At 60.8% G+C, this 43,357-nt stretch carries 40 protein-coding genes and 1 pseudogene (1 of these 41 running past the window's edge); 15 read left to right on the forward strand and 26 right to left on the reverse strand.

Annotation, left to right across the window (positions count from 1 at the left end; all coding sequences use genetic code 11):
* The 13 genes from JJJ17_RS18535 to JJJ17_RS18595 form a co-directional block, all read right to left on the reverse strand.
* Nucleotides 1-95, reverse strand: partial view of a tripartite tricarboxylate transporter permease gene (locus JJJ17_RS18535; RefSeq protein WP_200689137.1) — the beginning only. 1,396 nt of this gene lie to the left of the window's left edge; only the first 95 of its 1,491 coding nucleotides appear in the window; it begins with the start codon at nucleotides 93-95; its stop codon lies beyond the left edge, outside the window.
* A gap of 12 nt (nucleotides 96-107) precedes the next feature.
* Nucleotides 108-632 (reverse strand): tripartite tricarboxylate transporter TctB family protein, encoded by a 525-nt coding sequence (locus tag JJJ17_RS18540; protein WP_200689139.1) that lies wholly within the window; start codon nucleotides 630-632, stop codon nucleotides 108-110.
* Nucleotides 629-1,588: a tripartite tricarboxylate transporter substrate binding protein gene (locus tag JJJ17_RS18545; protein WP_200689141.1), complete on the reverse strand. Its 960-nt coding sequence runs from the start codon at nucleotides 1,586-1,588 to the stop codon at nucleotides 629-631. The genes JJJ17_RS18540 and JJJ17_RS18545 overlap by 4 nt, the downstream gene beginning before the upstream one ends.
* Before the next feature lie 132 nt (nucleotides 1,589-1,720).
* On the reverse strand, nucleotides 1,721-2,566 hold the full coding sequence (locus JJJ17_RS18550; protein ID WP_200689143.1) for a fumarylacetoacetate hydrolase family protein: 846 nt from the start codon (nucleotides 2,564-2,566) through the stop codon (nucleotides 1,721-1,723).
* Between the two features lie 70 nt (nucleotides 2,567-2,636).
* Nucleotides 2,637-4,070 carry an FAD-binding oxidoreductase gene (locus JJJ17_RS18555; protein WP_200689147.1) on the reverse strand — a complete coding sequence of 478 codons (1,434 nt, stop codon included), beginning with the start codon at nucleotides 4,068-4,070 and terminating at the stop codon, nucleotides 2,637-2,639.
* Nucleotides 4,042-4,797 carry an ABC transporter ATP-binding protein gene (locus JJJ17_RS18560; RefSeq protein WP_200689148.1) on the reverse strand — a complete coding sequence of 252 codons (756 nt, stop codon included), beginning with the start codon at nucleotides 4,795-4,797 and terminating at the stop codon, nucleotides 4,042-4,044. The genes JJJ17_RS18555 and JJJ17_RS18560 overlap by 29 nt, the downstream gene beginning before the upstream one ends.
* A 4-nt stretch (nucleotides 4,798-4,801) precedes the next feature.
* The gene (locus JJJ17_RS18565) at nucleotides 4,802-5,947 is read right to left on the reverse strand and encodes an ABC transporter substrate-binding protein (RefSeq protein WP_200689149.1); all 1,146 of its coding nucleotides are present in this window, start codon (nucleotides 5,945-5,947) and stop codon (nucleotides 4,802-4,804) included.
* 28 nt (nucleotides 5,948-5,975) lie between these two features.
* Nucleotides 5,976-7,898, reverse strand: coding sequence for a branched-chain amino acid ABC transporter ATP-binding protein/permease (locus JJJ17_RS18570; RefSeq protein ID WP_200689150.1), 1,923 nt, complete (start codon nucleotides 7,896-7,898; stop codon nucleotides 5,976-5,978).
* A gap of 10 nt (nucleotides 7,899-7,908) precedes the next feature.
* Nucleotides 7,909-8,781, reverse strand: coding sequence for a branched-chain amino acid ABC transporter permease (locus JJJ17_RS18575; protein WP_200689151.1), 873 nt, complete (start codon nucleotides 8,779-8,781; stop codon nucleotides 7,909-7,911).
* A 443-nt stretch (nucleotides 8,782-9,224) separates the two neighbouring features.
* Nucleotides 9,225-10,097 (reverse strand): 4-hydroxyproline epimerase, encoded by an 873-nt coding sequence (locus JJJ17_RS18580; protein ID WP_234464196.1) that lies wholly within the window; start codon nucleotides 10,095-10,097, stop codon nucleotides 9,225-9,227.
* A 54-nt stretch (nucleotides 10,098-10,151) separates the two neighbouring features.
* On the reverse strand, nucleotides 10,152-10,442 hold the full coding sequence (locus JJJ17_RS18585; protein WP_200689153.1) for a hypothetical protein: 291 nt from the start codon (nucleotides 10,440-10,442) through the stop codon (nucleotides 10,152-10,154).
* A gap of 58 nt (nucleotides 10,443-10,500) precedes the next feature.
* Nucleotides 10,501-10,980 carry a hypothetical protein gene (locus tag JJJ17_RS18590; RefSeq protein WP_200689154.1) on the reverse strand — a complete coding sequence of 160 codons (480 nt, stop codon included), beginning with the start codon at nucleotides 10,978-10,980 and terminating at the stop codon, nucleotides 10,501-10,503.
* A gap of 28 nt (nucleotides 10,981-11,008) precedes the next feature.
* The gene (locus JJJ17_RS18595; protein ID WP_200689156.1) at nucleotides 11,009-13,096 is read right to left on the reverse strand and encodes a hypothetical protein; all 2,088 of its coding nucleotides are present in this window, start codon (nucleotides 13,094-13,096) and stop codon (nucleotides 11,009-11,011) included.
* Between the two features lie 307 nt (nucleotides 13,097-13,403).
* Between JJJ17_RS18595 and JJJ17_RS18600 the strand changes: the two genes are divergently transcribed.
* Entirely contained in the window at nucleotides 13,404-13,697 is a 294-nt protein-coding gene (locus tag JJJ17_RS18600) for a helix-turn-helix domain-containing protein (protein ID WP_325168838.1), read from the forward strand.
* Nucleotides 13,698-13,767: 70 nt separating this feature from the next.
* Here JJJ17_RS18600 and JJJ17_RS18605 read toward each other — a convergent pair whose 3' ends face one another.
* From JJJ17_RS18605 to JJJ17_RS18620, 4 genes are all read right to left on the reverse strand, one after another.
* Entirely contained in the window at nucleotides 13,768-14,022 is a 255-nt protein-coding gene (locus JJJ17_RS18605; RefSeq protein ID WP_200689158.1) for a hypothetical protein, read from the reverse strand.
* A complete protein-coding gene (locus JJJ17_RS18610; protein ID WP_200689165.1) occupies nucleotides 14,019-16,052 on the reverse strand; it encodes an AAA family ATPase in 2,034 nt (677 codons plus the stop codon). Before JJJ17_RS18610 ends, JJJ17_RS18605 begins: the two co-directional genes overlap by 4 nt.
* A gap of 71 nt (nucleotides 16,053-16,123) precedes the next feature.
* Nucleotides 16,124-17,074, reverse strand: coding sequence for a GIY-YIG nuclease family protein (locus JJJ17_RS18615; protein ID WP_200689166.1), 951 nt, complete (start codon nucleotides 17,072-17,074; stop codon nucleotides 16,124-16,126).
* 213 nt (nucleotides 17,075-17,287) lie between these two features.
* Nucleotides 17,288-17,824, reverse strand: a complete 537-nt coding sequence (locus JJJ17_RS18620; RefSeq protein ID WP_200689167.1) for a hypothetical protein — start codon at nucleotides 17,822-17,824, stop codon at nucleotides 17,288-17,290.
* Nucleotides 17,825-17,879: 55 nt separating this feature from the next.
* Here JJJ17_RS18620 and JJJ17_RS18625 point away from each other — a divergent pair, with 55 nt between their 5' ends.
* Both JJJ17_RS18625 and JJJ17_RS18630 read left to right on the forward strand, forming a co-directional pair.
* Nucleotides 17,880-18,131, forward strand: coding sequence for a hypothetical protein (locus JJJ17_RS18625; RefSeq protein ID WP_234464197.1), 252 nt, complete (start codon nucleotides 17,880-17,882; stop codon nucleotides 18,129-18,131).
* A 308-nt stretch (nucleotides 18,132-18,439) separates the two neighbouring features.
* Nucleotides 18,440-19,414, forward strand: coding sequence for a zinc-binding dehydrogenase (locus JJJ17_RS18630; RefSeq protein WP_200689168.1), 975 nt, complete (start codon nucleotides 18,440-18,442; stop codon nucleotides 19,412-19,414).
* Nucleotides 19,415-20,607: 1,193 nt separating this feature from the next.
* Here JJJ17_RS18630 and JJJ17_RS18635 read toward each other — a convergent pair.
* The 5 genes from JJJ17_RS18635 to JJJ17_RS18655 form a co-directional block, all read right to left on the reverse strand.
* Nucleotides 20,608-20,787, reverse strand: a complete 180-nt coding sequence (locus JJJ17_RS18635; RefSeq protein ID WP_200689169.1) for a hypothetical protein — start codon at nucleotides 20,785-20,787, stop codon at nucleotides 20,608-20,610.
* A gap of 467 nt (nucleotides 20,788-21,254) precedes the next feature.
* Entirely contained in the window at nucleotides 21,255-21,974 is a 720-nt protein-coding gene (locus tag JJJ17_RS18640) for an LrgB family protein (RefSeq protein ID WP_200689170.1), read from the reverse strand.
* Nucleotides 21,967-22,347: a CidA/LrgA family protein gene (locus tag JJJ17_RS18645; protein WP_200689171.1), complete on the reverse strand. Its 381-nt coding sequence runs from the start codon at nucleotides 22,345-22,347 to the stop codon at nucleotides 21,967-21,969. The genes JJJ17_RS18640 and JJJ17_RS18645 overlap by 8 nt, the downstream gene beginning before the upstream one ends.
* A gap of 242 nt (nucleotides 22,348-22,589) precedes the next feature.
* Nucleotides 22,590-23,531 (reverse strand): bifunctional allantoicase/(S)-ureidoglycine aminohydrolase, encoded by a 942-nt coding sequence (locus JJJ17_RS18650; RefSeq protein ID WP_200689172.1) that lies wholly within the window; start codon nucleotides 23,529-23,531, stop codon nucleotides 22,590-22,592.
* Nucleotides 23,524-24,855, reverse strand: coding sequence for a C4-dicarboxylate transporter DctA (locus JJJ17_RS18655; protein WP_200689173.1), 1,332 nt, complete (start codon nucleotides 24,853-24,855; stop codon nucleotides 23,524-23,526). Before JJJ17_RS18655 ends, JJJ17_RS18650 begins: the two co-directional genes overlap by 8 nt.
* Nucleotides 24,856-24,976: 121 nt before the next feature.
* Here JJJ17_RS18655 and JJJ17_RS18660 point away from each other — a divergent pair, with 121 nt between their 5' ends.
* The gene (locus JJJ17_RS18660; protein ID WP_200689175.1) at nucleotides 24,977-25,858 is read left to right on the forward strand and encodes a LysR substrate-binding domain-containing protein; all 882 of its coding nucleotides are present in this window, start codon (nucleotides 24,977-24,979) and stop codon (nucleotides 25,856-25,858) included.
* A gap of 242 nt (nucleotides 25,859-26,100) precedes the next feature.
* On the opposite strand, the gene JJJ17_RS18665 is transcribed toward JJJ17_RS18660, so the two are convergent.
* Nucleotides 26,101-27,330: an NAD(P)/FAD-dependent oxidoreductase gene (locus JJJ17_RS18665; protein ID WP_200689176.1), complete on the reverse strand. Its 1,230-nt coding sequence runs from the start codon at nucleotides 27,328-27,330 to the stop codon at nucleotides 26,101-26,103.
* Nucleotides 27,331-27,377: 47 nt separating this feature from the next.
* The gene (locus tag JJJ17_RS18670; protein ID WP_200689178.1) at nucleotides 27,378-29,435 is read right to left on the reverse strand and encodes a catalase; all 2,058 of its coding nucleotides are present in this window, start codon (nucleotides 29,433-29,435) and stop codon (nucleotides 27,378-27,380) included.
* Nucleotides 29,436-29,838: 403 nt separating this feature from the next.
* On the opposite strand from JJJ17_RS18670, the gene JJJ17_RS18675 reads away from it, so the two are divergent.
* Entirely contained in the window at nucleotides 29,839-30,480 is a 642-nt protein-coding gene (locus JJJ17_RS18675) for an alpha/beta hydrolase (protein ID WP_234464198.1), read from the forward strand.
* On the opposite strand, the gene JJJ17_RS18680 is transcribed toward JJJ17_RS18675, so the two are convergent.
* Nucleotides 30,475-31,659 carry a LysR family transcriptional regulator gene (locus JJJ17_RS18680; RefSeq protein ID WP_200689179.1) on the reverse strand — a complete coding sequence of 395 codons (1,185 nt, stop codon included), beginning with the start codon at nucleotides 31,657-31,659 and terminating at the stop codon, nucleotides 30,475-30,477. The genes JJJ17_RS18675 and JJJ17_RS18680 overlap by 6 nt on opposite strands.
* 111 nt (nucleotides 31,660-31,770) lie before the next feature.
* Between JJJ17_RS18680 and JJJ17_RS18685 the strand changes: the two genes are divergently transcribed.
* The 9 genes from JJJ17_RS18685 to tnpB all read left to right on the forward strand — a co-directional run bounded on the left by JJJ17_RS18685 (nucleotide 31,771) and on the right by tnpB (nucleotide 42,178).
* Entirely contained in the window at nucleotides 31,771-33,153 is a 1,383-nt protein-coding gene (locus JJJ17_RS18685) for a dihydroorotase (RefSeq protein ID WP_200689185.1), read from the forward strand.
* Nucleotides 33,153-34,394 carry a Zn-dependent hydrolase gene (locus JJJ17_RS18690; protein WP_200689186.1) on the forward strand — a complete coding sequence of 414 codons (1,242 nt, stop codon included), beginning with the start codon at nucleotides 33,153-33,155 and terminating at the stop codon, nucleotides 34,392-34,394. The genes JJJ17_RS18685 and JJJ17_RS18690 overlap by 1 nt, the downstream gene beginning before the upstream one ends.
* Nucleotides 34,387-35,478 (forward strand): DUF917 domain-containing protein, encoded by a 1,092-nt coding sequence (locus JJJ17_RS18695; RefSeq protein WP_200689188.1) that lies wholly within the window; start codon nucleotides 34,387-34,389, stop codon nucleotides 35,476-35,478. Before JJJ17_RS18690 ends, JJJ17_RS18695 begins: the two co-directional genes overlap by 8 nt.
* A 2-nt stretch (nucleotides 35,479-35,480) precedes the next feature.
* Nucleotides 35,481-37,139, forward strand: a complete 1,659-nt coding sequence (locus tag JJJ17_RS18700) for a urocanate hydratase (protein ID WP_200689189.1) — start codon at nucleotides 35,481-35,483, stop codon at nucleotides 37,137-37,139.
* 90 nt (nucleotides 37,140-37,229) lie between these two features.
* On the forward strand, nucleotides 37,230-38,540 hold the full coding sequence (locus JJJ17_RS18705; RefSeq protein ID WP_200689191.1) for an MFS transporter: 1,311 nt from the start codon (nucleotides 37,230-37,232) through the stop codon (nucleotides 38,538-38,540).
* A gap of 62 nt (nucleotides 38,541-38,602) precedes the next feature.
* On the forward strand, nucleotides 38,603-40,267 hold the full coding sequence (locus JJJ17_RS18710) for an HAL/PAL/TAL family ammonia-lyase (protein ID WP_200689193.1): 1,665 nt from the start codon (nucleotides 38,603-38,605) through the stop codon (nucleotides 40,265-40,267).
* Between the two features lie 577 nt (nucleotides 40,268-40,844).
* Nucleotides 40,845-41,174, forward strand: a complete 330-nt coding sequence (locus tag JJJ17_RS18715; protein WP_200689194.1) for a hypothetical protein — start codon at nucleotides 40,845-40,847, stop codon at nucleotides 41,172-41,174.
* Between the two features lie 187 nt (nucleotides 41,175-41,361).
* Nucleotides 41,362-41,775 (forward strand): hypothetical protein, encoded by a 414-nt coding sequence (locus JJJ17_RS18720; RefSeq protein ID WP_200689196.1) that lies wholly within the window; start codon nucleotides 41,362-41,364, stop codon nucleotides 41,773-41,775.
* A gap of 52 nt (nucleotides 41,776-41,827) precedes the next feature.
* Nucleotides 41,828-42,178, forward strand: coding sequence for an IS66 family insertion sequence element accessory protein TnpB (gene tnpB / locus JJJ17_RS18725; RefSeq protein ID WP_200689198.1), 351 nt, complete (start codon nucleotides 41,828-41,830; stop codon nucleotides 42,176-42,178).
* Here the strand turns inward: tnpB and JJJ17_RS18730 are convergent.
* Nucleotides 42,175-42,399, reverse strand: a complete 225-nt coding sequence (locus JJJ17_RS18730; protein WP_200689200.1) for a hypothetical protein — start codon at nucleotides 42,397-42,399, stop codon at nucleotides 42,175-42,177. The genes tnpB and JJJ17_RS18730 overlap by 4 nt on opposite strands.
* 861 nt (nucleotides 42,400-43,260) lie before the next feature.
* On the opposite strand from JJJ17_RS18730, the pseudogene JJJ17_RS18735 reads away from it, so the two are divergent.
* Nucleotides 43,261-43,357 (forward strand): annotated as a pseudogene (locus JJJ17_RS18735) (IS5/IS1182 family transposase); the annotation flags it as partial.

Here is a 43,357-nt window from a genome sequence, read left to right on the forward strand (position 1 = left end):
GCGCCCACGAACAGCCCGAACAGGCAGGCGATCAGGATCGTCACGATCGTTTCGAAGTTCAGGACAAGCGCAAGCGCCTGCATCATCGTATCCATTGCCAGCCCTTCCTAGAATGGCAGTCCGGCCAGCAGGCTGCCGCGTGGCAGCGGAACCCGCATCAGATTTGAAAACAGCACATAGGTCAGCATGGTGACCGACAGGGCCAGAATTGCGGCGTAGATCCAGCGCGCCCCGCCCGCCAGCGTCACCGCCAGCGAATAGAGGAACGAGACGACGACAAAGCCCAGATAGTCGGCCAGCCAGACGACCGCGACCAGCCCGCCCATCAGCACGATGGCGAAGGGCAGTGAGCCGCGCTCAACCTCGCCCTCGGTCACGTTACCGTCGCGGCGATAGCGTTGGAACGCCGTCAGCGACAGGACGGCGCCGAAGATCAGAAAGATCGCGCCGCACAGCATCGGCATCAACCCCGGCCCGACAATGGTGCCGGGCACCATTGCCGGAAATGCCCCCGACGCGACGATCAGCCCCGCGCCCCCGACCGCATAGGCCAAACCCAGGGCCACGTCCAAAAGCGGCGGCGACGGCACGTCCGGTGGTGGCAGCAGGTCGTCTTCGTCCTGAAGGCTCATTCCGCCACCAAACCCGCCGCTTTCAGCGCATCACCGAACTGGGTGTCACGTTCCGCAAGATAGGTGCCGAACGCATCGCCGCCTTCGAACGCGATGGTGAATTGGCGCGACGCCATGAATTCCTTGTATTCATCAGATGCCACGATCTCTTCCAGCGCGGCGGATAGGCTGTCCACGACCTCTTGCGGCATGTCCTTGGGCCCCGCCAAGCCGCGCCAGCCGCTGATCGAGACATTGACATCGGATGCTTCGGCTACGGTCGGCACGTCGGGATAAGACGGTTCGCGTTCGTTGTTCAGCGTCGCCAGCGGACGGATTTCACCGGCATCCATCAGCGCGCGGGCTTCGGGAAACTGCACGATCGCAGCCTGAATGGCGCCCGAGGTCAGCAGTTGCAGCGCAGGTGCTGCACCTTCGCTTGGCACCCAGAATGCCTGCGATCCACCCGCTTCTGCGACCAATGCGGCATAGGCCAGATGGTTGACGCCACCCTGATTGGCCCCGCCAGCAGGGATCGCCGATGCGTCTTCGCGCAGCGCATCGACCAGATCCTGCAAGCTTTCATAGGGCGAATTCTGCGCCACGAAGATCCCGCCGAAATCGGCGTTGAAAAGCCCGATCGGGGTGTAATCCTGATACGAGACCGGCGACTGGCCCAGCCAATGGAACATCGACAGTTCGGTGGTGATATTGCCCAGCGTGTAGCCATCGGGCTTGGCATTCGCGATCTCGGTATGGCCGATGACCGATCCGCCACCTGCGCGGTTCACCACATTGATCGGCTGGCCCAGCTTTTCTTCCAGCAGGGTTGCCACGATCCGCGCGGTCGCATCGGACCCGCCGCCTGCGCCCCACGGCACGATCAACGTGATCGGACGATCCGGATAATCCTGTGCCGAGGCGGAAACGGCGAACAGGCCCAGCGTGGCGGTGGCGATAAGAGTGATGGCTTTCATGGTTCCTCCCCAGGAATTTTCGCAGGTTAAGGCAGGGCAGCGCCCTATCTTGACCGTATATTGGGTTGATATCCCGGATATCAGGATTACGTCAATCGATTCCGGTCAATCACCGACCGAAAAGACAGGTTTTCACCCGAAAGCGCGAACCTGCTGACGCTGTTGACCAAGCCCGGAAATGCCCAGTTCGACCCGATCCCCGGCACGCAGATAGGCCGGAGGTGTCATTCCCATGCCAACGCCAGCGGGTGTGCCGGTGGTGATGACGTCGCCCGGCAGCAGGCAGAAGAAACGGGACACATAGGCGATGATCTCGGCCACCGGGAAGATCATTTTCGACGTCGTGCCCTGTTGGCGGCGGGTGCCGTTGTGATCCAGCCAGATGTCCAGATTCTGCACATCCGCGACCTCGTCCGCGCTCACCAGCCACGGCCCCAACGGCCCAAAGCTGGGGCAGCTTTTGCCCTTGATCCACTGCCCGCCATGTTCAAGCTGAAAGCTGCGCTCGGACACGTCATGGCAGATGCAATAGCCCGCCACGTAGTCCAGCGCCTCATCCAGACCGACGCGATAGGCGCGGCGCGAAATGACGAAGGCCAGCTCGGCCTCCCAGTCGGTTTTTTGCGACCCTTCGGGCAAGATGATGTCGTCGTCCGGCCCGCTGATCGACGATGTTGCTTTGGAAAAGACGACCGGCTCGGTGGGCGTAGGCACGCCGCTTTCCTCGGCATGATCTGCATAATTCAGACCGATCGAGATCAGGTTGCCCACCGCGCCGATGCAGGGACCAAGCCGGGGCTTGCCTTCAACCAAAGGCAGGCTTTCGGGGTCCAGCGCACGCAAGAGGTCAAGCCCTTCCGGCGACACAGTGGCGCCGGTGATGTCCGAAATCACCGCCGACAGATCGCGGATATTGCCCGCGTTATCAAGCATTCCCGGCTTTTCCATCCCCATGGGGCCATAGCGCAAAAGTTTCATCGATTGTCCTTTCCAATCCGGCGCCACGAAGCATCGCACGCCTGTCGCAGAAGATGCCGTCGCAGCGAAATCAAAGCGGCGGCAGAACCTTTCCGGGGTTCAGAATACCTTCGGGATCCAACAAAGCCTTCAACCCGCGCATCAGATCCACCGCTGTTACGCCATGTTCGGCGGGCAGGTATTTCGACTTACCCATGCCGATGCCGTGTTCGCCCGAACAGGTGCCGCCCAGCCGCAAGGTGCGCTGGATCAGGCGTTCATTCAGCTCTCTGGCTTGTGCCAGCTCGGCCGGATCTTCGGGATCGATCAGGAAGCTCATATGGAAATTGCCGTCGCCCACATGGCCCAAGGCCGCAGCGGGGAAAGACACGCCCTGCGTATCCTGCCGGGTCTCACCAATGCATTCCGCCAGAGCCGAGATCGGCACGCAGGCATCCGTTCCCCAGATCCGCGCGCCGGGGCGTTGGGCAAGCATGGCATAGTGAAATTCGTGCCGCGCCCGCCACAAAGCCGCGCGTTCATCGGCGTCCTTGGCCCAATGCCAACCGCTACCGCCATTGCCGACGGCCAGCGCCTGCACCGTTTCCGCCTGCTCGGCCACGCCGCCGTCCGATCCGTGGAATTCGAAGAACAGCGTTGGCGTGCAGGCATGGGTCATGCCGGTGAAATCCCTGACCGCGCGCATGGCGACATCGTCCAGAAATTCCATCCGTGCCACCGGGACGCCGCATTGGATCGTCTCGATCGCAGTGCGGATCGCGGCTTCGGTATCCGGGAATGAACAGACGGCGGCACTAACCGCTTCGGGGATGCCATAAAGGCGCAGCGTCACTTCGGTAATGATGCCAAGCGTGCCTTCGGATCCGATGAACAGCCGGGTCAGATCATAGCCTGACGACGATTTCCGCGCCCGGCTGGCCGTGCGGACCACGCGGCCATCGGACAGAACCACGGTCAGCGAAATGACGTTTTCCCGCATCGTGCCGTAGCGGACGGCGTTGGTTCCCGATGCCCGCGTCGCGGCCATTCCGCCCAAGGTGGCCTCGGCCCCTGGATCGACGGGAAAGAACAGGCCGGTATCGCGCAGGGCGATATTCAACTGCTGACGGGTCACGCCCGCCTGCACCGTCACATCCAGATCCTCGGCCCGGACCTTAACGATCTTGTCCATGCGGGACAGATCGACGCTGATGCCACCATGCAGGGCGGCGACATGGCCTTCCAGCGAACTTCCCGCGCCATAGGGGATCACCGGCACCCGCGCATCGCGGGCGGCGGACAGGATGAACGAGACCTCATCCGTGGACAGCGCATAGCAGACCGCATCGGGCGGATGGCCGGGATGCCAGCTTTCGTCATGGCCGTGGGTGTGCCGATCAGAGACCGAGGTCGTCACCCGGTCGCCCAGACGCCCCCGCAACAATTCGACCAGCGCTGCGACAGCTTCGGATGTCGGGCGCAGCGACACTTGCGGATCAGGCGCCAAGATAGGTCTGACGGACATAGTCATCCTCGATCAGCTTTTCCGCGTCACCTTCCAGCGCAACGCTGCCGTTTTCCAGCACATATCCGTAATCCGACACCGACAATGCCGCATAGGCGTTCTGTTCGACGATCATCACCGTCCGCCCGGTATCGGCGATACGGCGGATATCATTGAACATTTCGGTCGTCAGCTTGGGCGACAATCCCATCGATGGCTCATCCAGCAACAGCACCTGCGGCTGCGCCATCAGACCGCGCGCAATGGCCAACATCTGCTGTTCGCCGCCCGACAGAACGCCGCTCAGATGATTGGCCTTCTTTTCCAGAACCGGAAACAGCGAAAACACCTCATCCAGAATTCGCGCTGTCCCGGCTTTGTCGCGGCGGCGGGGATAGCTTCCGACTTCAAGGTTTTCGCGCACCGTCATCACACCAAAGATGCGGCGGCGCTGCGGCACGCAGGTAATCCCGCGTGCCGCGATGGATTGGACGCTTTCTCCGGCGATGGATTTCCCATCCAGAAGAACGTCGCCCCGCGCAGGCTTCAGCCGTCCGACGATCAGGTTCAGCGTCGTGGACTTACCGGCGCCATTCGCGCCGATCAGGGCCACGACCTGATTTTTCTTCACCTGAACCGACATATCGAAAAGGATTTGAACCTTGCCGTAATAGGCATCGGCATTCGACACTTTCAGCATCGTTTCCGCCGAGCTTTCGGCCAAGACATCTGTGCGGGTTGCAAGCATAGATCTATTCCGACTTATCGAACTTGACCACGGTCAGCATCGCTGGCTGGCCGTCGCGGATTTCGACGATATTGGTCTGATGATTGCAATCGCCGGTCGCTGTGCAGGAATAATCGGCCAGCAAGCCATCATATTCGATCTTCGACAGTGCATCGCGGATCGCAGCAGGTTCCAAGCTGCCGGCATCATTGATAGCCTGCGCCGCCAGACGCAGCGAGTCGTAATAGGTCGCCGCGTAAAGCTCTGGCTCTTCGTTATAGGTCTCGCGGTATTTCGCGACGAATGCCTGCACGTCGGCGTCTTCGTTATCGGCGATGAAATCGCTGGCTGAAATCACGCCCTCGGCTGCGGGGCCTGCCAGTTCGATGAAGGTCGGCTGGCTCAGCGAGGTCGAGCCTGCGAATTTCATCCCCAGATTATATTGCTGCGCCTGCCGGATGATCAGCGCCGATTCCTGATCGTGGGTCCACAGGATCACCAGTTCCGCCCCTGCTGCTTTCAGCGTGTTCAACTGCGCCGAGAAATCCGTGTCATGCGGATTGTGGCTTGCGACCGAGACAGGCTCGACCCCCGCCGCTTCCAGCGCGGCCAGAACCCGTTCGGATCCGCCTTTGCCGAAATCGTCGTGGATATAAAGAACGCCGATCTTCTCAACGCCCAGATGTTCCAGCGCATAGGTCACCAGCGCCTGTGCCTGAAGGTTGTCGTTGCCGCGGATGCGGAAGACGTATTCGCAACCCTGTTCGGTCACCGGCACCCCGCTGGCCCCGGTGATCGAAATCAGCGTGCCATCGCAGTAGTTCTTCATCGTCGCCAATTGCGCGACCGAGAAATGCGGCCCCAACACGACCGGAACCCGGTCGGAATCCTTCAGCTTGCTCATCGCGTTCAGAGCGAAGTTGGGGTTGTCGCCCTGATCATCGGCAAAGATGACATCGACCGGCTCGCCCAGCACGCCGCCTGCTGCGTTCACCTCTGCAATCGCCATGCGAACGCCTTGCTGGAAGTGATGGCCCAGCAGCGCACGCGGCCCGGTCATCGGCGCAGACGCGCCCAGCATCGTATCAGCCGCCGCAATCCCCGCGCCGAAGACGACCAGTGCCGCTGCACAGGTCAGGTCGCGAAGCTTTCGTTTATCCTGATTCACCATTGGTCTTATCCTCCCTGTTTCAGACCATTCAGTTCGTTATCGGATTGGCCGGGCCGGTCATGTCTGGCGCGGGCGTCTTGGCAGGTCGCCTGCGTTCCACCTTGCCGCCCAGATAGGCGTCCACGACCACCGGATCGCGCGCGACACTTTCCGCGCTGCCTTCCGCAATCTTTTCGCCAAGGTTCAGCACCGTGATCCGGTCACACATTTCCACGACCAGCTTGATGCGGTGTTCGACGACCAGAATGGTCATGCCCTTGTCGCGCAGATCCTTCAGGATCTCGGCCAGCTCCAGGATCAGACCGCCGCGCAAACCCGCGCCCGGTTCATCCAACAGCAAAAGACGCGGCTTGTTGACGATGCCCCGCGCGATTTCGACCAGACGGCTTTGCCCGAAGGACAGATCGCTGGCCGGACGGTCCGCCAGATGCCGGATGCCGACCAATGACAGCGCCTCCAACGCCGCCACGCGCGCTTCGTCTTCCGCGGCATTGGCTGACCGTGCGCCGAAAGTGGAACGAAGCACATCTAAATCCCGCGTTGCGGGATGGGCGATCATGACGTTTTCCAGAACCGTCATCGATCCCCAGACCCGCACGTTCTGGAAAATCCGCGAAATCCCAGCCGCATGGACATTCCACGCGGGCTGTCCGGAAATCTCTTTCCCCTCCAGCATGATCCTGCCGGAAGTGATCGGCGCGATCCCCGAAATGGCGTTGATCATCGTGGATTTGCCCGACCCGTTCGGCCCGATCAGGCCCAGAATCTCACCCTGCTGAACGGTGAAGGACACGTCTTTCAGCGCAACGACGCCGCCGAACTTCTTGGACGCATTTTCGACCGACAGCAGCGTGCCGCGTGCTTCGGGCGCAGGTGCCGATTTGGCGCGGGCTTCGCGTTCCGCACGCAACCGTTCGGCAACGGCAACGGCACGCGCATCCTCGGCCTCTTGATCTTCGGCCTTGAACTGTTTGACCGGCTGGTCTGCCTGCGATTTGCGCGCCTCAGGCAGCCACGGGGCCAGCACCCAATCGGCGATGACGCCCATACCGCGCGGCACTGTCAGCAGGATCACCACAGTCCCAAGGCCGAACGCGGCCAGATAATATGTCTCGATCCCGCGCAGCATTTCAGGCAGGCCGGTGACGACCAAGGCACCAAGGAACGTGCCACCGATCGAGCCCAGACCGCCGATCACCACCATCAGCACCATCCGGATGCTTTCGAACAGCGCGAAGTTGTTGGGCGAGATGAAGCCGAAGGTCAGCACATACAGGCTGCCGCCAATCGCCCCGGCGATGCTGCACAGCACGAAGGCCAGCACCCGGACCCGGCGCGAATTGACGCCCATCGTTTCGGCAGCCAGATCATCGTCGCGGATCGCGCGCATCCGGCGCCCGAAGGTGGTCCCATACATGCGGATCGCCAGCGCATAGATCAGCACAGCGATAATCAGCAATGGCAGGTAAAGCTGTTGGCTGACGGTCGTGCCCAGCATCGGCACCCGCAGAACCGGAATGTCGCGCAGACCGAACGGCCCGCCGGTCAGCCAGCTTTCGTTCAACACGACGACACGGAAAATCTCGTTCAGCGCCAAGGTGGTGATGGCAAGGTAATGGCCCTTGATCCGCATGGACAGAAGCCCAAGCCCCGCCCCTGCCAGCCCGGTGATGACGATTGCCGCAGGCATGGCCAGCCACCACGGCCAGCCCAGAACGGTCATGGTCAGCCCAGTCGAATAGCCGCCAACCCCCATCAACGCCGCCTGACCCAAAACGATCAGGCCGGTGATGCCGGTGGCGATGGTGATGCCAAGCGCGGCGATGGCGTAGATGAAGGACAGGTTCAGCACCTGCAGCACGTAAGAGTTCGCACCCAGAAACGGCGGCAGCGCTAGGGCGATCAGGAAAACGGCAAGCAGAACCTTGCGGGCGGTCATGGATACGGTCATGGCAACCCCCTTAGGCGCGATCGGCATTGGCTTCGGGGATCAGCCCTTCGGGCCGGATCACTAGAAAGATCAGCAGAACAAGAAAGGCGATGGCGTCCTTGTAAGTGGCTGAAATCAGGAAGGCCGCCGTGTTTTCCGAAAACCCCAGCAACAGCCCGCCAAGGATCGCGCCGGGGATCGATCCGAACCCGCCGATGATCATTGCGACAAAGCCCTTCAGGCCGACTAGTGTCCCCATCTCGGTCGTGACGAAGAACAGGGGCGCCATCAGGATACCCGCAATCGCCGCCAGAACGCAGGCATAGGCGAAGGTTCCTGCAAGCACCGCATTGACCGGAATCCCCATCAGCGCCGCCGTTTCCCGATCCAGCGCCGTCGCCCGCATCACCTTGCCCAGCATCGAATAGCGCAGCACCAGATACTGCCCAACCATGATCGTGATCGCGACGCCGAAGATTAGGATCTGCTGATAGGTAATCATCACCCCGCCCAGCGACACTGCACCCTGCCCGAACGGGCCGTCGTAATAAAGCGGTTGCGGACCATAGATGATCCGCGCCAGTTCCTTCAGAAACAGCCCAAACCCGACGGTCGAGATGATCGCGACGAAGACCCGCTGATTTTGCAGCCGAGCGAACACAATCCGCGAGAAAGCAGCCCCAAGCGCGGCCATCACCGCCGCAGCAAAGAAGGCCGCCAGAAGAAAGTTCAGATTGAAGCCGTTGATGAATGTGGCGACGAAGATGAACGCGGAAAACGTGACGAACTCGCCCGCGGCGAAGTTCACGATATTCATCGTTTTCCAGACGAACGCATGGCCCAACGCCACAAGGGCATAGATCGCCCCCATCGCCAAGCCACTGACAATTACCTGCGCAAGCACTCAAGCCCCTCCCTGATGTCCACGCCAAGCTCTCCCCCTAGCGTGGTCGATCTTAAATCCCACATATCGGGATTTATAACCTTATAGTGGACAGTAGGGGGAAAGCTTTGACGCTGTCAAGGAAAGTTGTGGGGGCGAGGGCAGATCAAGAATACGCAGCCAGAACAGGACGTTTTGCCCGGTCAGGCCCGAAAATACGCAACCGAGGGGCGATATTTTTAACTGCTAACAAGGAGAAACGACATTCACCGCCCTCAGACCGAAGTTGTTCGGGGCGGTGATGGATAAGATTCGCGCGATACTTTTGCCAGATATTTCTGGCCTTCAGCCGATCTGAAAACCTTTATATAGCGGATCGCGGTCATCGACGGAAATCGTGTTGTGGCCGGTGATCCTTGCCTAGGCGCCCAGGCTGGCGCGGATACCCTGATAGGCGCCGATCATCACTCTTCTTCGACCCGGCCATCGAAAACGGTGCCGATCAGGCTTTCGTTGCGATAGCGGCCACCGACCGCAAGGCGGCCCTTGCCGTGCACTTGCGACATCCGGGCCGAGGTGCCAGTTCCGCCGGGTGAACGATCGATGGCTTTTTCGCCAAAGAACACCGCGCCGCGTCCGTCGGCATCGCCTTTTGGGACATCGCACCAGATCGCGTGATGCACGCCGCGGATTCGGTCGTCTTCGGGATGGACCGGTTCGATCAATTCGGCCAGAGCGGCGCGCAGTTTCTGACTGAATTCGACGATATCCGAAGCGCTCATATCCAGATCAACCCAATTCTGCTGGGGTTCGATCACCGCATAGAAATTGCCACCATAGGCGATATCCACCACCAACTGGCGAACCCTTTCGAGCTCGACCGTCAGATCAGCGGCGTGCAAATAGCTTGCGACGTTGAACGGGCGCACTTCGGCCACTTTGTCTCCGTCCATGCGATAATCTACATCGACCCTGCCTCCCGGAGTTTCCAGCGACAGTCGGCCCGGCACGCGCGGCGTCACCAGACCCTCTTCGATCAGCACGGTGGACAGACAAATCGTGCCCGCGCCGCACATCGGCAGGCAGCCGCTGACCTCGATAAAGACTACTGCAACGTCGCAATCGTCGCGCCAGGGCGGGTAGAAGATCGCGCCCGACATGACATCATGACAGCGCGGTTCGAACATCAGCGCGGTGCGGATCCAGTCGTGGTCACGCACGAAGAGCGCGCGACGCTCGGCCACAGGCAGATGCGGCAGCAAGGGGCCGCCGCCCACCACAACCCGGACCGAATTGCCGCAGGCGTGGGAATCGATGCAGAAGAACGTCTTTCTCATGGTTTCCTCAGAGCCGGTGCGCGCCGGTATCGGAGCCTGCGCGAGCAGCCGAGCTTACCTCTCACCACATCGGTAAAACCCCTCATAGCTTTCCCGGGAGCCGCCGTAGTCGATGCAGAGTCCCTGCTGGTCGAGTTGGGCCTTATATTGCCGGGCGTCGTTACAGGCGGAAAGGTGGCGGCCGCCTGGGTCAATATCCGCACAGGCTAGAAAGCTTGTCGTGAAGCGGTCGACGAGGCGCATCTGACTTTTGCTGATCGTCCCGCCGCCGGTGAGGGCGTAGGATCCGGCGCCGATCACGGCGATGGCAGCGATGCCTGCGGCGGTAAGGTATCTGCGGTTCATGCTGTTCCTTTCTGAAGCCGCCGAGCATTGACCGACGGATTTCTCGGTTGTGCAGTGCTCAGCCGCGGATCAGGGCGGCGAAGGTCTCGAAGCGATCGGTGGTGGTGGCCCGGTAGCCGAGGCTGCTCGCTGCCGAGAACGGATCATCGATGGTCGTGAGTTCCGGATGGCAGGCGCGCAGATACATGGTGGTGATCATGGTGGTCGCCCCGACCGGCGTGACCAGATCGAGGGCGGTGTAGCTGGCATCGCCGTTCATGAAGGCGGGACGTGCGGTGCTGCAAAAGAACTGCACCGGGCTCGGCTCTTCCCAGTCAAGTTCTGCCATCGGCGTATCCGGGCTGCCCGACACCGCCGACCGCAACGTGACCCGCACCAGATCGCCCGGCACTGCTGCGCTGCCCTGGCCGACGATCTGCCGGTCGCTTTGGTCATAGTGGATGCATTCGCCCATCTGACAGCGAGCGAGATAGGGATCGGCCCGCGCGGGAAGGGCAGTTGAGGCGGAGAGAATTGCGGCAAGGGCAAGGAGCTTCATTTGGGGTCTCCGGATTGGCAGGGGGTTCTCAGTTGGCGCATTGCAGGGGCTCATTCAGACACAGACCGAGGGTTCGGGCGTCATTCGGGTCCAGTCCGGCGCGCAAGGCGCCCTCCGACAGGGTGATGTCCGAGATGCGCCAAAGCCCGGCACTGTCGGTCTCGCTCAGCGTGGCCGAGACCGCGCCGACGTAATCGGAGGCGGGATTGCGGAACGACAGCTCATAGGTCTTGGTCGAGAACAGCCCGCCTTGCCGGGTCAGCTGCATCTGGATCAGCGGATCGCAGAGTGCCTCACGCACCGGGACGCTGTTGCCAAGGCTGATCTCGATCTGTCCGTCGCGCAATGCGTCGGGCGCCTTGCCGCTGTCGAAGAGGGCCTCGCAGACCTCGTCACGGTAATCTTGCTGGTATCGTTGCGACATCTCCTGACAGGCGGATCTGAGATCGCCAAGCCACGCCTGGTCAGCTGGATAGTGCCGGCAGGTCAGGATCAGCGCCCGATCCTCGTCCATGGGGTCAAGATCGGCAAAGACCTCCTGCAACCGCGTGGCCTCAGCTTCCAGAACCCGATCACGCTTCTGGGTGATCTGCGCCTCAGCTGCTGCGCGGGCCTCGCCAAGTTCGGTCAGGGCGGGTGCAAAAACCGCACTGGTCGTCAGGTTCGCGTAATCGGGCAGGATCGCGTAGCCTTGGGCCGAGACGGCGTCTTCAAAGCTGTCACCGGCAGCCTCGGCGCGGGCGAGATCGGCGGCAATCTGGTTCTGGCCCGCCACCAACAACATCGGCGCGACGCGTTCGTGACAGGCCCGGACCAGCGCCTCGTGGAACGCCCTCTCAGACGCGAAGCTGCCCAGTGTCGTCTCGCGCAGACAATGCTCCTGCATCTGCCAGAGTTCTGCCGACGGATCGAGGCGCGCTGCCAGTTCCTCTGCCAGCACCGGGATCGCGTCTTGCCGCATCTTCGCGATGACCGGTTCGGTGATGGCGCGCACATCTTCCGGCGAGAGATCGCTGTCGCGCAACCCGCTCGGATCGAAGGCCAGCCAGTCATGGGCGCGATAATCCTCAAGGGTAACTGGCACGGCTGCCAGCTCGGCGATAGCTGTGCGCAGCTTTTCCATGCCCGCGATCCGGGCCTCTGCGCGCGGCCAGACCTGCGCCAGCATCGCCTCGTAGCGATCGCTCTCACAATCCTTCGACAGGGCGATGCTGGCTTCAGCAAAATCGCGGGTCCAGTGTTCGAGCGGCAGGCCCGAGGCGATCTCGATCAGGCTTTCCTCGCCGATCATGACGTAGTTTGGCGACATGGTATTAGTGCTGACCCCGTCGACGACCGCGCAGAAACGTGCCGGATCGGTTTCAGCCATGCCGGTCACATCACGTCCCGCGATCATCAGCGCGACCGCGCGCGTCTCCTGCGCGCGCAGCAGCAGCTTTGTGTCGTCGCTGCCGCGCGAGGCCAGCCAGTAATCGCGCAGGCCCGGCAGCAACGCCGCCGCGGCATCACCGTCAATCTCACCGGCCAGGTCCTGAACCTCGTCGGCCATGCGCTGCACCATCTCCTGCAAGCCGTGCTGCACGGCTCGCGGCGCCGTCTGCCGATCAAGTGGCGGCAGCAGGACTGGCGGTGGCAGATCGTCTGCCGCTACGCGCGCCGCTGCGACATCGCCGGGCGCGGTGCTGCCGCTGTCGAGCATCGACTGCACCGCATCGTAACGCGCCTCGGGCGTCGCAGCCGGGGTGAGGGCAAAGGCATCACAGTTCGGGATCGGATTGTGGTCGAAACCGGTCAGCGTCAGGGTCGGCGCCTCACCGTCGAGCCCGGCCATGACCGCTTTCGGATAGTTCGCGACATGCTCCAGCAGGACCGGCTCTCCCAGCAGATGCTGGGAGGGCAGATGCCAGTCCCGACCGCTGATCCGGTTCTTGTCGTCGCGCCAGAACATCTGCAGGTTCGGCTCATCGGCCGGCGCGATCTTCAATTCGATGATATGGGCACGTCCGTCGCAGACGACCCGCTGCGAGGTAAAATAGCGCGCGTCATCCGCAAGGGCAGGAAATCCGAGACAAAGCAGAGCGACGGTTCCAAGAAGTCTGGCGGCGGATGTGGTCATCGGCGATCCTTGCAAGGCATGGAGAAGCGCGCGTCACCCGCATGAAGCGCAGGTGACGTGGCAGAAGCAGTTGGGGTTCAGGAGGGTCCGAGGTCGGGATCAGACCGATGTCAGGGCAAATTGCGATCCCGGACGGATCAGCCTGATCATCATCAAGCAGGGCGATGATATGGGCGGAGGCGGCTCGATCAAAATGTTCTGCGTCATGCAATCACCGGCATCTTTACGGGGCAGGGCCCGGGCTTATGGATGAGAGCGTATACATAAAAAACTTCTAGGTCCATAGAATACTTCATGGATTAGAGCCGTGGTCATCGGGTCTATCCTCGCTATGGAAAAACCCGCATCGCCCCTTGTCATCGCCTTTGCCCGGGTCATCCGGCGACACCGGCTGGAACTTGGTATTACCCAGGAAGAACTTGCGCTCAGCGCTGGCCTCAGCCCGCGATACGTCTCCTTGCTGGAGACGGTGAAGCATCGCCCCAGCCTTGCAACCATGGAGGCATTGGCAAGACGTCTCGGTGTGCCGCTTTCCGTGTTGATCCTGCAAGCCGAAGAAGACCTGGCGCGCGACAACGTCAAACCTTCGATACGTTCGTAGACGAGGTCATGATCGTGTCACGCTCCGATGATCAAAACGGTCGCTGATCCCCGGTCGGCTCTGAGCCTGTTCACGGCCCCTGGGCATCGACTGCGCCATCATCAGCGCCGCTGGCTGCCTGCGCGGATCCGCTGATGGCCGCCAGCAGCTCTCTGAGACGTTCGGCGCGCTCGCGGGCCAGCATCGCGCCGCGGGCCATGGCGGCCCCCTGCAGATCGCCGATACCTTCGGCGGCCCAGAACATCAGGTCGAGAAGCTCGATCAGCGCCGCCATATGATCGCGGGCGTCCGCCGTCAGCGCCGGCAAGGTGATGTCGTCTGTCATAGCCCGTCCTCCGGTTCGGGCAGGGCCTGCGCAGCGAGCCCGTTGTTGGGCCCTTCGATCACCCGCTCGACGCAGAGGCGATCCGCGAGGGCGATCACCTCGTCGCGGCGTGTGCAGAGCAGTGCCGTCGCCTGACACATGGCCGCCTGCAGGCAGGCATCGATGCGTGCCCGCAGCGCAGGATCGGCGGCCAGGATGGGGTTTGGATCGGAGACATAAACCAGCCCGGTTGCGCCGAGCCCATAGGCCAGCTCAAGCCTGACCGCGATCCCGGTCGCCTGTGCCAGATCGCTGCGCGCGCCGTCGCCCGACCCGATCGAGACATCGCCGAGGATCAGTTCTTCCGCAGCGCGTCCTGCCAGCAGGCAGATGATGTCATCGATCAGATCCGCCCGGGTCGGGATTTTGGCCGGCGGTCTGGCCTCGACATGGCCGCCAGACGGACCAACATGGATCTCGCGGATACGGCCACGTCCGAGCGCGGTGATGGCGATGGCATGGCCGGCTTCATGCACCGCCACCCGACGGATGGTCGCGCTGTCCTCCTCCGTCAGCCCAAGGGTGAGGACGATGTCCTGCAATGCCAAAGGCCGCCCCGCGCCCCGCGCGCGACCGCGTGCCGCGCGGATGGCGGCGTCGAGATCAGCCGGGGTCTTGCCGATGAGCCGGGGTGCAAGGCGTGTAATCGTCTCGTCGTCGAGAGCGCCTCGCAGGTGATGGGACAGGACGCGGATGATGGCGTGGCGCCCCGGCAGTGGCACCCGGACGATCCTGTCGAGCCTGCCGGGGCGACGCAGCGCGGCATCGAGGGCATCAACGTCATTGCAGGCAGCAACCACGGCGACGCCTTCGATCCGCGTGGCGCCGTCCAGGAGTTCGAGAAGGGCGTTGATGACCTGCCGGCGATAGTTCTCGGCGTGCCTGTCAGGGCTTTTGCGGTCGCCTGCGCCGTCGATCTCATCCAGAAACAGCACGCAGGGCGCTGCTGCCTGCGCCTCGGCGAAGGTCGCCCGCATCTCACGCAGCATCTGCCCCAGATGACCAGCGGCCTGCCACGCCGAAAGGCTGCCCTGGATCAGGGGCACGCCAGCGGATGCGGCGATGGCCCGCGCCAGCCAGGTCTTGCCGGTGCCGGGCGGGCCATGGAAGAGGACCGAGCGCGTCATCTCTGACCAGCCGATCTGGCCCGCCGCCCAGGCCTTGAGATCACCCACTAATTGCCGTGCGGCGTCTTCTGCGGCACCATAGCCACCGATGTCGTCCAGTGTCGGGCCATTGCTGGGGCGAAGGGCGCGGGTCAGGCGCTGCAGTTCGGCAAGTTGCGTCTCGCGAATGCGGTGCCGAAGGGCGAAGCGCAGACCGGCTGCGGGCAGCTGCCGCAAGGCCGCATCGGTCGGCAGCTTCGCCGCGATGGCGCTGTAGCCATCGCCGCGCAAACTGAGTGCAGCCGCAATCAGCGACCGGTCGGGCGGGCCGAGCCGAATGGGTTCGGGAAGCATTCTGGCGATCCGGACGGGCAGGGACGCGCCAGCCTCGATGATCAGCACATGGGGGGTGGTGCCACGGCTGATCGCGTTCAGCGCGTGTTGCATCTTGCTGGCCGTCGATGCTGCCCCGCTGCCCTCGGGTGCGGGCAGGCAGGTCAACGCGACCTTGCGGCGCCGGTCATCGTCCCCGAGCACTTGCGTCAGCAGCGCTTTGATATCTACGACCATGTCACTGTCGGTCACCTGCAGAACAGTCACCGCGCCGGTGCCGGTCATGGCCGCGAAGGCCGTGCGGGTGGGGAAGGCACGGCAGAGCGCGGCAAGGGCGATGGCACGCATCGGGTCGTCGGCCAACCGGCGGCGGGGGGTCTCGGGCTCGCCCCAGGCTGGCAAATCCTCAAGCTCCTCTTCAACATCCGAGAGCCGCCCCTCGACGAGTGCGGAGAACACCTCGGGCGACATCTCGGCCTGAGGCTGGGGATCAAGCGTGCCGACATCAAGCGACGCGACGACGGACCGGTAATGGGCGAGCCAGGTGGGCATGGGCATCTCCAGCGGCAGGAGGTGGTTCGGAGGGGGTGCAGATGAGGTCGCGGCGGAGGGTGCGCGCGAGGTCAGGGCGAACCGGAGCCTCCGGTGGGCTTTGCTGCGATCTCGTCCAGGCAGCGATGCAGCACCGGCGCCAGGTCGGTCCGGTAGACCTCGCTGACGACGTTCAGGACGCCGCGATAGACCTCCGGCGGGACGAGCGATCCGGGGTGATCGCGCGACAGCCGTGCGTGCAGGGCCTTCTCGAGAACGCAGGCGGCATGACCGGTGGCGATCCTGAGACGACGCAGCAACGTGATCCTTGCCTCCTTCGGCAGCCCCAACTGATGCCGGAAGCGCTTCTGCGGATTGGCGCTATAGCCGAGCTTGAGGAGGTGAAGGGGGCCGTGCCGGATCTCGACGAGATAGATCTGGCTTGGCTTTGCCGTCCAGCTTTGCCCGCAACCGGCGCAGTCGCATTGCCCCCAGTTGAGATTGGCACGGGCGATCCGCTGCACGTGGCCGCAGCGATGACGATAGAGATGATAATTGGCATTGCCCTGTGGATCAGGGGCGATGCGGGTCCAGCCGAGGCGGGCTGCCTTCCGCCGTTCCTTGGCCGCAAAGCAGGTCTCGCAGCGTGCGTCGGCCAGACCCGCGGCCATCCGGTCGATGAACTCGAACTGACGGCGCAGCACATGGCCGCAGGGGGCGCGGTAAAGGCCATATGGCGTCGCGACCGGATCGGGGCCGAGATAGGTCAGACCGGCGGATTTGGCCTGTGCCGCGCGCGCGGTCTCAAGGCAGTGTCGGCAGATCGGTCGCGTGCTCATCAGCACGAAGAGGCGGACAACGCTGATCTGGCCACAGCTCCGGCAGCGCAGCGCCAGATGATAGCGGTCCCGCACGCGGGCAACCAGGTCAAACCCTTTGAGCTGAGCCATCTGGCGCCAGTGATCATGCAACAGGCCGGGATGGATGGTGAGCTCGGGCGCGAGGGCAGGGCAGTTCTGCCCGACAGCGGTGTTGGTGGTCATGAGACGCCTCCGAAGATCGTGGCAAGGATCATCTCCGGTCCCGCGACGTCGGGGCCGGATGTGCTGCCCTTGGGGCAGGCAGACAGGGTTCGGGGGGCTACGAGGAGGGAGCTGCGCGGCAGAGAGCAGCAATGGCGACATCTGACCAGCATGCGGCTGGTGCAAATAACGGGGGTTCGCCACTTGGGAGCGGCGTCTGCCGAATGGCCGCGATCAGGTGGGCGCAGGCACTGTCAGGCCAACGTTGGCCTGCGGATCATCGAATTCGGCCGGATCGACACAGGCGGAGAGGCCTGCCAGATCGTCAAGGCGCAGACCGGCCGTATAGAGCATTTGCCGCACCCGACGGGCCGTGGCATCCGTGCCAGCGCAGGTGAAGAGCTTTGCGTGACGCTTGAAGCTCATCTGCAGCGACAGGAATTCCGCCGATGATCCGGAGTTAATCAACGCGGAGATCAAGAGCGCCATCCGCTTCAGCGGCTGATCTTCCGCCCGTGTGCTCACCGCCGCGCGGATCTCATCGATCCTCGCCCGGACAGTGTCGCGCGCGGTTTCCGCATCACGGTGCCAGTCGAGAAACGCCGGATCGAACGAGGCGACATCCTCGATGTCCCGCTCCGCCTCAATGTAGGAGGCCAACGCGCCCAGAAACCGCGAGAATGCCCGCGAAATCGTCGTATGGGTGAAATGCGCCGCAGCCGACGCCGCTTCCGTCACGCCAATCGGCGTGCTAGTCATCGAAATAGCCATGAGTGATCTCCTAAGGATCGGTTATGGTTAGGGCGGGGCAAGGGGGTAGGATCCCTTGCCTGCGCTCGCATTATATGGCACCATTAAACAGAAAATCAAGAAAATAGTTTGTGTCATGGCAAAAAAACGCGGTCGTCCTTCGGTTGATAGTGAGTCGATAAATCTTCGGCTTCCCCGCGAGCTTATTCAGGCGCTTGATGATCGTCGTCGCATTGAAGAGGATCTGCCGACCCGACCGGAAATGATACGCCGGGCGCTGGTCGAATGGCTGGCAATGACCGGCGATAACGGTGGCCATCAAGAGTGACGACAGGTCTCCAGGCCAACTTGTAAATTGGCGCTTGCCTCGTTGAACAGAAAATCTGACCCTTTCGTTGGGCGTTGGGCGTTGGGCGTTGGGCGTTGGGCGTTGGGCGTTGGGCGTTGGGCGTTGGGCGTTGGGCGTTGGGCGTTGGGCGTTGGGCGTTGGGCGTTGGGCGTTGGGCGTTGGGCGTTGGATTGATAGCTGCGCGGTGTCTGTTGCAGGGGGCAGTTGCCAAGGGCAAACTGGTGCCGTGCCGCATTCTCGCTGGATCACGCCTGTGTCCACGCCCAAAATCAATAATGGAGTATTCTATGCGCAGTGCAATCCACCGGACATTCGGAGAACCGGCTGAGGCGCTGAGCCTTGGCGACAGCCCGGTCCCACAGCCCGGTTCGGGTGAGGTGCGGATCAAGACGATCCTGTCGCCGATCCACAACCATGACCTTTGGACCGTGCGGGGCAGCTATGGTTACAAGCCCGAGCTTCCGGCCATAGGAGGATCTGAGGCGGTGGGCGTTGTCGATGCCTTGGGCCCCGACGCCGAGGCGGTGCTGGGCCAACGCGTCGCGGTCGCTTCGGTCCATGGCGCGTGGGCGGAGTATTTCATCGCTCCCGCAAAAGCGCTGCTGCCGCTGCCGGATACCATCCCGGACGAGGCTGCCGCGCAGCTGATCTCCATGCCGTTCAGCGCGATCTCGCTTCTGGAATTTCTGGACGTGCAGAGAGGTGACTGGATCATCCAGAACACCGCCAACGGCGCGGTCGGCAAGATCGTGGCGATGTTGGCAAAATCGCGTGGCGTGAACACCATAAATCTGGTTCGCCGCGATGCGGGCGTCGACGAACTGGACGCCGTGGGCATCAGCAACGCCATCTCGACCGCTTCGGAAGGCTGGCAGGACCGGGCGCGCGCCTTGAGCGGTGACGCCCCGATCCGGGCCGCGGTCGATTCCATCGGCGGCAGCGCCAGCACCGAGCTGATCCGGCTGTTGGGCGAAAACGGCACGCTCGTGTCCTTCGGCACAATGGCGGGTGAGCCGATGTTGATCCCGTCGGGCGATGTAATCTTCAAGCAGGCTGTGGTCAAAGGTTTCTGGGGCGCGAAGGTCAGCGCCGCCATGGCGCCGCAAAAGCGGGTGGCGCTGATCGGAGAGCTGCTGCAACTGGTGGTTGGCGGAGAACTGAAGCTGCCGGTCGAGGCGGTCTTCAGCCTTGACCAGATCGCCGATGCCGTCAAATCATCGCTGGCGCCGGGTAAGGCCGGCAAAGTCCTGCTGCGCCCGTGAGGAGGCCGCGATGATCGCCAATGTTCTGGTCGGATTTGAGCAGCAAGGGGCGGTCTGGATGGCGTAGAATACGAGATGCCACCCACATGCCTGAAGGTATCAGTGCGTCATGACCTTGACTGCGATCGTTGTTCACGGACGGGGAGAGGGGCCGAGCTTCAACACTGCGACCATGGTGAAGGGAGTTCCCGTCCCCGGACGCCGCCACATCCTGGCGGGTATTGGCGGCACCTTGTTCGATGTAGGAGGCGGCTTGAACTGTCCATGTGCCAGAAGAGCAAGATGGTCGGGCTCGACAGATGAGGGCTTCCCCAGCTTGCCGGCAAAGGTCGATTCTTGTGGCGTTGCCACCTCTGGGACAGCAAGATCGGGAGATTGCTCCAGCCCCGGTGTTGAGGCAACGTCGCGACGTTCGGCATCTCGGCAGAAGTAGCCGGGTGCGACCTCTCATGGCGCCGGCGACAGTAGCGCGCTGATACGGAAGACGTCTGTGGACCTGAGGTGACGCGGGCAGAACGCAGATCGCAACCTTTGATCGACCGCCATGCAGTATGGTTCCAGGGAGTCGCGCAAAACAGGACATGTGCCGTCGCTGCGGGCCCTATTTTTATTAGGTTAATTTTACCCGATATTCATAATAGCAAGATATTTAACCTATTAAAATTAGGCCGTCGGAAACTGAACTGGTAGAGCCGGATGATATCAAAAGGCGTAGCGCCAGCGAAGCGCGGGCTTTGAGATTACAGGCGGTCTCGCGACCTGAATAGGCCGCCCCGTGGCAAGGTGGCGGAACCGCTCATTTGAGCTGATCGCCGCGGATCTCTGGGTATTGAGGCGGGGACTGCATCTGTGCGCGGTGTTGTTAGCCATGACGAGATCGGCGTAGCATCGGCGTCGCCAGCTCTCATGAACGCACGTTCGCTGCTGATGTGATCCACTGGTTAACCAATAGTCTAACGGCCCGTGGTTCTACTCCTCGTGACGCGAAACGCCGGCGTCTGTAGAATACAGCAGCCGGAAGGCGTCGGCATTGATAGGGCTGCCGGTGAATCTGGAGCAAGGTGATACGCGTCCCTCCCTGCTCAGATTATGCTGACCGGCTCTCAGCCACTTTGTCTGACATCTTATTGCAGTCGCGAAGCACAATTTGGATCGACACAACGCTGCCGAGATCAGATCAAGGGTCGGCGCTATCAGCGCCTGCGGGCGCGGGTCGAGCTTTCGCTGGTGAGCTTGTGCGGGGTGCTCTGTTCGGCGCGCTTTTTTACCGGGCCGTAGGGCTCAAAACAGCGAATTTGTTCATCTTCCACGAAATGAAAGCATGGGGTCCAGATTTCTGCTTTTTGCCAAAGAAAAAAGGAGAATACGCTCAAATTTAGCCCATTTTAGGCGGTGAATTGGTGTCGTTTAATTTTAAATTCAAATTTAAATTTAATGTGCATCTCCCGCGAACCAAAAACATGGTCAAATTTTAATATTATTTGTCTGTATGGTCATGCCGAGCCGCGGTTTTTTGGGAAATAGACAAGGCTTCGAGTGCACGAAGTGTTTCGACGTCGCACTTCGCTAGGCGTCATGCGCAGACTACGTCACCGCAGGCGAATGCTTATGGATCGCCACAAAAGCCCGAGATCGAATACAGACATATGCATTGTTCAGGCATCGGCCGCTCAGCGAAAGCCCATAGGCGTCTCCCCGTTCAGCAACACAGTTGAAGCTTCCGATCTCCGTATTGCAGCGCGGGTAGGGTGGGCGGTCGTGGCGCCACTGGGACGAAATTTTCCATAGAGATACCTTCCTTTTCAAAGAAAATATCGGGTTATCAAACTGTCGGATGAAACTACTGGCCGAAAAACTTTAACGCGAAAGGTGCTATAATCGCGGTTAGAACCGCGTTCAGCCCCATTCCGATCCCGGAAAACGCGCCGGCTGTCTGGTTCACTTGAAACGCCCGCGCGGTTCCAATCCCGTGGGCAGCGACACCGGCGGCAAAGCCTCGGGCGCGCCAGTCACGGACCTTGAGTAGGTCAAGCAGCGGCGTCACCACGATTGCGCCAAAGATCCCCGTCAAGAGCACCAGTGTCGCTGTCAGTGTCGGCTGCCCACCGATCCTCTCAGCAATACCAATGGCCACCGGCGCGGTCGTTGATTTTGGTGCAAGGGAGGCAAGAACCTCGCCCTCGATTCCGAAATGGTAAGCGATCCCGAGCGCCGACAGGACTGCAACCCCTGAACCGACGAGTAGCCCCGCTATCATCGGAAAGGCAGCTTTTCTAACCCGCGGTAGATTGTCGAACAGTGGCAGGGCGAGTGCGACTGTTGCCGGCCCCAGCATGAAATGCACGAACTGCGCGCCTTCGAAATAGGTCTGGTAATCGGTCCCTGTGGACCACAGCAGCAGCGCCAGCAGAAACACCGCGATCATCACCGGATTGGCCCAGCTTTGCCGGTCTGCTGCCTGAAACAGCCGATCCCCAATCAGATAGGCGACCAGTGTCGCCGTCAGCCACAACAGCGGACCTTCCGCCAAATAGGACCAGATCAGCAGGGGATCAGTCATCCGACCTCTCCTTCATCGCCGACGGATCATCGGCCCCCGTCCACCGCGCCACCGCCGCAAAAACCAACGCTCCGCTCCCGATTGCCAAGACCGTCGACACACAGATCGCCAGCGCCAGCCCGATCCCGTAATCGCGGATCACGCCCAGATGCGCTATGACTCCTACGCCTGCAGGCACGAAGAACAGTGACAGATGTGATAGCAGACCCTGCGTGACCGGGCGCAGTTTGTCAGCCAATGCGGGCCGCATGAGGCAAGCGCAGATCAGCAGGCACAACCCCACAACGGGTCCCGGCAAGGGAAGATCCAGCAGCCGCGAGAGAAGCTCTCCCGTCAATTGAAATATCAAAATTATGGCGAGAGAGATGATCATCGGAAATAAACCATTCTGGCGCCATAAATAATGCCAAACGCAGCCAGCACAATAAATGCTCTTTGCCAGAAATCGATTCTAGAAACCGCCATCTATGGTTCGTCCTGTTGGGCCGCTGTCCACATCCTCACAGTTTTCACTGTCATGTGCCATGCTGCCAGCGGTAATCCACCTTCCCGTTAGGTGCTCCGCTGGCGCGCAGGTTGTGCTCTCTTTACGCTGGTTCGCCGGAATCGCGCAATTTAAGTTTGCCGCCAAAGGCCCGCATGCCGGTTCACATCCTTATAAAGCAGATACCGGAACCTTCCCGGCCCGCCTGCATAGCAGGCTTGCGGACAGAAAGCGCGAAGCCACATGTAGTCACCTGCTCCGACCTCGACCCAATCACGGTTCAGGCGATAGACCGCCTTGCCTTCCAGCACGAACAGGCCATGCTCCATCACATGGGTTTCGGCGAAGGGGATCGATCCCCCCGGCTGCAAGGTGACCAGAGTGATATGCATGTCATGGCCCAGATCAGCGGGGTCCATGAAGCGGGTGGTGGCCCATGCGCCTTCGGTGTCAGGCATCGGCGATGGCGCGATGTCCTGTTCGCGGGTCACAAAGACAGATGGTTTCTGCACCCCATTGCAGGGTTGCCAGCGCTTTCGCCACCAGTGAAAGCCGGTATTGCCCGGCGTGCAGTTTTGAACTGACCAGCGGGTTCCGGCGGGGATATAGGCAAAGCCGCCGGGCTTCAGGAAATGTTCGGTCCCATCGATCGTCACACACATCTCACCGCCGGTAACGAATAGCGCGTGCTGCACCTCGGGGTCGTCATCGGGCTGATCGCTGCCACCACCCTCGACCAGTTCGACGATATATTGACTAAAGGTTTCGGCGAATCCTGTCAGTGGGCGGGCAAGGATCCACATCCGCATCCCGGCCCACCCCGGCAGATAGCTGGTCACGATATCGCGCATAACCGTGCGCGGAATGACGGCATAGGCATTGGTGAAGACCGCGCTATCCGTCGTCAGTCCGGTTTGCGGTGGCAGGCCCGCGACGGGTCCTGCATAGGGGATATGACGGGATCTCTCCTCGGGCACGATGGCAACATCGCCGGTGGGTGCGCCCTTGGGCGGACTGTCCACGGTATCGGCCGGATCATCCCGCAATTGATGGGCAAGAGTCCCGTTATCCATGACGCAATTGCTCCTCTGACACGCTCAGCGGCTGGTCTTCTTCAAGGATGTCGAGACTGTCCATTTGCTCGCCGTCAAGGATCCGACGCGCGCGGTCATGATCGATATCACCGACCCAGGATGCGACGGCGATGGTTGCCACACAGTTGCCCAGATAGTTGCCCAAGGCGCGGGCGATGCCCATGAACCAATCGACCGACAGCACCAGAACCAGACCGATGGCGGGAATCGCAGGAACCGCCGTCAAGGTCGCGGCAAGGATGACGATAGCCGAGCCCGGAACCCCGTGCGCCCCTTTTGAGGTGATCAGCGCGACACCAAGAATGGTCAGCAAATCGATGAAGGCCAGATCGGTATTCGTCGCCTGCGCAATAAACAGGGCCGCAAGTGTCAGGTAGATCGAGAACGCATCCAGGTTGAAGCTATAGCCGGTCGGCACGACCAGGCCGACGGTAGAGTCCTTGATGCCCAGATGTTCCAGCTTGCGCATGGTTTGCGGCAGAACGCTGTCGCTGCTGGTGGTGCCTGCGACGATGCCAACCTCGGTCCGAAGATAACGGATCAGCTTGATGACGCTGAAACCCGACATCCGCATGACCAGACCCAGAATGGCAAAGACGAAGATCGCCACCGCAATGTAGAACAGCGCGACCAGATAACCCAACTGCGCCAGCGAACCGATCCCATAGGTGCCGACTGTGTAAGAGATTGCGCCGAAGACGCCAAAGGGGGCCAGTCGGACGATGAAGGACATGATCCGGAAGGTTGTATCGCCCGCCAGTTCGATCATCGACAGCAGCGGCCGCCCGCGATCGCCCAGCAGCGACAGCGCACAGCCGAACAGGATCGCGACCAGCAGGACCTGCAATACGTCGCCCGTCGCAAAGCCACTGAAGATCGTGGTCGGGATCAGCTTCATCAGGAACTCGACGGTGCCGCCATCGCTGACTTCATGGGCGCGGTCCATGTAGGCGCCAAGGGCCGAGGCATCCAGTGTGCTGGTATCGATGTTCATTCCGGCGCCGGGCTGGAAGATGTAGGCCAGCGCGATGCCCAAGATCAGCGCGACCGTGGTGATCACCTCGAAATAAATGATCGCGCGCACACCGACCCGGCCGACCTTCTTGATATCGCCGGCCCCGGCAATGCCGTGGACGACGACGCAGAAGACGATGGCCGGGATCAGCATCTTGATCAGCTTGATGAATCCGTCACCCAATGGCTTCATGCTTGCTGCAAATTCCGGTGCCGCGAAGCCCGCGATCACACCCAGAACCAGCGCGAAACAGACCTGTCCGAACAAGGACCGCGTCCAGCTTGGCATATTCCCAATCTCCCTGAATCATGCGGCATTATGACGCCGCCTTTTTTTGATGCCGGGAACTCTTGGTCAGAAATATATCTGAGTCTAATATCGTTTTGCGCGGAATCTATATGGTTTTGATATGAGAATACGTCAGCTTCACTGTTTCGTCGTGTTGGCCGAAGAACTGAACTTCACTCGCGCGGCAAAGCGTCTGAATATGTCGCAACCGCCGCTAAGCCTGCAGATTCAGTCGCTTGAACGAGCCTTGGGCGCCGACCTGTTTCACCGCAGCAGCCGCAAGATGACACTGACCCAAGCAGGTGAAGTGCTGCAGCGCCGCGCCAAAAATATTCTGGCCCAGCATGATCGCGCTATCCTAGAGGTGCGCGAGGCTATTGCGGGACATCACGGCGTGCTGGATATCGGAACGACCGGATCGATCCTGCGCGCCGGTCTGGCCGATCTGCTGGCGCGATTCTGCCGCGAATTTCCCGGCATCACCGTGCGTCTGCATGAAGAGGCTCCGGCCCTGCAAATCAGCGACCTCATCAGCGGCCGGATGGACGTGATCTTCAACAGATCGCCGCCCGCGCATGACGACCTGACCTGCGAACTGGCGTGGAAAGAGGATATGGTCGTGATGCTGCCCGCCGATCATCCGCTGGGCGCACAGGACACGCTTTCGCTGGACGATCTGCGCAGCGAACGTCATGTGATCCTGCGTCCCGACAGTTCAGACTTCGCGGCCTACATCATGTCCCTGATCTCGCATGGCGGCATGCGCCCTCGGATTTCCCAACAGGTCGTGGACGCGCAGTCTATCCCCAGCCTGGTCGCCGCCGGGTTCGGCATCAGCGTCCTGCCCGCCGGGATCGCCAAACTGACCTCTGGCCCGCTGATTTCACGCCCTATCGCGCCGGAAAGCCCCGTATCAGAGATTTTCACCGTCTACAGCAGACATCAACGAAGCCCGGTGACCGAGACGTTTTTGCGCATGGCCCGTTTGGCGCGATCTTGGTGATGCTCGCTGCCGGAAGGTAGCGAGTGTGTCGAGGGGGTGTTTCGGCATGCAATCTTGGGACCGAGTCGATTTGTATGGTGTCGACATGCTGAACGTTGGAGGCGTGCAAGCGGAAGGTCGATGCTTACGGTCCCGGCTACGCGCCCTAAGTTGATCCAATCAAAGCACAGCAGGCATCTGTATGCAAAATTATCATCTGACAGACCGCTCAATGCAGACTCAGCATTCTCCGACCCGGAAGTTCAGCGAAAGGTAAACAGATCTCCATCGGGGTCGGTTTTCCCTGCAATCGCAGCGCTAACGATCTGCGCGGCGATCATTGAAAAAGTGATGCCGTTCCCACCGAAGCCCATAACGGCTAATGCCCGTTCAAAGCCCGGCACTCGATCAATGATCGGCAGGCCGTCATTGGTGACGCTGAACGGGGCGGACCATGTATAGGCGGGTTTGCCGATGTTGACGCCGGTCAGTTCCTGAAGTTTCTCCGCGATGGTGCGCGCCTTCTGGGCCAGCTTCTCCGGGTCGGCATTCGTGTCCGAGGCATCTTCGTCCTCGCCGCCTGCGATCACACGACCTGTCTCATCAGTGCGGAAATAGAGATAGGGGTCGGCGGCTTCCCAGATGATGGTGTCGCGCATCCACCCCGGCAGTCCGCTCAGCGGGCGCGACGCCAGTGCCCAGGTTGAAGTGACATGGTGCGATTTGGTATTCATTTGCGGCAGATATTCATAGCCGGTGCAGAAGACTGCGTGTTCGGCCACCAGAACCTCACCCTTGCTGGTCGCAAGCGCAATACCGCCGGGCATTTCGGCCATGTCGGTGATCTCGACCGGAGAGACGATCCGGGCCTTGCGTGACAGCGCCGCAGCAAGCAGCCCCGCCGTCAATTGCGCCGGATTGGCCGAGGCCGAGGCCTGCGACAGGATCGCCGCCGGACGGTCCATGCTGTATGTTTCCAGCAATTCGGCCCGATTCAGATAGCGCGCCTCGATGCCTATCTCGTTGCGGGCCGTGGCCTCGTTCGCCAGCGCCCGCGCGCCCATCTGATCGCCCGCCAGATAAAGCGCGGGCTTTCTGCGCATCTGGCAGTCGATCTTCAGCTTGTGGGCCAATGCCACCAGATCATCAACCGCGCCGACCGAACGCAGCCATGCCCGATCCGCGCGATCCCGCCCGATTTTGCGTTGCAGGCGGGTCAGCGGCACGTCGATCTCGTGCTGGATCATCGCGGTCGAGGCGGGGGTAGAGCCGCGCACCGGCGGGCGGCGGTCGAGAATCAAGACCGAAAGGCGATTTCGGGTCAGCGCCTCGGCCACCAACGCGCCGCTGATGCCCGCGCCGACCACGATCACATCGAAGCGGTCGCGGGTCAGCCTTGTCTCGGCAGCGAGGGTGGAATGGGGCGTCTTCACCCAGAAGGGCGTGCCGGTGCGCAAATCGTCCTTGCGGGTATCAGTGTCGTGATCGGCCATCATCGCTCCGTGCAAAAAGGCCCGCCCCTGAGCGGGGCGGGTGGCTGTCAGGCCAGATCGCGGATATTCGGCTCGCGGTCCCAATAACGTCGGATCGCGAGGTCGGGCAGCGCGCCCAGCGTGCCCACACCGTCGTCAGATTCGATCCCGGCTCGGTCCAGCAAGGCCTGCGCCCCTTTATCATGGCCGATGGCCTTCAGATGGGCATAGGCGTCCATGACAAAGCCCAGTGCCGCCGCGTCACGGGAAAGCTTCTCGGCCTGATCCGCAGACAGGATCAGCGCCACGGCATCGAAGAGGACCGAGGGCGAACCCGCTAGTTGACCATCCGCCGCCATCTTTCCGCCCTTCAGATTCACCCCGCCGACCTTCGGCGCGATGGTAAAGGCGGTGCCGCCAGCCGCCTCGATCTGGGTGCGAAGCTGGTCGATTGCCGCCTTGTCCGAGCCTTCGGCGAAAAGGATGCCAACCTTGCGGGCTTGCAGCGTGGCGTTCCAGTTCTTCTGAATTGACAGCGCCTCCGAGGGATCAAGATCGACCGGATCGCGGAAAGGCACGGCGGCTTTGGGCAGCGTCATCGCCAGCCCGTCGGCGACCCGCTGTGCCAGCGCCTCGTCGATATTGCGAAGATGGCTCAGCACCCGCAGCCGCACATGCTCCAGCCCGACCTTGGACAATTCGAACACGAAGGCTGAGGCAATATGGGCCTGTTCGCTATCCGTCTGCGACCGCCAGAACATCCGCGGCTGGCTGTAGTGATCGCCGAAGGTTTCCGACCGGATGCGCAGCTTCTGCCCCTCGACCTGCTGCGGCGCGGTAGTGAAACCTTGATCCGAGGCGCGTGGTCCCGGCGCTTCACCTGCCTGATCCAGACTGTTCGGCTCGTAATTCGCGCGGCCTTTGGGAACCTGTGTCTGCATCATCCCGTCGCGCATCATATTGGCATAAGGGCACTTTGGCGCATTGATCGGGATCTGGTGGAAATTCGTGGTCCCAAGCCGTGATTTCTGCGTGTCGAGATAGCTGAACAGCCGCCCCTGCAACAGCGGATCATCGCTGAAGTCGATCCCCGGCACCACATTCGACGGCAGGAATGCCGCCTGTTCGTTCTCAGCGAAATGATTGTCCGGATTGCGGTCCAGAACCATTCGCCCGATGATCCGCAGCGGCACCACCTCTTCCGGGATGATCTTGGTTGCGTCCAGCACGTCATAGGGCAGGCTGTCGGCCAGCTTTTGATCGAACACCTGAATGCCAAGCTCCCATTCCGGGAAGTCGCCAGCGGCAATGGCTTCGTTCAGATCGCGGCGGTGATAATCGTTATCGGCCCCCTGCAACTTGGCGCTTTCATCCCAAACCAGCGACTGAACCCCAAGCTTCGGCCGCCAATGGAATTTGACGAAGCGTTCACCGCCCTCGGCATCGACCAGCTTGAACGTATGAACACCGAAGCCCTGCATCATCCGGTAACTGCGCGGAATGGCGCGGTCGGACATCGCCCAGATCACGGTATGCAGCGTCTCTGGCATTAGCGAGACGAAATCCCAGAAGGTATCATGGGCCGAGGCGGCCTGCGGATAGCCTTTATCGGCCTCCATCTTCACGGAATGAACCAGATCGGGGAACTTCAGCGCGTCCTGGATGAAGAAAACGGGGATATTGTTGCCGACCAGATCCCAGTTGCCCTCGTCGGTGTAGAACTTCGTCGCAAAGCCACGCACGTCGCGCGGTGTATCGACCGATCCAGCACCGCCAGCTACGGTCGAGAAGCGCACGAAGACCGGCGTCTTCTTACCCTTCTTCGCGAACAGGCTGGCGCGGCTGAGATCGGGGATCGCATCGGTGCATTCGAAATAGCCATGTGCGGTTGAGCCGCGGGCATGGACGATCCTTTCGGGGATGCGTTCGTGGTCGAAATGGAAGATCTTCTCGCGCAGAATAAAATCTTCCAGCAGCGTCGGGCCACGCGCTCCGGCGCGCAGGCTGTTCTGGTTGTCCGACACGGGCGCGCCGTGATTGGTGGTCAGGACCTCGCTGCCTGTCCGGGCGATCTGCTGCGTCTCGCCGCCATCGCCGATCTTGCTGTCATAGGGTTTCTTCGCCATCGCTCTGCCTTCCCGTCTGGGTGGGTGAAGCGCAGGTCAGGTTCGGTCTTGGCCTGCGAAAAGAAAACGCGATCCGGCGGGCCCAGTTCCAGATGAAAAAATGGAACTGGGAGGGAGAGAGGTCAGCGATCGTGCAGCCAGCACCGCCAGCTGCTGCACAGCACATCCGAAGTCCCCTTTGATCGACAGGCACTTCGCCTCTCTGCTCGCGCACCGACACCTGCAACATCGGCCCCACATCGCCGCGAAAGTTCCTTCCGTGATGCGGAACTTGGCTCGTTGCGGGGCGGAGTGTCTTCGCAGGTCATGAACAGCCTGATCGAAGGACCGATGGTGCCAGGCTTTTTTGAAGGGCTCACGGACGATATCGTTATCATATCGCACGGCGAGATCCGCATGCGGTATGGCGGATCAAGCGTTCCGGCTCGCGATGGACTTTCCGGCAAGTGTTGCCGGCCTGATCGTCATGGACGGTATTCCGATTTTCGAGATTTTGAGCCGAGCAGATTGGCGATTTGCGAAGAGTTGGTTTCGCTGGTTCTTCTTCGCCCAGAGTGAGAAGGCAGAGGCGGCAATTCAGACACGTCCTGACCTTTGGTGTCCTGCGGAATCTGCTGACGGCGAGGAAAACAGGGCAGATTATCTTGCCGCTACGAGAAATCCCGCGGTCGTGCGTGGCATGCTTGCGGACTATCAAGCCGGACTTGAGTTCGATTACGATGATGACAGACGCGACAAGGAAGCAGGGCGGCGTATAAAATGTCCCGTTGGCGTTCTTTGGTCACGTTATGACGACATGGAGAGCCTCTTTGGCGATCCGGCAACTCGTTGGACGGGTTGGACTGATCAGATTGCTTTACGACACGGCATCGCAAGCGGGCACCACATGGCCGAAGAAGCTCCTGACGAGGTCGCGGATCAGCTTCGCCTGTTTTTTTGCAGAGATGCGCTGACCTCTGACCCTTCCCACAAAGTCGCCGCCGGGGGTAAGCCACGGCAGCGATCTGCAACGAAATTGATCGGTGAAGCTTCCATCGATTTATGAGACAGGACGCTTTAGTCTCGGATCGAGCGTTCGAAATACCTTTTCAGCCATTCCTGTTCCGCGATCATCATCGCGCCAGGCCAGTTGCAGCACTATCCGAAAGTCGCGCGGTAGCGGGATCGCTTTGATCTCAGGCAATCGAATTGCAATTGTGCTCGGCAAGATCGAACAATAGCCGTGGTTCATTACAAGGTCGACGACAACCGGGATGCTGTCAATCTCGGTTAGTCGGACCTGAGATAACCAGTCAGGTCCGAGACGTTGTTCGAGAAATGCCTCAGCCACTTGACGAAGACCAGCTGCGCGCGAGGGTAGGGCCAAGCGCTGGCTTCGCACGGCAGTGAGCATGTGATCTGGTATCTCTTCACCCGACCTTTCCAAACTGTTCAACTGCGCGAAGAAAGACAACGAGCTACGTTGAATCTCGATGCCAAGAATCTTCGGATTGGTGACCGGCATGTCGATCAGGATCGCGTCGTAACGTTGTTGCTCCAGCCCTTCCAGCAGCGAATCCGCCAAAGCGGGTTGCAGATAAAGCGGTGTTTCAAACAATTTTGCCCAATTCGCGGCGATGCGCCCCAGAATCTGCGCCGAAGGGCTGTCCGGTGTTGCTGGCGGAATGGCGCCCAGTGACCAATGGCGTAGATGTCGGCGAAAGCGCAGTTCGGATGTGGAATCCAGTTGCGCCCATATATCGCGCAGACGGGTGACATGCGGCGCGATCCGTGCCCCTTCGGCAGATGCGCGAGAGCCGTTTCGCGTTCGCTGAATCAATTGGCGCCCCAAGCTGGTTTCCAGCATCGCCATCATCCGGGTCAGTTGCGGTTGGCCGACCTGCAAACGGCGCGCCGATTTTCGGATCGAACCTGATTGCAGAATGTCGGCGAATCGAAACAGCGCAATCAAAGAGGCGGGGCGGGTGATCGCGGGCGTCAGGCCGCCATGAACGTCGATGATTTCCTTTGCCGCGGCCTGAAGATGTGGCCTCAGCCGTGCCCCCTCTGCGGTCAGGATCAGGCCGGTTGCGCTTGGGATGAAAAGTTTGACCGATAAGGCCTTCTCGATTTTGCGAACGGCGTCCGACACCGTGGAAACCGGCGCGCCGGTGGCGCGGGCGGCACGTTGAACCCCCCCATGCAGCATCACCTTTTCGCAAAGCACGATACTGGAAACCTTCATGATCCACCTGATCCACAAGCCAGCCTAAATGGCATCAGCTATCCGAATTTTGGGATATACCATTATTTCAAGCGCCGCTCATAGTGAGACGATCACATTCTCGGGGGGTGCATGTCTGATTTCGATACAGTTCTGACGGGAAACGTCATCCTGACGGATCGAGAGATTTCCCGCGGGTTTGTCGCGATCCGCGACGGCCAGATTGCGATGATCGGCGAAGGCACCGCCCCGGCTGCGCCAGAGATGCACGATTTCGGCAATGGTATCATTCTGCCCGGCGCGGTCGATGCTCAGGTTCATTCACTCTCGCAAAAAGGCGCCGAGGGTTTTGCGCATTCGACCCGTGCGGCGGCGGCGGGCGGGGTCACGACGATCGTGGATATGCCCTATGATGAGGGCAATCTGGTCTGTTCGGCAGAGGCGGTAGGCCGCAAGGTCGCGATGATCGAAAGCGATGCCCGTATCGATGTGGCGCTTTACGGCACCATCCGCCCCGGCGATGGTCCCGCGCGCATCGCCGAACAGGCGGCATCAGGCGTCTGCGCCTACAAGTTTTCGACCTTCGGCACCGATCCCGAACGCTTTCCTCGTATCCCGCCTGCCTTGTTGCGCGCCTGCTTTGCCGAGGTCGCCCGGACCGGGCTGGCGGCGGGTGTCCATAACGAGGACGACGCCTATGTCCGCGCCGCCATCGCCGAGGTCGAGGCGTCGGGCATCAGCGATTGGCGTGCCCACGGCATGTCGCGTCCGGTTCTGGCCGAGACGCTGGCCATGCTTCAGATTTATGAGACAGGTGCCGAGACCGGATGTCCGGCTCATGTCGTCCACTGCTCGGTCGGGCGCGGCTACGACATCGCGGCGATGTATCGCCAAGGCGGTGATTATGCGACCGTCGAATGCTGCATCCACTATCTGACATTGGATGAAGAGAACGACGTTTCCCGATTGGGCGGCAAGGCCAAGATCAATCCACCCGTCCGCCCTCGGCGCGAGGTCGAGGCGATCTGGCGTCATCTGGCGGCAGGGCGCGTTTCCATGGTGTCCACCGACCATGTCAGTTGGAGCGAGGACCGCAAGACCGATCCGGCGATGCTGAAAAATGCCTCTGGCGTGCCGGGGCTGGAGGTGATGGTGCCTCTGTTCGTCAAGGGCGCATTGGCTCGGGGTGTTCCCCTGATCTGGGCCGCACGGCTTATGGCTGAAAACCCGGCGCGCCATTTCAGACTGGATCACCGCAAGGGTGGGCTTCGGGTGGGGCGTGATGCGGATGTGACGGTGCTGGTCGATCGCCCTGCAATCTATGATGCCGCCGCCAGCCGTCATTCGATCGCGGGCTGGTCCCCCTATGACGGGATCGAGCTGCCCTGGACCGTAGCTGCGACATGGCGGCGTGGCCAGATGGTCTTTGATGGAACCGAAGTTACAGCCGAGCCCGGAACAGGCCAGTTCGTTCGCCCGCCGGCAGCGCTTGGCATTCGGCAGGAATTGCTTTGATGAAGCGCAACCTTGATGCCTCCGGCGATGAGATCAGCGCGGATTTGGATGGCTTGGCCCGCATAACCGATCCGGATCGACCCTGGACCCGTCGCGCCTTTTCGCCGCGCTTTGATCAGGGGCGGGATTATCTGCGGGATCGCTTTGCAACCTCTGGATTGCAGGTTTCGACCGATGCGGGGGGAAACCTGATTGGCCTTCGCCCCGGCATCGATCCTACCGCTGGCACGATCATGATCGGCTCTCATTCCGATACGGTGCCGGATGGAGGGCGCTTCGACGGGGTGGCGGGCGTGATCGTAGCAATGGAAGTCGCCCGCACCCTTGAGCGTCGGGGCGTAAGGTTGCGGCATAATCTGGCGGTCGTCGATTTTCTGGCCGAAGAGGTCTCGATCTTCGGGGTCTCGTGCATCGGTTCCCGTGCCATGGCGGGCGTGCTGCCGCATAACTGGCTGGATCGCAGCAGCGATGGTCGCGATCTGGCACAGGCAATGCGCGATGTCGGGGGGAATCCGGGCAAATTGTCCGGCGCGCTGCAACAGAATTTGCGGGCGTTTCTGGAACTGCATATCGAACAGGGTCCGGTATTGGAGCGCGATGGGCTGAGTATCGGCGTGGTGATCGGGATCGTCGGCATCTCGCGGGTCGAGATTTCGGTGACCGGGCGGCCCGACCATGCAGGCACGACGCCAATGAATGCGCGCGCCGACGCGCTGGTCGCGGCTTCGCGCATCGTCGGCCAGATCGATGCGCGCGCCAAAGCGTTGACCGGGCAGGGTGCCCATTTCACCGCCACTGTCGGAGAATTTGAAATCGCGCCCAATGCCGCCAATGTGGTGCCGGGCCGGGTGCGGATGCTGGTCGATATTCGCGCCGAACGTCCCGAGGATAGCGCTGCTTTCATTTCGTGGCTGAAGAACATCGAGGATGATTCCGAGGTCGAGGCGCGACTAATTTCCGACAATGCCCCGGTGCGGATGGACGCGGGCTTGCAACAGATATTGTCGGAAGCCGCAGAGGGGTTGGGCGTAGCTCATCGCAGCATGGTGTCTGGCGCGGGTCATGATGCGGCATTCATGGCGCGGATATGCCCTGCGGCGATGATCTTCGTTCCCTGTAAGGACGGGCGGTCCCATTGCCCCGAGGAATGGGCGGATATCGCCGACCTGACGCTGGCGGCAGAAATACTTTCAGACGCCGTGATGAAACTTGACGCGAAAACGGAGGGCCAGGATGGCTAGGATTCTAACGGAAAAGGATGTCGAGCCTGCGGTTCGCGGTGGCGCGGTCTATGCCGCAGGCGGCGGTGGTTGGGTCGATCACGGGCGCAAGCTGGGCTACGCTGCCGTCAATGCCGGTGCGCCTGAACTGGTTTCGATTGATGAACTGGGCGACGATGACTGGGTTGCGACCGCTGCCGCTATCGGTGCCCCGGCCTCGACCACGCCATGGGAGATGCGTGGCGTCGATTACGTCAAGGCTGTTCAGCTTTTGCAAGAGGCGCTTGGCGAACGGGTCGCCGCGCTGATGATCGGCCAGAACGGCAAATCCTCGACCCTCAATGCGTGGCTGCCTTCTGCCATTCTCGGTTGCAAGGTGCTGGATGCGGTTGGCGATATGCGCGCCCATCCAACCGGCGATATGGGCGCAATCGGCATGGCGGGAAAGCCCGACCAGTCGATTCAGACTGCTGTTGGCGGCAATCGTGAACAGAACCGCTATATCGAACTGGTGACCCGCGGCGCGACGGGCAGGGTCTCGCCGATCCTGCGCACCGCGTCAGATATGTCGGGCGGGTTCATCGCTTCGGCCCGCAATCCTGTCAGGGCCAGCTATGTCGCGAAAAATGCCGCCCTTGGCGGGATTTCTAAGGCGCTTGAGCTGGGCCACGCCATCATTGCGGCGGAACCGAAGGGTCCGGCTGCGGTGCTTGACGCGATGCTGAAGACCACAGGTGGCGCGGTGCTGATCGAGGGTGAGATCACTGAAAAGAACGTGGTCTATACCAATGAAGCCTTTGATGTCGGCACCGTGACCATCGGCAGCGGCGACAAGGCGGTGAAACTGCATGTCATGAATGAATACATGGCCGTCGAAGCCGCAGACGGTACGCGCCTTGCAACCTTTCCCGACGTGATCACCACGCTTTCGCCGCAGATGGAGCCGCTGTCTGTCGGCGAATTGCGGGTGGGGATGCGGGTGCATGTTTTGCATGTCGCCAAAACGCTTATTCCGATTGGCGCCGGCCTGCTGGACCCGGCGATCTATGCACATCCCGAAAAGGTCATGGGCATCAATCTGACCGATTACGCGCTGGAGGGCTGAGCATGCCAAGGGACAATCCGCGCAACCCCGGCTTTCCGATCCCCTCCGGTCCTGACCTGCGTGCCAAAGGATGGCGGCAAGAGGCGCTGCTGCGCCTGCTGGAAAATGTGCTGGCGGTTGGTGAAGATCCAGAAAATCTTGTCGTATATGCCGCTCTGGGCAAGGCTGCCCGGAACAAGGCCGCCCACGACGCCATCGTCGCCGCGCTGACGAATATGGACGAGGATCAGACGCTTGTGATCCAGTCGGGCAAGCCGGTCGGTCTAATGAAAACCTCGGCTCAGGCGCCGATGGTGATCATGGCCAACTGCAATGTCGTCGGGCAATGGGCAAAGGCGGAGAACTTCTATGAGCTTGAGCGGAAGGGCCTGATCTGTTGGGGCGGGCTGACCGCCGGAGCATGGCAATATATCGGCTCGCAAGGAGTCATTCAGGGCACCTACGAAATCTTCATGCGCATTGCCGAGCGCCGTTTTGGCGGGACGTTGCATGGTCGCTTCGTGCTGACGGCAGGGCTTGGCGGCATGGGCGGCGCCCAGCCGCTGGCGGGCCGGATGGCAGGGGCTGCGATCCTTTGCGTCGAGATCGATCCCGAACGCGCGCGCAAACGCAAAGAGATCGGTTATCTTGATGAGATCGCCCCGGATCTGGACAGCGCGCTACGTCGTATCGAACAGGCGCGTGCCGCGGGCGAGCCGTTGTCGGTCGGACTGGTGGGCAACGCGGCTGAAATCTATCCCGACATCGCAGGGCGCGGGATCGTGCCGGATATCGTCACCGATCAGACCTCGGCCCATGATCTGGTCTATGGCTATATCCCGGTCGGATATGATCTTGACCGCGTGCGGCGCTTGCGCAGCCAGAACCCGTCCGAACTGATCGAAGCCGGACGCGCCTCTATCGCCAAACACGTCGAAGCGATGTTGCAGTTTCAGCGTTCGGGCGCCGAAGTCTTTGACAACGGCAACCTGATCCGCACACAGGCCAAAGAGGGCGGCGTTGCCGATGCCTTCGACATCCCGGTCTTTACCGAGGCCTATCTGCGGCCTCTGTTCTGCCGAGCGATCGGGCCGTTTCGCTGGATGGCCTTGTCGGGCGAGCCTTCCGATATCGCGCGGATCGATGATCTGGTGCTGGAAATGTTCCCGGACAATTACATCGTCACCAACTGGATTAACCTTGCCCGGCAGAACGTCCCGTTCGAAGGGCTGCCTGCCCGCATCGCCTGGCTTGGTCATGGAGAACGTAGCGCGCTGGCCCGGCGGGTGAACCAATTGGTTCAGTCGGGCGAGTTGCAAGGCCCGGTCGCTTTCTCGCGCGATCATCTGGATTCGGCGGGGATGGCCCATCCGAATATCATGACCGAAAACATGCGGGACGGATCGGACGCCATCGCCGATTGGCCGCTTCTTGATGCGATGCTTCTTTGTGCGTCGCGTGCGGATCTGGTGGTCATTCATTCGGGCGGCGGCGGCTATGCCGGCTTCATGACCTCTGCGGGCGTCACCATCGTCGCGGATGGCACCGGGGCGGCTGATGAACGGCTGGAGCAGGCGCTGGACAACGATACCGGGCTGGGCGTGATCCGCTATGCGGATGCTGGCTATCTCGATGCGCTGGACGAGGTTGCCAAAAAGAAGATCGGACGCATCGAAATCTGATTTTCCGGCAGGCTGCTGCGAACGGGAAATCGTCAGGATCAACAACAGACGGGCCCGGCGTCGCACCGGCGAGGGTCAACGGGGAGTTACATGGATACGTTCCAACAGAACCTTTCAGCGGTGCCGGGCAAGCGCAAGACTTCTCCGGGCAGGGCGGTCGCTGCCGCATCCATCGGGAATGCGCTGGAATGGTATGATTTCACCATCTATGCGCTGTTCGCCGTTTATATCGCAAAGAACTTCTTTCCGGGTGGCGACGACACGGTTGAACTGGTCAAGGCATTCTTGGCCTTTGGCCTAGGCTTCGTCATCCGCCCGCTGGGCGCCATCATGATCGGGGTTTATGGCGACAAGGCGGGCCGCAAGGCTGCATTGTTCCTGACGATCATGATCATGGCGGTCGGGACGTTGATGATCGCCATCGCGCCGACTTATGCCGCGATCGGCATCGGCGCGCCGCTGATGATCCTTGCCGGTCGGATCCTGCAAGGCTTCTCTGCCGGGGGCGAAATCGGCGGGGCGGCGGCGTTTCTGGTTGAACATGCCCCGCCCGAACAGAAGGGCAAATTTGCTTCCTGGTTGCAGGCCAGCATGGCGATCTCGAATATCATGGGCGCGCTGGTGGCCTTTGCCGTCACTTCGCTTCTGACCGAGCAGCAGGTCGGTGACTGGGGCTGGCGCATTCCGTTCTTCATCGGTGTCCTGATCGCGCCGGTCGGATTGTGGTTGCGCCGCACGCTGGACGAAACCCCGGCTTTCGAGGCCGAGCGCGCCTCGGCAGAGCGCGAGCCCGCCAGTGCGCCGTTGAAACTGGTCTTCACAGAATATCTGGGCGCGCTGCTGAAGGGGACCGCCTTTTCCATCCTTTGGGCAGTCTGCGTCTATGTGCTGATCATCTATATGCCGATCTTTGTGCAGCGGGCCTTTGGGTTTGCACCGTCGCAGGCCTTCACGGCGTCGCTGATCGGTAACGTCTTTCTGGCCGTGGGCTGCGTTTTCGCAGGCACTATCTCGGACAAGATCGGGCGCCGGTTGATGCTGGGTATCGCCGCTGCGGCGATGCTTGTCGCTGTCTATCCGCTGCTGGCATGGCTGCAATCTTCGCCGACGCTAACCACGCTGATCATCGTGCAAAGCCTGTTTTGCATCATGGTGTCCGGCTTCGTAGGCGTTGCCCCCGCGACCCTGTCCGAGGTGTTCCCGACGCATATCCGTTCTACCGGGATGTCGCTGGCCTATAACACCGCCGTCACGATCTTCGGCGGCTTTGCTCCGGCGATGCTGACATGGCTCAGCACCACCGCGATCGGCAATTATGCACCCAGCCTTTACGTCTCGGCGGCGGCCTTGATTTCGCTTATCGCGATCATCGTTCTGCCGAAACCTCATTCGACCAACTGATCTGCTGCGCGCGACCCTTGGCGGGTCGCGCGTCCCTTCATCTTAACGCGAAAGGAACCGTCATGTTCACCTCGATACGCGCCTCCCGTGCGCTACCTGTTTGCGGCCTTTGCGTCACGCTGATCCTGGGCGGCATCCCTGCCATGGCCGATGAGTGGACCATCGACGGGACATCGCTGACGGTAGAGCAGGTGGTGGATATTGCCCGCGACGACGCGGCGACCATCGCCTTTGGGCAAGGAGTGGATGATCAGATTTCCAGAAGCTTCGATCTGGTGATGGAAGCCGCGCTGCAAGGCAAGGCCGTCTATGGCCTGACGGTTGGTGTCGGCTGGAACAAGGATCGTCCGGTCTTTGCGATGAAAGACGGTAAACGCGTGCTGGATGACGAGTTGCTGAACCTGTCGCGCGCGTTCAACACGTCATCGCTGCGTGCGCATGGCGCGGGCGTCGGTGATCCGATGCCTGCCGAGATCGTCCGCGCCGGTATGGTGATCCGCCTGAACCAGATCGCCTCGGGGAGGACCGGGGTGCAGCCCGCAGTGGCGCAGATCTATCGCGCATTCCTTGAGCAAGGGATCACGCCTGTCGTGCCGTCGCGCGGCTCGGTGGGCGAGGCCGACATTACGCTTGCCTCGCATATCGGGCTGGCGATGATCGGTGAGGGAGAGGTATTCGTGAAGGGCAGGCGGGTGCCTGCCGCAGAGGCCCTGACCGAGGCCGGGATCGCGCCGCTGGAACCTGTTGGCAAGGACTTCCTGTCTATTCTCAGCACCAATGCTTTGACGGCGGGACATGCTGCATTGCTGTCGCATGATGTCGAGGCCTATCTGGACAAGGAAAGCGTCATCTTTGCCTTGGCGCTGGAAGGGTTCAACGGCAATGTCGCCCCGTTCCTCGCCGCAACAAACGATATCCGCCCGTTCCCCGAGAACCTCGCAGGTGCGCAAGCGATCCGCGAGGGATTGCAGGGCAGCTATCTGTGGTCGCCCTCGGATGATCGGGCCTTGCAGGATCCGCTCTCCTATCGAACCATGGCTTATGTTCTGGGCGGCGCAAAGATCGCGGCGCAGGACCTGGCCGCGACGCTGGAGATTCATATCAATCACAGCGACGACAATCCGGGCGTCGTCCTGGATGCGACCGATGACAACCAGTCAGAACAGGTTTCCGGTTATTTCATCGACGGCGAGGTGGCGGGCGCCATCTATCCGACCGCGAATTTCGAAATGCTTCCCGTCGCCACGCGCGTGGAGAACCTGAACACCGCGCTGGTCCGTTTGTCGCGGGCGATCACCATGCAGACGATCCGGTTCGAAAACCCCGAGCTGACACATCTTTCCCGCTTCCTTGCGGCCGATGAAAATCAGGGTCACGCTTTCGGGGCGATTCAGAAACCGCTGGTCGCGTTGCTGGCAGAGAACCAGCAGATCGGTGCCCAGTCGCCCACAGCATCGGTCGCCATGGCCGGGAACATCGAGGATCTCGACAGCCACGCCCCTCTCTCGGTCGCCAATCTGGAGCGGATATTGGACAATCTCTACTGGATGTCCTCGATACAGATGTTGCACGCGGCGCAGGCGGTCGATCTGCGTGAACCATCCGCACTGGGCGACGCCACATCGAAGTTGCTGGCCGATTATCGTGATCAGGTCGCTTTCGTCGAACATGATCGAATCTATTCGGACGATTTCCACAAGGGCTACGACTTCTTGCGCAACCGTTAGGACTTGTTTTCTGGCACAACAGAGCGGACCTATTCGCCATTTTTCAGCGTGGAAACGGCGGCGCTCCCTGCCGGGACAGCGCAATGGTGTCTCGAATATGCTTCGACTTTCGAAAACCATCGACGAAACGGTCGTGTCTCTCCAAAGTGAGACCTATGCAAAAACGCTGGATCTCTGGATCTAGGTCTCCGGATGAGTTGAGATTGTGTTTATTGGTAAGGTGCAGATGTCAATATTTCTATGTTCGTTAGATTGAGATCGAGGATTGATCAAGTCGGACACTTGATGCTTGGCAATTTACGGCGGTTGCGTGCCCCCGCAACCAGAATCCAATTATGATACCAAATACTTAGAAACTGCCCGCAGGGGCAGATTATTGCGTTCGCAGATTACATCGTAAGCGTTGCATCTGACCCTCGCCAGACCACCTGAAACCTGCAGCCTAGGATACTGGCCGCGACCGGCATTGGGTGATATTGAACCCGGACGGCGAGGTCGTCGCGGTCAGCAACAGAAATGTGCCCTTGCGCGCACCGGACAACGATCTGCAAGAAATTATTCGACCGCTGGAGTAGCCATGAAAGATAAGATGCAAGCCTTCATGCAAGAACTTCTCCACGGAAAGAAGTATGTCCGATTGTCGTTGGATCAGCTTCGTGCCTTCAACAACTATCTTGCAAATGCCGGATTCAGCATATCCCGCATGGAGGCAATAAAGACGGCTGGCGGAAGAACTGGGCGACGCCTTGACTATGACGTTCTGGTCATGCCCGAGCATGAGGAGGGTTGGACAATTTTTGCCGATCCTGATCGGTCGAGGGAGCACGTCGTGGATATTGTCGACCAAGCTGTGCGTGAGGGTGGAACTTTCGAGTTCTTGGTTTGGGCCGAGAAACCGTTGGATTAGAGAATTGTTCGCCCCTCGACCCAATTCCCGACGATCCTCCCCGGTATGCCATCCGCCGCCCGTTGGCCTCCCGCGCCAGATCCAGCCGCTTCGGCAACCTGACCGTAAGCGTTGCATCTGACCCCTGCCGCAAGCTCTGAGAACCGGTTTGCGACGATGTTATGCTGCCCCGAACCCGGAGGACAGCATGATTGACGACAATCCACCCTTCCAGCCATTCGGCTTTACTATCCCCATCAGTTCGACCGGGCGCCGCATCTGGCCGCCTGGTTTCAAGAAATTCATCATCGAGAAACTGGATGCTGGTGAGTTGACTGTTCAGCAGATTGAGCAGGAGGGTCAGATTGCGCGATCTCTCATTTATAAATGGCAGGCAAAACGGGGTGCTGACGATGCAGCCGAACGACCGATCAATCCCTTTGCACAGGTCTGTATCGAGGATGCTCCCATAGGCAGTGCGGCCCCTGCAGGATTGCCATCCTCGGCTGACATCCGTTGCATTCATGTCCACGGCGCGGTCAGCAATCTGGTCCTGCCCACAGACTATCCCATCGAAAATCTGATCCAACTCGTTCGGGCGATGGAAAGTCCGACATGCTGATGGCCGATGCGCCGGACCGCGCTTTCACACGGACAATGGCGGGGCGGTCGAGATGATATCCCCCGCAGGCAATTTCAGAATTTACCTTGCAACGGAGCCGGTGGATTTCCGGAAGGGTATGGATGGATTGGCGGCTATCGTGCAGTCGGAGTTCGGCCTTGATCCATTTTCCGGGGGCATCTTCATCTTCAGGGCGAAGCGCAGCGACCGGCTGAAGATTGTGGTTTGGGACGGCACCGGGCTGGTGCTTGTTTACAAGCGGATCGAAGGGGCAGGCTTCATCTGGCCGAAGATCAGCAACGGCACCGTCTCAATCACACGTTCACAGTTTGAAGCCTTGTTCGAGGGGCTGGATTGGACCAAGGTCCGCAGCCGGATGCAAAAAAGGCCCATGATTGCCTAATCGTTACGGTGGGCTAGATCGGCTTCACCTCCATCGCAGTCCTCCTCATGTGCGACAGTCAGTGCGTTGGTGATCAGCAATTCGATATCTTCCAGCCGCATCCCCCGTTCATAGGCCAAGCGCTCAACGAGTTTGGTGATGGCTGAATCGCGCGGCCCGTAAAGCGCCCAGTCACGAATGGCTGAAGCGTCAGGGTGTCGGGTCTGATCTTCCGCCGTCATATGGTGTCCTCCAAACAAAGGGCATCGGCCCTGTTACTGCCGGTTGTCGTGACCTGCGTCCCCAGACCAGCGTCAGCTTGCATCTTCAAAGCGAGGCGGCCAAGATTCGGACATGGGCAGATACCGACCAATAAGACTTTCGGCCCATATTACCGAAGACCCCTACAAAGCCATACATTCGAAAGGATATTTTTGATGAGAATCATACTTACCGCAGCCGCAATCCTGACATGTGGAGCGATGCCAACTATCGCCCAAGAACGACCCCAAGCCCCAATAACAGATCTAGGGAAATCGTTCTCAGACCTTGTGGCGGATGGATGGACGGCGACGGGTGCCGTAGTCGAAACCGACTATCTGCTGATGGAGAAGGACGGTGCGTATGCTGTCTGCACGCTCCAGATTGGCGGGGGCATGACACTATATCCGGAGCCGGAAACGACCAGCGTGGATTCGGCCTGCTACAAAGTTACCAATTAGTCAGGTGCCTCTAGGCGAATTGGTCGATGGCCAGAGTCCCTCATATTCGTAGAGATCGGGCGGATACCAATAGACGTTCTTGCTTAGGAAGCTATGTGGGAAGTCAGCTCCCACATAGCGCGGCGGGGTAAATGACGGATCGCTTTGGGAGGTCAGGCCATAAATTTTGGCGATATCCCTGACAGATCTTGGCGTCTCATAGCCCGTCCGGGCCATGATGTCCTGAATCGACACCTTTTCGGTGATTAGCCTTGCGACGGTTGTTTGCCGAATGGTGTTCCAGTCATGGTGAAAACTACAGACCGCCCCATCTCTCATCTTCCGTAGAATCTTATTCCGCTGGCAGGCGTCCTATGGTTCAAGCTCATCTCTACTTGGGAGATGGGCTTGGCGCGCAACCTGATATCCGACGATGAGTGGGCCTTCTTTGAGGGCTTCATTCGTGGCGTCCGACACCCGAATGGCCGCAAGCCTGCGG

The organism is Paracoccus caeni, from assembly GCF_016629665.1.
In the GTDB taxonomy this organism is placed as follows: Bacteria; Pseudomonadota; Alphaproteobacteria; order Rhodobacterales; family Rhodobacteraceae; genus Paracoccus; species Paracoccus caeni.

Bases quoted from the DNA above. Each gene is read 5' to 3' on its own strand.
- JJJ17_RS18640 (WP_200689170.1), bottom strand. From the start codon at position 21,974: ATGACTGATCCCCTGCTGATCTGGTCCTATTTGGCGGAAGGTCCGCTG.
- JJJ17_RS18605 (WP_200689158.1), bottom strand. From the start codon at position 14,022: ATGACAGACGACATCACCTTGCCGGCGCTGACGGCGGACGCCCGCGAT.
- JJJ17_RS18620 (WP_200689167.1), bottom strand. From the start codon at position 17,824: ATGGCTATTTCGATGACTAGCACGCCGATTGGCGTGACGGAAGCGGCG.
- JJJ17_RS18650 (WP_200689172.1), bottom strand. From the start codon at position 23,531: ATGGATAACGGGACTCTTGCCCATCAATTGCGGGATGATCCGGCCGAT.
- JJJ17_RS18580 (WP_234464196.1), bottom strand. From the start codon at position 10,097: ATGAGAAAGACGTTCTTCTGCATCGATTCCCACGCCTGCGGCAATTCG.
- JJJ17_RS18550 (WP_200689143.1), bottom strand. From the start codon at position 2,566: ATGAAACTTTTGCGCTATGGCCCCATGGGGATGGAAAAGCCGGGAATG.
- JJJ17_RS18645 (WP_200689171.1), bottom strand. From the start codon at position 22,347: ATGATCATCTCTCTCGCCATAATTTTGATATTTCAATTGACGGGAGAG.
- JJJ17_RS18685 (WP_200689185.1), top strand. From the start codon at position 31,771: ATGTCTGATTTCGATACAGTTCTGACGGGAAACGTCATCCTGACGGAT.
- JJJ17_RS18720 (WP_200689196.1), top strand. From the start codon at position 41,362: ATGATTGACGACAATCCACCCTTCCAGCCATTCGGCTTTACTATCCCC.
- JJJ17_RS18665 (WP_200689176.1), bottom strand. From the start codon at position 27,330: ATGGCCGATCACGACACTGATACCCGCAAGGACGATTTGCGCACCGGC.
- JJJ17_RS18595 (WP_200689156.1), bottom strand. From the start codon at position 13,096: ATGACCACATCCGCCGCCAGACTTCTTGGAACCGTCGCTCTGCTTTGT.
- tnpB (WP_200689198.1), top strand. From the start codon at position 41,828: ATGATATCCCCCGCAGGCAATTTCAGAATTTACCTTGCAACGGAGCCG.
- JJJ17_RS18675 (WP_234464198.1), top strand. From the start codon at position 29,839: ATGGCGGATCAAGCGTTCCGGCTCGCGATGGACTTTCCGGCAAGTGTT.
- JJJ17_RS18540 (WP_200689139.1), bottom strand. From the start codon at position 632: ATGAGCCTTCAGGACGAAGACGACCTGCTGCCACCACCGGACGTGCCG.
- JJJ17_RS18585 (WP_200689153.1), bottom strand. From the start codon at position 10,442: ATGAACCGCAGATACCTTACCGCCGCAGGCATCGCTGCCATCGCCGTG.
- JJJ17_RS18545 (WP_200689141.1), bottom strand. From the start codon at position 1,588: ATGAAAGCCATCACTCTTATCGCCACCGCCACGCTGGGCCTGTTCGCC.
- JJJ17_RS18695 (WP_200689188.1), top strand. From the start codon at position 34,387: ATGGCTAGGATTCTAACGGAAAAGGATGTCGAGCCTGCGGTTCGCGGT.
- JJJ17_RS18630 (WP_200689168.1), top strand. From the start codon at position 18,440: ATGCGCAGTGCAATCCACCGGACATTCGGAGAACCGGCTGAGGCGCTG.
- JJJ17_RS18730 (WP_200689200.1), bottom strand. From the start codon at position 42,399: ATGACGGCGGAAGATCAGACCCGACACCCTGACGCTTCAGCCATTCGT.
- JJJ17_RS18565 (WP_200689149.1), bottom strand. From the start codon at position 5,947: ATGGTGAATCAGGATAAACGAAAGCTTCGCGACCTGACCTGTGCAGCG.
- JJJ17_RS18690 (WP_200689186.1), top strand. From the start codon at position 33,153: ATGAAGCGCAACCTTGATGCCTCCGGCGATGAGATCAGCGCGGATTTG.
- JJJ17_RS18590 (WP_200689154.1), bottom strand. From the start codon at position 10,980: ATGAAGCTCCTTGCCCTTGCCGCAATTCTCTCCGCCTCAACTGCCCTT.
- JJJ17_RS18710 (WP_200689193.1), top strand. From the start codon at position 38,603: ATGTTCACCTCGATACGCGCCTCCCGTGCGCTACCTGTTTGCGGCCTT.
- JJJ17_RS18615 (WP_200689166.1), bottom strand. From the start codon at position 17,074: ATGACCACCAACACCGCTGTCGGGCAGAACTGCCCTGCCCTCGCGCCC.
- JJJ17_RS18655 (WP_200689173.1), bottom strand. From the start codon at position 24,855: ATGCCAAGCTGGACGCGGTCCTTGTTCGGACAGGTCTGTTTCGCGCTG.
- JJJ17_RS18700 (WP_200689189.1), top strand. From the start codon at position 35,481: ATGCCAAGGGACAATCCGCGCAACCCCGGCTTTCCGATCCCCTCCGGT.
- JJJ17_RS18570 (WP_200689150.1), bottom strand. From the start codon at position 7,898: ATGACCGTATCCATGACCGCCCGCAAGGTTCTGCTTGCCGTTTTCCTG.
- JJJ17_RS18555 (WP_200689147.1), bottom strand. From the start codon at position 4,070: ATGTCCGTCAGACCTATCTTGGCGCCTGATCCGCAAGTGTCGCTGCGC.
- JJJ17_RS18705 (WP_200689191.1), top strand. From the start codon at position 37,230: ATGGATACGTTCCAACAGAACCTTTCAGCGGTGCCGGGCAAGCGCAAG.
- JJJ17_RS18560 (WP_200689148.1), bottom strand. From the start codon at position 4,797: ATGCTTGCAACCCGCACAGATGTCTTGGCCGAAAGCTCGGCGGAAACG.
- JJJ17_RS18670 (WP_200689178.1), bottom strand. From the start codon at position 29,435: ATGGCGAAGAAACCCTATGACAGCAAGATCGGCGATGGCGGCGAGACG.
- JJJ17_RS18610 (WP_200689165.1), bottom strand. From the start codon at position 16,052: ATGCCCACCTGGCTCGCCCATTACCGGTCCGTCGTCGCGTCGCTTGAT.
- JJJ17_RS18680 (WP_200689179.1), bottom strand. From the start codon at position 31,659: ATGAAGGTTTCCAGTATCGTGCTTTGCGAAAAGGTGATGCTGCATGGG.
- JJJ17_RS18715 (WP_200689194.1), top strand. From the start codon at position 40,845: ATGAAAGATAAGATGCAAGCCTTCATGCAAGAACTTCTCCACGGAAAG.
- JJJ17_RS18660 (WP_200689175.1), top strand. From the start codon at position 24,977: ATGAGAATACGTCAGCTTCACTGTTTCGTCGTGTTGGCCGAAGAACTG.